We start from the raw sequence: 42411 nt of genomic DNA on the forward strand, positions 1-42411 counted from the left end.
GACGTGCGCCGGTTCGCCTCTTCCGGGCGCTGGGTCCAGGTGTCGACCGACATCGTGGGCAGGTCGAAATAGTCGCGGGTCGTGGCATAGCCATGACCGCCCATTCGGCCGATGGCGTCGAGCCCGACCGGGTCGACATGGAGCCGTTCGTCGACGATGTCGGCCCGGAAATGGGCGTAGACGACTTCGCCGAGGATGATCTCTCGGGAGTTGCCGATGCCGAGCGTGGTGTGGTGGCGACATTCGAAGGCGGCGGGTGCCTGACCGATCCAGGGGCAGGGCACTTTGACGCCCGGCAGGGCATCGAGCCCCGCTTCGCGCAATTCGTCGATGCCCGGCGCAAAAGGCACCGCGCAGACATTCATGCCGGCAATGAGCGCGTCAGAGACGATGTTCACGGTGAAGGCGAGGGTATCGCGGACATTGCGACCGGTATCCTTCTGGCCCCCTGTCGGGCGATACTCGACGCCAAGGGCCAGGATCGCGGGATCGGCCGAAAGGCAGTTGAAGAAGCTGAACGGCGCGGCGTTGACGACGCCCTGCGCATCGACCGTCGTCACCAGCGCGATCGGGCGTGGCACGACCGCGCCGATCAGGAGCTTGTAGCGCTCGCGTGGCGTGAGCGACGCGAAATCGAAGGTGACGATCGAGGGCTGGGTGTCGGACTTGGGCTGGACGCGCGGCTGAGCGGTCATGGGGGAGTCAGTCCTTCGCTCAATGCGTAGGGGGCGAGCAGGTCGCGGATGTCGCGCTCCGCCCGGGGAGTGAGCAGGGCGCGCGTGACCACGGCCTGCAGATGATGATCCATCAGCTCGGCGGCCTGCTTCGCATCGCCGCGCTTCAGCGCCTCGATCAGCTGCCTGTGCTCCGAGACGGCGCATTCCGACGAATGCGGACGGCCGTAGATCGCCAGAACCAGCGAGCAGCGCGAGCTCAGCTCCTGGATATAGCGCAGCAGCAGGACGTTCCCGGTCATCTCGGCGAGCCGGATGTGGAAATCGCCAGAGAGCCGGATTGATTCCGGCCCGTCCTGTCCATGTGCGGCTTCCTCCTGCCGGACATGGTGCTCAAGTTCGGTGATCTGCGCCGGAGTGAGCCGGCCGGCAAGGGTCTCGGCGACCAACCGTTCAAGGCTGCGGCGGACGTCGAAGACGTCGCGGGCTTCTTCCAGGGTGGGATAGGCGACCGAGGCGCCGCGATTGGGCTTGAGCTCGACCAGGCCCTCGACGGCGAGCCGCCCGAAGGCCTCGCGCACCAGCGTACGGCTGACACCGAGCTGTTCGCCGATCGAGTCTTCGGGAAGCTTCATGCCAGGCCGCAACGCCTGCTCGATGATCGCGCGTCGCAGCGCCTTGTACACGGATTGCGCACGCAATCCATGAGGGCGGGGTTCCGTCGGCATGGTGCGTCTCCGCTCTGGCTCGGCCGTCTCAGCCTCACTCCATGTCACGGGATCCCGCTCCACTCCAGTTTCCCCTTGTCTGCGATAATCGTATACAATACGATATCTCTATCGTATGCAATATTGATTGTTGATTGCGCACGAGATGCTGCACAAAGTGCCAGGGTGGCGCGGGATTGGGCATTCACGAGGGGCACCGAGCCTGACCGAGCGCCAAAGATGCGCCGCAGGTTCATCGAGAGGAGAGATCGATGAAGAAGCACTGGTTGTTGGCGGCTGTCGCGGCTCTGGCGCTGAACGGCGCGGCTGAGGCGAAGACCCTGAAATGGGGCGCGTCGCGCGAGATCGCCTCGCTCGACCCCTATTCCTACGGCGAGACGTTCACGCTCTCCGTGCTCAATCATGTCTATGAGGGGCTGGTGCGCTACACCGGCGATCTCAAGATCGAGCCGGCCCTGGCGGAATCATGGGAGACGGTCTCCCCCACGGTCTGGCGCTTCAAGCTGCGTCAGGGTGTGAAGTTCCACAATGGCAACCCCTTCACCGCTGACGACGTGATCGCCTCGCTCGACCGCGTCACGCATGACACCTCGCCGCTCAAGGGTAATCTGCCGGCCTACAAGAGCGCCAAGAAGATCGACGACTATACCGTCGAGATCGAGGTCAACGGCCCGTATCCGCTGCTGCTGAACGACCTCACCAACATCTTCATCTTCGACAAGGAGTGGATGGAGGCGAACAACACCTCGCTCCCGACCGATTCCGGCAAGGGTATCAAGGGCTACGCAACCGACAACACCAACGGCACCGGCCCGTTCAAGGTCGAAAGCCGCCGCGCCGACGCCAAGACGATCTTCATCAAGAACCCGACCTGGTGGGACAAGCCGCAGCACAATATCGACGTCATCGAGTTCACGCCGATCACCTCGGCCTCGACCCGTGTCGCCGCGTTGCTCTCCGGCGAGATCGACTTCACCAATGTCGCGCCCTTGCAGGATCTGCCGCGGCTCGCGGCTTCGCCCGACGTCAAGGTCCTGCAGACCAACGAGCTGCGCTCGGTCTTCTTCGCCCTCAATCTGAAGGATGCGCTGTTCGAGAGCGATGTGAAGGACAAGAACCCCTTCAAGGATATCCGGGTCCGTGAGGCGCTCTATCGCGCGATCGACATCGATGCCGTCCAGAAGCGGGCCATGCGCGGCCTCTCGCGCAATACCGGCGCGCTGGTCGCTCCGGCGATCCCAGGCTACGAGCCGTCCCAGGATGTGCGCCTGCCCTTCGATCTCGAGGGGGCCAAGAAGCTGCTGGCGGCCGCCGGTTATCCCAACGGCTTCTCCTTCCAGTTCAATTGTCAGGCCGACAGCCTGGTCAACGAGGAGGAGTTCTGCCAGGCGGTCGCTTCGATGTGGTCGCGCGCCGGCCTGAAGCCCAATCTCAGCCTCGCCCCGCGCAGCCAGCAGACACCGAAACGCGTCAAGGGCGATTTCGACGTGATCTCCTTTGGCTGGGCCAATGAGCCTATGATCGACGCCTACTCGCTGCTGGTGCAGGTGCTGCGCTCGAAGAGCGGCACGGGCGGCGTGTTCAACTGGGGCAACTGGGGCGATCCGCGCATCGATGCGCTGATCGACAAGGCCGGCGTCGAACTCGACAACAGCAAGCGCATCCCGATGATGATGGAGGCGCTCAAGATCGCCAAGGCAGAGCATCTCTTCATTCCGCTGCATCAGCAGCCGATGGCGTGGGCGATGCGCAACACGGTGACCTCGACCGTGCAGGCCTCCGACAACAAGCCGCGCCTGTGGCTGACGATGCTGAAGTAAGCTGAACCGCATCGACCGACCGGGAGCGTTTAGGCGCTCCCGGCCCATTGTGACCGGAGGGGACGATGCCGGCTTTCCTGCTGAAACGACTGCTGAACGCGGCTGGCGTGATGCTCGCCGTCGCCTTCCTCGCCTTCCTGATCTTTCGCTTCGTCGGCGACCCCGTCGAGCTGATGCTGAACGAGCAGGCGAGCCAGGCGCAGCGCGACGAGTTGCGCGTGCGGCTCGGTCTCGACCGGGGCTTCGTCCTGCAATTTGCGACCTTTGTCGGCAACGCGGCGCGCGGCGATTTCGGCATCTCCTATCGCAATCAGCAGGATGTTTTCACGCTGATCACGGAGCGCTTCCCGGCCACTTTCGAACTGGTGCTGGTGGCGACCTTCCTGTCGCTCGCAGTCGGGATTCCGCTCGGCGTCTACACGGCGATCAGACGTGACAGCCTGCTCGCCAAGTCGCTGCAATTCGTCTCTGTGCTCGGCGTCTCCCTGCCAAGCTTTGCGCTCGGCATCCTGTTCATCCTGCTCTTCTCGGTGACGCTGCAATGGCTGCCGGCCTTCGGCCGCGGCGAGGTGGTGCAGATCGGCTGGTGGAGCACAGGTTTCCTGACGCCGTCCGGCCGGCGGGCGCTGATCCTGCCGGGCATCACGCTCTCGCTCTTCCAGATCACGCTGGTGATGCGGCTGGTGCGGGCCGAGATGCTGGAGACGATGCGCACCGATTTCATCCGCTTCGCCCGGGCGCGGGGCCTGCCGGCTCGCGCGGTGAATTTCCGCCATGCGCTGCGCAACTGCCTGATGCCGGTGATCACGGTGACCGGTCTGCAGATCGGCAACCTGATCGCCTTCGCGCTGGTGACCGAAACCGTCTTCCAATGGCCGGGCATGGGCATGCTCTTCGTCCAGGCCGTGACCTTCGTCGATATCCCGGTGATGGCGGCCTATCTGATCGTCGTCTCCTTCATCTTCGTGTCACTGAACGCGCTGGTCGACCTGCTCTACGCCTATGTCGATCCGAGGCTGCGCGAAGATGCGATTTCGGGAGCCGCCAATGCCCGTTGATGCCACTGCCAAGCCCGGCCGCCTGCGCCGCTTCCTCGACAGCGATATCGGCTGGAGCTTCTGCCGCACTCCCGCGGCCTGGCTTTCGACGCTGGTGCTGGTGCTGCTGATCGCGACCGCGTTTCTCGCGCCCCTGATCGCGCCGCAGAACCCGCATGATCTCGCTCAGGTCTTCATCGACAAGGCCGAGATCCCGCCGATCTGGCAGGCCGGCGGGGAGTGGCCGTTTCTGCTTGGCACGGACCCGCAGGGACGCGATGTGTTGTCGGCCATTCTGTACGGCACGCGCGTCTCGCTGCTGATCGGCATCGCGGCGGTGATCGTCTCGATGGGGCTCGGCGTTACGGTCGGGCTGGTCTCGGGCTTCTATGGCGGCCGCATCGACAACCTCCTGATGCGCCTCGGCGACACCGTTCTCTCGATCCCGACCCTGCTGATGGCGATCCTGGTCAGCGCTATCTTCCGCGAGTTGCTGCCACCCGGCCTGCGTGAGCCTTTCGCTGCGGTGGTGCTGGTGGTCTCGATCTCGCTGACCAACTGGGTGCAGTATGCGCGCACCGTGCGCGCCTCCACCATGGTCGAACGGCGCAAGGAATACGTGCTCGCTGCGCGCATCATCAAGGTCGCGCCGGCGCGAATCATGCGCCGCCACATCCTGCCAAACACCCTGACGCCGGTGATGGTCGCCGCGACGCTCAATCTCGGTCTGGCAATCCTGTCGGAAGCGACCCTGTCCTTCCTGGGCGTCGGGATGCCGATCACCCAGCCTTCGCTCGGCACGCTGATCCGCATCGGCAACCAGTACCTGTTCTCCGGCTCCTGGTGGCTGGTCGTCTTCCCGTCACTGCAGCTCGGGCTGATCGTGCTCTCGGTCAACCTGCTCGGCGACTGGCTACGCGATGCGCTGAATCCGAAACTCCGCTGACAAGAAACTGACGAGGAAACGATGGCTACCGATCTTCTGCTGCGCAATATTCGCCCGCTTGGCGGCGAGGCGACCGATATCCTGATCGAGAAGGGGCGGATTGCCCGCCTCGGGACCGGGCTTGCCGCGCCGGCCGGTGTCGTGGTCGAGGATGGCCGCAACGAGATCCTGCTGCCCGGCCTGGTCGAGGCTCACACCCATCTCGACAAGAGCCTCTGGGGCCTGCCCTGGTACAAGAACGAAGTTGGCCCGAGACTTCTCGACAAGATCGACAATGAGCGCCTGAACAAGCGTCGGCTCGGCATCGATCCCTATCAGCAATCGGCCCGCCAGAGCATCCAGTCCTCGCTGATGGGCTCGACCCATATCCGCAGCCATATCGACATCGATACCGACCACGGCATGTGGGGCGTCGAGGGCGTGATGAAGATGCGCGACGATTATCGCGACATCATCGACGTCGAGATCGTCGCCTTCCCGCAGTCCGGCATGCTGCGCCGGCCCGGCACGCTGGAGCTGATGGACGAGGCCATGAAGCTCGGCGCGGAAGTGGTCGGCGGCCTCGATCCCTGCACGATCGACCGTGATCCCAAGGGCCATCTCGACGCCGTGTTTGCGCTCTGCCAGCGCTACGGCAAGCCGCTCGACATCCACCTGCATGAGCCGGGTGAGGTCGGCGCCTTCTCGATGGACATGATCATCGAGCGTACACGGGCACTCGGCATGAAGGGCAAGGTCACGATCAGCCATGCCTTCTGCCTCGGCACGCCGGACCCGGCGCTCATCGATCCGCTGATCGCCCAGCTCGCCGAGCTCGACATTGCCATCATGACGACGGCGCCGGCGAGCAGGCCGGCCCCGCYGGTGAAGCGGCTGATCGAGGCCGGCATCCGGGTCTGCTCCGGCTCAGACGGCATCCGCGACACCTGGGGGCCGTATGGCAATGCCGACATGCTGGAGCGCGCCATGTTCGTCGGCCTGCGCAACAACTTCCGGCGCGACGATGAACTCCGGATCGCGCTCGATGTCTGCACCATCGAGGGTGCCAAGGTGATGGAACTCGACGGCTACGGGCTGAGCCAGGGCTGTCGGGCCGATCTCGTGCTCGTGCCCGGCGAGACGCTGGCCGAGGCGATCGTGACCCGCTCGCCGAAGCGTCGCGTCGTCAAGGGCGGCAAGATCGTCGCGCGCGACGGCGTCTCGATCAAGAGCGCACCCTGATGCTGCAGGCCGCGCCGCACCCCAAGGGCAGGGTCCTGCTGACCGCGCGCTGGCTCGTGGGCCACCGCGACGGCCGGCATCGGCTCATCGAGAATGGCGAGATCGTCTTCGAGAATGGCGAAGTGGTCTTCATCGGCCATCGCTTCCCCGGCGAGGTCATGCGCCGGATCGATTACGGCAACGCGCTGATCGGACCCGGCTTCGTCGATCTCGACGCGCTTTCCGATCTCGACACCACCATCCTCGCCTATGACAACCAACCGGCCTGGAAGAAGGGGCGTGTCTGGCCGCGGTCCTATATCGAGGCCGGCCCGGTCGAGATGTATTCGCGGGAGGAGCTTGCCTTCCAGAAGCATCATGCCTTCGCGACGCTGATCCGCAATGGCATCACCACGGCGCTGCCGATCGCCTCGCTGTTCTACCGGCAATGGGGCGAGACGCCGGAAGAGTTCTCCGATGCGGCAGAAGCCGCGGCGAAACTCGGCCTGCGCGCCTATCTCGGCCCGGCCTACCGCACCGGGAACCAGGTGGTCGAGGCCGATGGCAGGATCACGACGGCTTATGACGAGCCTCGCGGCCTTGCCGAGCTCGCAGAGGCGATCGCCTTCTGTGAGCGCTTTGAGGGCGCCGCCAGCGGACTCGTCCGCACCATGCTCGCGCCGGACCGGATCGAGACCTCGACTGCCGAACTGCTTCGGCGCACGGCGGAGGCCGGCCGGACCCTTGGCGTGCCAGTGCGGCTGCACTGCTGCCAGTCGAAGATCGAGTACGATCTCGTGCTGGCGCAGCACGGCATGAGCCCGCCGGAATGGCTGGAGAAGCTCGGCTTTCTGACCGAGCGGACGCTCCTGCCTCACGGAACCTATGTCTCCGGCAGCAGGCACATTTCCCGGCCTGGCCACGATCTCGAGATCATCCGCGATGCCGGTTCGACCATTGTGCATTGCCCGCTGGTCTCCGGACGCCACGGCAATGCCATCGATCATTTCGGGCGCTATCGCGAGATGGGCCTGAATCTCGGCCTCGGCACCGATACCAGCCCGCCGGACATGATCATGAACATGCAGGTCGGCATGATCCTCGCCCGCACCATGGCGGGCAGCTCGGCCGGCGTGCGCAGCGAGGACTATTACGACGCGGCGACCATTGGCGGTGCCGATGCGCTTGGCCGCCCGGATCTCGGCAGGCTCCAGCCCGGCGCGCGGGCCGATATCACGGTCTTCGATCTCGACCGGCCACATCTCGGCCAGGTCATCGATCCGATCCAGACCATGCTGCTCGCCGGACACGGCCGCGACTTCGCGACGGTGATCATCGACGGCCGCTTCGTCATGGAGGACCGCGAGATCCCGGGCGTCGACGAAGCTGCGGACAAGCGGCGCGCGCAGAAACAGTTCGAAGGCGTGATGGCGCAGTACCCGCGCCGGACACATGGCCACCCGCCGGCTTCCGAGATCTTCTCGTCAAGCTATCCGGTCGAACGTGGGGAGGAGAGAACATGACCGCCATGGCCGTGCCCCAGTCGCTGCTCTCGGTGCGGGACCTCAAGGTCGTCTTCGACGGCCGCCATGGCCCGCTGACGGCGCTCGACGGCGTTTCGCTCGAGATCGCGCCAGGCGAGATCCTTGGCGTTGTCGGCGAGTCGGGGGCGGGCAAATCCCTGACCGGTACGGCGGTGATCGGCCTGCTCGATCCGCCCGGCCGGGTTGCAGGCGGCAGCATCCATCTCAACGGCCGGCGCATCGACAATCTCCCAGCCGAGGCGATGCGCCTGGTGCGGGGCAAGGAGATCGGCGCGATCTTCCAGGATCCGCTGACCTCGCTCCATCCACTGCTCCGGGTTGGGGATCAGATCGTCGAGACGATCCTGGCGCATCTGCCGGTCAGCCGTGGCGAGGCGCGGGCACGGGCGCTCCACCTTCTCAAGGAAGTCGGCATTCCCGCCGCCGAAACGCGGATCGACCATTATCCGCATCAGTTCTCGGGCGGCATGCGCCAGCGTGTGGTGATCGCGCTGGCTCTCTGCGCCGAACCCAAGCTGATCATCGCGGACGAGCCGACGACGGCGCTCGACGTTTCGATCCAGGCGCAGATCATGAGCCTGCTCAAGCGGCTCTGCCGCGAGCATGGCACAGCGATCATGCTGGTGACACATGACATGGGCGTGATCGCCGAGACGGCAGACAGGGTCGCGGTGATGTATGCCGGACGGGTCGTCGAGGTCGGCCCTGTGAAGGATGTGACGCGCCACCCCAGCCATCCCYATACGGCCGGGCTGATGGCTTCGATCCCGAGCGTGCATGAGCGCCATCGCCATCTCAACCAGATCGACGGCGCCATGCCGCGACTGAACGCCATACCGAAGGGCTGCGCCTTCAATCCGCGGTGCGGTTCTTGCCGCGACCGCTGCCGCGACGAGCGGCCTTCGCTGGGCGCGGGGCTCCATATCGCCGCCTGCCATTTCCCCTTGCGCGAGCTGGTTCATGGCTGAAACTGAAACCATTCTCGAGGTGAAGGCGGCGTCGTGCCGCTTCGACGTCTCGGCGCCCTGGCTGTCCCGTCTGGCTTCGCATGAGCCGCGCCGTGTGTTGAGGGCGGTCGAGGATATCTCCTTCACGGTCCAGCGTGGCACCACTTTCAGCATCGTCGGCGAGTCCGGCTGCGGGAAGTCGACGCTGGCACGGATGATCGTCGGGCTGCAGCGCCCGACCGAGGGCAGCTTGCGCTTCGCCGATATCCGCCGCCTCGATGGCAGCTTCGGTCCGCCACGCGTTCAGATGATCTTCCAGGATCCCTACGCCAGCCTGAATCCGCGCTGGCGGGTCGGCGACATCATCGCCGAGCCGATCCGCGAGCTGAAGCTGCGCCGCGATGACGCCGAGGCGACGGAACGCGTCGGCGATCTGCTCGAGATCGTCGGTCTGTCCCGCGCCGACGCCCGGCGCTTCCCGCATGAATTCTCTGGCGGGCAGCGGCAGCGCATCTCGATCGCCCGTGCACTGGCGACCGAGGCCGATTTCCTGGTCTGCGACGAGCCGACCTCGGCACTCGACGTCTCCGTGCAGGCACAGATCCTCAATCTCATGGTGAGGCTGCAGGCCGAGTTCGGCCTGACCTATCTCTTCATCAGCCATAATCTCTCGGTGGTTCGGCACATGTCCGACCATCTGGCGATCATGTATCTCGGCCGCTTCGTCGAGGCCGGCCCCGCCGATGAGGTCTTCAACCTGCCGCGCCATCCCTATACGCGGCTGCTGCTCGACACGATTCCCGATGTCGAGAGACCGAACCGGGAGCGCAAGCCGATGTCGGGCGAGGTGCCGAGCCCGATTGCGCCGCCGAGCGGCTGCGCGTTTCACCCGCGCTGTGCGAGTGCCGTCGAGCGCTGTTCGCAGCAACGCCCCCCGCTGCGCGATTTCGGCGATGTCCGCCTCGCCTGCGACAGAGCGTGATCGGTACGCGGAGGGATGGTTAACGGCCGAACTGGCCGTTAACGCGCGATTTACCGTGTTTTGCCTAGGGTAAGCGAGGCTTCCTCTGGTCGCGGATACATCTCGCCATGCAAGCACAGGCTCTCAAGCTGCCGGAGACGGCCAATGAGGATGTGCTCAATGGGACTGCGGCCGCCCGCGCCATTGGCGAGATCGCGGAGCGCTTCGGCAAGCTCGGGGTCGAGATCACGGATATTTCCGGCCGCATCGGCGATGTCACACGACAGCTCGAAGGCCAGGCCGAAGGGCTGCACCGCGTCGTTGCGTCCGTCGAGCAGGTTTCGCGCTCCAATCGCTCGATCCAGAGTTCGGCGGAAGACGCTCAGAAGGCGGCGTCTGTCGTCAAGAGTGGCCTGGAACGGGTCACGGGAGCGGTTCGGCAGGGGCTGAATGCTGCCCAGAGCGATATCGAGACGCTGAGCCAGGGGGCCGAATCGATTTCGGCTGCGCTTGCCGAGGCCGTCACCAATGCCCACAAGGTTCGCGAGGCGAGCGACGCCATCCAGACGATCACGCGCGAGATCCAACTGCTCTCGATCAATGCCGGTGTCGAGGCGGCGCGGAGTGGTTCGGCGGGGCGCGGGTTTGCGGTCATCGCTGCGGCCGTGAAGCAACTCTCCGAGCAGACGCGTGAGGCGACCGCACTCAGCACCCGACAGCTCGACGCGCTTGTGGAAACGGTCGATCAGCTTGCCCGCCGCAGTTTCGAGAATGCAGCGGTCGCCCGCCGCGCGAGCGAGGAGAGCAGGGGAATATCCCGGCAGGTCGGCGAACTCGACATTTTCGGTCGCTCGGTCGTCGGGCTGATCGGCGATATCGATGCGATCTCGAATCCGACGCGGGAGAATGCCATCGCCTTCGCCAAGGTCGGCGAGGATCTCAAGGCGCTGGTCGCCGGCGTCGACCAGTCGAGCGGCAATCTCGATCTCGCGTCGGGCCGGGCGGCTTCGCTCGTCTCGATCAGCGAGGCGATCCTCGGTTCGATTGCGGCTTCCGGCGTGCGCACCGCGCAATCGGAACTGATCGCCACCGCCATGGAGACGGCGCAAGCCATTTCCGGCCTCTTCGAGGACGCCGTGGCACAAGGCGAAATCGCGATGGCCGATCTCTTCGATGAGACCTATCGTCCGATCGGCGGCTCGGACCCCCTGCAGCATATGACGCGTTTCGTCGCGTTGACCGATCGTCTGCTGCCGCCGCTCCAGGAAAGGCTGCTGGCCGCAAACAAGCGCGTCGTTTTCTGCGCGGCCGTCGATCGCAACGGCTTTCTGCCGACCCATAACCGCAAGTACTCGCAGGCGCAGGGACGGGATCCGATCTGGAACAACGCGAATTGCCGGAACCGCCGCGTCTTCGCGGATCGCACCGGGTTGGCGGCTGCCCGCAACCAGAAACCCTTCCTGCTGCAGACCTATCGGCGCGACATGGGCGGCGGCCAGTTTCTCGTCATGGAGGACCTCTCCGCGCCGATCTGGGTCAAGGGGCGCCATTGGGGCGGAATTCGCTTCGGTCTCAGCGTTTGAGGCGACCGCATTAACGGCCTGTGAGCGTTCCTGCAGGCAAGACTACGCGTAGCGCCAGGATGGCGCGTCGGGTTGAGTGAGTGTCCGGTCCAGCGTCATGCATATCGCGCCGTCTTTTCCCAATCTCTCGGTCCTGCTGATCGATAGCAGCGCGCATTACCGGCGCATCGTCCGGACCATGCTCTACCAGGCGTCGCTCCACCGCATCTTCGAGGCCCCGGATTTGTCCTCGGCCGCAACGATGTTCATCCAGAAGCAGCCGAACATCGTGGTCCTGGACTGGGACCTGCCCGATTCCGGCAGTGTCAAATGCCTGGCATCGATCCGTTCGTTCAAGACTTCGCCCTTCGCCAAGGCTCCGGTTCTGGTGATGATGGAACGCCCCGACCGCCGTTCGGTCGTGCAGGCGGCCAAGCTCGGGGCGCACGAGATCATCACCAAGCCGATCTCGCCCAACGCGCTCTGGCTGCACCTGTCCGGGATCATCAACATCCCGCGCAAGTACAAGGAGCAGAACGGCAGCATCTCGCTCGTTCCGCGTGCCATCAGCAATGCCATGTTCTGACCACATCTGCCTCGGAAACGCCCAAAGCGTTGATGCCGGGGTGCCGCCGATTAGCGAAATTTTTACCAATCTGGCGTGATCTTCCATCCGCCAATCATGGGTCCCGCCGCCGTGGTCATCACCGTCTCGCTTCCAGCCTTTCTCGGTCGTTCCGAGGCGGCAGCCTTCCGCAATCAGCTGCTTGTCGCGCTGGAGCAGAAGGAGAGCATCGYCGTCGAATGCGCTGAAGCTGGCCCCCTGCCCAGCCTCTGGATTCAGTTGCTCCATGCCGCCGCGACCAGTGCGCAGGCAAAGGGGCTCAGCGTCACTCTCAAGGCGGCCTCGGAAGAGTGCCGCAAGTCCCTGCAGGCGATCGGCTTCGATCCTGCCCAAAGCGCTCTCGTCCTGGAGTGATATCGATGAGAATCCTGGCCATCGACGATACGAAGACCCTGCTCAGTCTGCTCAGCCTGACGCTTCGCAATGCCGGACATGAGGTGGCGGAAGCGGAGAACGGCGAGGACGGCCTCGTCAAGTTCGACCAGTTCCAGCCCGATCTGGTGATCACCGACCTCAACATGCCGTTGATGGACGGAATCGAGTTCACGCGCGCCTGCCGTGCCCGACCGGCCGGCCAGAATACGCCGATCATCGTGTTGACGACGGAAAACGGCGCCGAGATCAAGGCGGAGGGCCGGCGCGCCGGTGCCAGCGCCTGGATGGTCAAGCCGTTCGAGCCCAACACCCTGCTCGGCCTCGTTGCTCGCTATCAGAACTAAGGCTGGCCGATGGATCCGTTAGCGGAACTCAAACAAACGTTCTTCCAGGAATGCGAAGAGCTTCTCGGCGCTCTGGAGCAAAAGCTTCAGGCGCTTGATGAGGGCTCACGCGAGCCCGAGGACGTCAACGCCGCATTTCGCGCGATCCATTCGATCAAGGGCGGGGCAGGGGCCTTCGGTTGCACGGAGCTCGTCGCCTTCGCCCATGTCTTCGAGGCTTCGCTCGATCATTTGCGTTCGGGGCGTGTCGCGATCGAGGACGCTCCCTTCGGACTGTTTCTGCGCTGCTCGGATGCCGTTGCCGATCTGGTGTCGGCGGCGCGCAATGACGAACCGGCCCGCCCGCGTCCTGATCTGCTCGAGGCGCTGGAACGTGTCGGGCAGGCCGAACCCGTCGCAGCAGCTCCTGCCGCTGCCGCTTCCGCACCTCCAGTGCCATCGGCCTCCGCGCCTGCGAGCGACGACGCCCCGCCGGGTATCGCAGCGCTCGGCAATCTGCTTGCGATGGTCGAGGCGAAGTCCGCCGCGCCCGTGAAGCCGATCGATGACGGCTGGGACGACGAGCCAGTTGCCGCCGTCGCTCCGGCCGAGCCGGTGAAGGCCGGCAGCGAGATGTGCCTGCGCATCACGCCGGATCGCGACCTCTTCCGCCGTGTGATCGAACCCCGCGTCGTGCTGGCGGCTCTGCCGCCGGAGGATATCGTTTCCGTCTCCTGCGACCTGAGCCACGTGCCGTCGCTGGAGGAACTCGACGTCACCGATTGCTGGATGCGCTTTGCCGTGAACCTGCGCACGCAGTTGTCGGTCGAAGAGCTGCACGGCAAGTTCGATTTCACCCTCGCGACCGAGGAGTTCGAGATCGAGGCGATGCCCGAGCCGGCCAATGACGATGTGGCCTCGTTCGCGCCAGTCGCTGCCGTCGAAGCAGAGGTGCCGCAGTCGGTTGCTGCCGATCTCTCGGCAATCCTGGCGAAGCTCGGGCCTGCTCCGGCCGCTGCGCCGGAACCCGTTCCTGTGCCGGCTCCTGCGCCGGCCCCGGCCCCAGTCGAGGCGACGGCTCCGCCCGTGCCGCGTCCTGCGCTTCGTGCTCCTGCCAATGATGCTCCTGCGGCCCGCCAACGCCAGGCCGTCAGCGTTCGCGTCGACCTCGACCGCATCGACAAGCTGATGAATCTCGTCGGCGAGATCGTCATTACCCAGTCCATGCTGGTCGAATGCGTGCGCTCGCTGCCCTATGACGTCTATGCCAAGACCGCCGAGGGCATCCTGACGCTGTCGCGCCAGACACGCGAGCTGCAGGACCATGTCATGGCCGTGCGCGCGCAGCCGGTGAAGGCCGTGTTCCAGCGCATGCCGCGCCTCGTCCGCGAGCTTGCGCAGACCCTGGGCAAGGAAGTGCGCCTGGTGCTCGAAGGCGAAAATACCGAGGTCGACAAGACGATCATCGAAGAGCTTGCCGATCCGCTGACTCACATGATCCGCAATTCGATGGATCATGGCCTGGAGACGCCGGAGGAACGCCTGGCAGCAGGCAAGGGGCCGGAGGGCACGATCCAGCTCACCGCCGAACATCGGGCCGGGCGCATCGTGATTTCCGTCACCGATGACGGGCGCGGCATCAATCGCGAGAAGCTACTGGGCAAGGCCCGTTCGCGTGGTCTTGTCGGCCCCGATGAAAAGCTTGCACCCGAGGAGATCGACCAGTTGATCTTCGCCGCCGGGCTTTCGACCGCGGAGGCCGTCAGCGACATCTCGGGCCGCGGCGTCGGCATGGATGTGGTGCGGCGCAATGTCGAGTCGCTCGGCGGCCGCATCAGCGTCGATTCCGAGCCCGGCCGCGGTTGCAAGTTCACCCTGGCATTGCCGCTGACGCTCGCCGTGCTCGAGGGCATGGTGATCCGCTGCGGTGACGATCGCTACGTCATCCCGATCGCGAGTGTGATCGAGACCCAGCACCTCGCCAATACGCCGATCKAGCATCTCACCTTCGGCCAGGAAGTCCTGCGCTGGCGCGGTGAGGTCACACCGCTCTACCGGCTCGGCGCCGTGATGGGCTCGTCCGGGCAGCGCGACGAGAACATCATCATCATCGCCGAAACCGAGCGCGGCGGTAATGTCGGAATTGCGGTCGACGAGATCGTCGGCCAGCAGCAGGTCGTCGTGAAGAGCCTCGAGGCGAATTACGGCGCGGTCAACGGCGCATCCGCCGCGACCATCCTCGGCGACGGCCTCGTCGCCCTGATCCTCGATGTCGACTCGATGCTGAGGCTGGCCGCGACCGGCAGCCGGCAACCCGCTCCCGAACTGAAAATGGCTGGATGATCATGACCCTTCAACTCGGCGAAAAGCACTTCTCGTCGGCGCAGCCTGAATCAGCCGTGCGTCGTATCGTTACCTTCCGCGTCGGTGATCGGACTTTCGGCATCGATGTCGGCATGGTTCGTGAAATCAAGGGCTGGCAGGTGACCACGCCCCTGCCGCATGCGGCTCCGCATGTGCGCGGCGTGCTCAATCTGCGCGGCGTCATTCTCGCGGTCTACGACCTGCGCACCTCGATCGGCCTCGGTGTCACCGATGCCACGGCAACCCACGTCATCGTCGTCGTCGATGTCGAGGACAAGACCGCCGGCCTGCTGGTCGACTCGGTCTCCGACATCGTCGATGTTCCGGTCAGCGCGGTTCGCCCGGCGCCGGATCTGGAGCGTGACGAGCATGGCCTGATCGAAGGCCTCGTGTTGCTCGACACCGAGATCGTCGCCTTGCTCGACCTCGCGGCCGTGATCCGCGAAGGCGGGGCGGAAACCCCTCTCGCTCGGACCACCCGGGCGGCTTGATCATCATCTGACGCGGCAACGCRCCAGATGACTGAGCCGGGAAGGCCAACGCGCCAAGAAAGACACGACAAGAACATGGGCAGCTTCGCCGGTTCCCTTTCGAGACTCTCGGTACGGCTGCCGCTGATGTTTCTCGGCGCGGCTTTCGTTTCGGGCGGCGCCATCGGCGCCGCCGCCTATCATGTCGCCTGGGGGCGGCTGAATGACCTCGCGCAGCTCGGGCTGAGCGCCGCCGATATCGACGGTGCCGTGCGATCGGCCATTCCGCAGATGCTGGGGATCAGCGCCGTTTCGCTGGTCGCGATCGCGGCCGTCGGCTGGTTTGCGGCGCGGTCGATCTACCGGCCCATCGTCGAGATGCGCGATGCGGTCGGCCTGTTGGCCCAGGGCGAGAACGCCGCGATCCCGGGCCTCGCCCGCGGCGACGAGATCGGCGACCTTGCCCGCGCCCTGAAGAGCATTCACGAGACAGGGGTCGAAGCTGCGCGTATCCGTGCCGCGCTCGATGACTGCCGCACCAATGTTATGGTCTGCGATCGGCAGAACCGCGTCGTCTACGTCAACAAGTCGCTGCTGAAGTTCTTTGCCGAGGCCCAGGAGGATTTTCGCACGGCCTTCCCGGGCTGCTCGGCCAAGGACATGCTTGGCCGGGTCATGGATGCCGTCTATGGCGACCCCGTGTTCGGGCGGCATGATGTCGGCGGGGCCCGCGCGATCCGCTATGCGCTCGGCCGGCGGACTATTTCGCTGTCTTTGAGCCCTGTCCTGCATGCCAATGGCGAGCGTCTCGGCACCGCCGTCGAATGGCTGGAACTGACCGACGAACTTGCCGCCGCCAACGAGGTTGCAGATGTCGTCTCGGCGGCCGTCGAGGGCGACTTCTCGCGTCGTATTCCGCTTGCGGGCAAGCCGGAGGCGATGGCTCGCATCGCCGAGGGCCTGAATCAGATCAATACGCTGGTCGAAGGCGCGGTCGGCGAATTTTCGAGCGTGCTCGGTGGACTGGCTGAGGGCGACCTGAGCCACCGCATGGAGGGGGACTATCGCGGCCGCCTCGCAGAGCTGAAGCGCAGCCTGAACGGAGCACTCGCCCATCTCGGCCAGACCGTCTCGACCATCCAACTGACGGCAGGCAATGTTTCGCGAGCCGCGAGCGAGATCAATTCCGGCGCAGGCGACCTTGCCAGGCGGACTGAAGCGACAGCCGGCAATCTGGAGGAAACTGCCGCGACGACCGAGGAGCTGGCAGCCTCCGTCAAGCAGAGCGCGGCCCGCTCCCGCGAGGCGACCCAGCTGGCCGGAGAGGCCATGAATGTGGCCAATGACGGCAGGGTTGTCGTGTCCCAGGCGGTTGGCGCGATCGAACGGATCGAGACGTCCTCCGTCCGCATCTCGGAGATCGTCTCCGTGATCGACGGTATTGCCTTCCAGACCAATCTGCTGGCGCTCAATGCGGCGGTCGAGGCTGCGCGGGCCGGTGATGCGGGCAAGGGGTTTGCCGTTGTGGCCTCCGAAGTGCGCGCCCTGGCACAGCGTTCCGCTCAGGCTGCGCGGGATATCAAGGGTCTCATCGCGACCTCCAACGAGCAGGTCGGCGAGGGCGTGCGCTTCGTACGCAGCACCGGTGAAGCTCTGGAGCGGATCGTGGCCGCTGCGAGCAAGGTCTCTGCGACCGTCGCGGAGATCTCTTCCGCGACCGCCGAGCAGGCCCATGGCATCGAGGAGATGAGCCAGACCGTCGCCCATATGGACGAGATGACCCAGCAGAACTCGGCTTTGGCGGAGCAGAGTGCGTCATCGGCACATGAACTGATGGCGGAAATCGACAGGCTGAAACAGCTTGTTGCCGTCTTCCGCATCGAGGAAGGGTTCGCTGCGCCGTCGGTTCATGCTGCGCAGACCGAGCCCGCCCGGTTGCAGCGACTTGCGGCTGCAGCGCTCGTCGAGCAGGCGCGTGTCGCGCCGGCGGTCCGCCGCCCGGAGTCGCGTCGGCCGGAACTGACGAAAGCCCCGGCGGTCCGTCCAGCGCCGCGCCGCATCGCCAATGGGCGTGTCGATGATTGGGCCGAGTTCTAGTTCGATGTTGTCAGGTTCACAGTGATGCTCGCGCCTCAAGGTCTTCCCGAAGCCACGCTGACGCGTGAGGACATGGGCTTCATATCGAAGCTCGTCTACGAGCATGCCGGCATCGTCATCCGCGAACACAAGGAAGCGATGACGCGCGGTCGCCTTTCCCGACGCGTCAAGGCGCTGGGAATGGGCTCGGTCGCGGAGTACTGCGCCTTCCTGAAGACGCCGGGCGCGCAGGACGAGATCCCCGAGCTGATCAACGCGGTCACCACCAACCACACCGCCTTCTTCCGCGAGCGGCATCACTTCGACCATTTGCGCCGCGATGTGCTGCCGAGGCTGGTTCAGGAACGCGGCGGCCGGCGCGGGCGTATCCGGATCTGGTCCTCTGCCTGCTCCTCCGGCGAGGAGCCCTACAGCATTGCGGCTGTCTCGCGCGACGTCATCGGCTCACGCAGCGATCTCGATTTCCGCATTCTGGCGACTGATATCGACACGGACATCCTCAACCGGGCGGAAGCGGGCATCTATCCGGCGGAGCTGTTCGAGCGTCTGCCCGCCGATGTCAGGCCGCTGCTGCGCCTGGACGGGCAGGTCGGGCGTGGAGAGGCGCGGATCAGCGATGATCTGCGCCGGCTGATCGCCTTCAAGCGGCTCAATCTCATCGAAAACTGGCCGATGCGTGGCCCATTCGATGCCATTTTCTGCCGAAACGTCTTCATCTATTTCGATACCCGGACCAAGGCCACGATCCTCGACCGCTTCGTCGATCTGCTTGCGCCGGGAGGTTTCCTCTATCTCGGTCATTCCGAGTCGCTCCCGCAACCTCACCCGCAGCTCAGGCTGATCGGCCGCACGATCTACGAGAGAACCCCATGAGTATCACGCGGTCCTCTCGGCGCTATTTCGACCCCCGTTTCGAGGCGACGATCATCACGGTCGCGCCAGGTGAGCACGAGATCACCTCGGCGAAGGACGAGATCGTCGCGACTGTGCTGGGCTCGTGCATCTCGGTCTGCATGCGCGATCCGCAGGCAGGGGTCGGTGGGCTGAACCATTTCCTGCTGCCGAAGAACAACAGTGGCAACGATGCCAGCGCCGGCGAGCGTTATGGCGACACCGCGATGGAAGTTCTCATCAACGGCCTGCTCAAGCGCGGCGGCAAACGAAATCATCTCGAAGCCAAGGTCTTCGGCGGGGCACGGGTCCTGTCGGGGGCGACCATGCTCGCCATAGGCGACGGCAACATTGCCTTCGTGCTCGACTTCCTCAACCGGGAAGGCATTCCCATCGTCTCCAAGGATGTCGGCGGCACACGCTCACGGCGAATCCACTACCAGCCTTCCACGGGACGGGCCTGGGTGYAGCATGTGCAGCCGAGCGTCCGCAGCAGCGAGCATGAGCAGGAAGTGGCCTATCTCAACCGACTTAAGACCCAGCCTGTCGCAGGTGATGTCGAGATCTTCACATGACCCTGAACCAAGCACCATCGGCCAAACCCGTCACTGTCCTTGTCGTCGACGATTCCGTCCTGATGCAGAAGCTCATGACGCAGATCATCGACTCCGCCCCCGGCTTCAAGGTGATCGGCGTCGCCGGCAGCGCGGAGGAGGGTTGGGACGCGATCCAGGAGCTGCGGCCAGACCTGCTGACKCTCGATCTCGAACTGCCGGGACGGCACGGCCTCAAATTGCTGGCGCGCGTGCTGAAGCAGGATCCGTTGCCGGTGCTGATCGTCTCAGCCTTCGGCGGCCCAGGCGCCGACAACACCATCCAGGCGCTAGAACTGGGGGCGATCGACTTCATCGAGAAGCCGGACGGCACGACGCATACGCTCGAAGGCTTCATGAAGCATCTGGTGGCTGCGCTTCACCGCGCCTCGGCCAGTCGAAAGATGCTTGCAGCCGCGCGCGCTCTGGCGCGCGAAGCCGCGCCGGCAAGGCCAGCTCCCGTTCGTGAACCTGGGCGCGCTTCCGCCTCGCCCGGTGGGCGTACGTCGTTGATCRCCATCGGCGCCTCGACTGGCGGCGTACCGGCCGTGCAGGTGGTGATGCGGGACCTCGCCAATCTGCGCATCCCGATGGTCGTGGTTCAGCACATGCCCGCCGGCTACACGGCAAAATTCGCGGCACGCCTGGCGGCGGCCACCGGGCTTGACGTCCGCGAGGCGGCTGACGGGGACAAGCTGAAGCCTGGCATGGCGGTCGTCGCGCCAGGTGGCCTGCGCCATCTCGAGATCGAGGAGCGCCGTGGGGAACTGGTCTGTGTCCTGAAGGAAGGGCCGCTGGTCAGCGGTCATTCGCCATCGGTCGATGTCATGTTCCACTCGGTGGCGCGCAGCCTGGGTGCCCATTCGGTAGGCGTGCTGCTGACCGGGATGGGCCGGGACGGGGCAGACGGTTTGTTAGCCATGCGCAAAGCCGGCGCCGAGACGTTAATTCAAAGTGGCGAAACCTGTGTGGTAAACGGGATGCCGAAAGCAGCATTCGAGATCGGGGCCGCTGATCGCGTTGTGGCACTCGACCAGATTGGCGCCGCTATCGGCCACCTGATCGCAGAACGTCCGCATCAGCGCACCGCGTGAGGAGAGCGTGATGAAAGCCAGAAGTGACTACCGGATCCTCGTGGTCGACGACCAGAAGAGCATGCGCGGTCTTGCCACCTATTTCCTGAAGCAGATCGAGTTCCAGGACATCGATGAGGCGGAGAATGCGCGCGAAGCGCTGATGAAGATGCAGACCAAGCGCTATGATCTGCTTTTGCTCGACTGGAACATGGACGGAATGAGCGGCATCGATCTGCTGCGGGCGATCCGTTCCGTGCCGGAGCTCAACCAGATCAAGATCATCATGGCGACCTCCGAGCGCTCGGTGGACAAGATGGACGAGGCGACCAGCAACGGCGCCGACCACTATGTCGTGAAACCCTATGAGCTCCGCGATCTCGAGGTGCGGGTGAAGAAGGTTCTCGCCTGCTGAGCGCAGGCGGCTCGAGGCTAAAGCATCGGCCCGAAAAGTGGATTGCGGTTTTCGGGAAAGCCGGTGCAAAGATAAAGGGATAGATCATCGGACCGGATACGATTTCCTGTCCGATGATCTAATCTCACCATTGTGATCCAGCGCCTCGGGCCATCATGGCTGCGGGGCGCTCTCATTTGCGCCAGTATCTGCGCCGGATTATGAGGTTTGGCGGGAGGGCAGGCCATGCCGCTGCTTCGTCGTGACGTGTTGAGCCTGATCGGCGGGCTCGCTGCGAGCCCATCATTTGCCATATCGCCGGATATGCAGAGCGCACCCGACGCCTACCAGTTTGCGTTCGCCCGGCTCGAGGGCGGCCATATTCCGCTGGCGGCCTATCGCGGCAAGCCGATCCTGATCGTCAACACGGCTACCAATTGCGGCTACGCAGGGCAGTTCGCAACACTTGAGCAGCTGTGGCAACGCTATTCCGGCCGTGGCCTGATGTTGCTGGCGGTGCCGTGCAACGACTTCGGCGGGCAGGAGCCGCTGGAAGGCGTGGCTATCGCGGAAGCAGCGCGCCAGACCTATGGCGCGACTTACCCGTTCGCCGCGAAATCGAGCGTGCGCGGCCCGGACGCCCATCCATTCTATCGCTGGGCGGCGACACGGCGGCCGGCCGAAGTCCCGACCTGGAACTTCCATAAGTATCTGGTCGGGCGCGATGGCAGCCTCGTAGGCGGCTTTCCCGCGAGCTCGGACCCGGTCGGCTCACAGCTGATCCGGGCTATCGGTCAGGAGCTGCACGCCGCCTGAGCCCGCCTTCAGCTACGCGCGTAGATGTCTTCGATGCGGATGATGTCGTCCTCGCCGGTATAGGAGCCGACCTGTACCTCGATCAGTTCGAGGTCGATCCTGCCGGGATTGCGCAAGCGGTGGACGCAGCCGATCGGCAAGTACACCGATTCATTCTCATGCACGTGCGTGACCTTGGCATCGACCGTAACTTCGGCTGTTCCCGAAACCACGACCCAATGCTCGGCGCGATGAAAGTGCTTCTGCAGGCTGAGCAGCCCGCCCGGCTTGACGTTGATGCGCTTAACCTGGAAGCGCTGGCCGATATCGATGCGCTGATACCAGCCCCAGGGCCGGTAGACCCTCAAGTGCTCGCTCGCCTGCGGCCGGCCATCGGTCTTCATCAACTCGACGAGGTTCTTGACCTTGCCGGCGGCGGCCATTGACGAGACGAGCACGGCATCGCGCGTCGCAACCACGACGACATCGTCGAGGCCGAGAACCGTCGTCAACACGTCATCGCTGCGGACATAGATGCCGTGGCTATCGAGCGCGACCACCTCGCCTTCGAGGACGTTGCGATCGGCGTCCTTCTGTTTGATCTCGTGGATCGAGTCCCAGGCGCCGATATCGGACCAGTCGAAGCTTGCCTGCACGACACCGGCCGCCCGCGTCCGCTCCATCACGGCGTAGTCGATTGAAATCTTGGTGGCCTGGGCAAAGGCCTCCGGATCGAGGCGCAGGAAGTCGAGGTCGCGGGTCGCCTTGGCAATCGCTTCACGCGCGGCATTCAGCACGTCCGGAACGTGGCGTTCCATCTCGTCGCACATCGTCGCCGCGGCAAAGACGAAATTGCCGCTGTTCCAGAGATATCCCTCCTCGAGATAGCGCGTGGCGCGTTCCAGGTCGGGCTTCTCGACAAAACGCTGCAGACGTTTCGCGCGCTCGCCGGGCAGCGGCTCGCCGGGTGCGAGATAGCCATAGGCCGTCGAGGGATGCGTCGGGGGAATGCCGAGCGTCATGATCAGGCCGGACGCAGCGAGCTCGGCTGCGATCGCGCAATCGTCGCGGAATGCCGCAGTCGCCTGAATGACGTGATCGGCTGCAAAGGCCGCACAGATTGCGCCGGCCCTGCGCTGTTCTGCCAATAGCGAGCCGACTGCGACCGCTGCGGCGGAATCGCGTCGCTCCGGCTCCAGGACGATCTCGCCCTTGATGCCGATCGCGAGCATCTGTTCGGCAACGATAAAGCGAAAGTCATTGTTGGTGATGACGATCGGCGCATCGAAGCGCGGGTCATGCAGCCGCTGCAGGGTCGCCTGGAAGGTCGAGATCCCGTCTCCGAGCAGCGGAATGAACTGCTTGGGCAACGTATCGCGCGACAGCGGCCAAAGCCGGGTGCCGGCTCCGCCGGCCATGACGAGCGGAACGATTTTCGGGACTGACATCAAGCGCGCTCTTCTCAGGCAGGTCGTGACCCTGCTGCCTTACAGCAACGTCACTACCATTGGTTAAATGCAGGGTCGTGGAAAAATTCAGGCCTTGGCCTTCTGGCCCGGACGAAAGGCGACGATGACGGTCGGGTCGGTGTCCAGGTAGGGGCCCTCGATCAGGTCAATGCAGTAGGGTATGGCGGGCATCACGGCGTCGAGGCATTCGGCGATCGCGCGGGGCCGTCCCGGCAGGTTGACGATGAGCGAGCGACCACGGATGCCGGCGGTCTGGCGCGAGAGTATCGCGGTCGGCACCTTGGTGAGGCTGACCTGGCGCATCAGTTCGCCGAAGCCGGGCATCGGTTTCTCGACAACGTCGTCCGTGGCCTCGGGCGTGACGTCGCGGGGAGCGGGACCGGTGCCTCCCGTCGTGACGATGAGACAGCAGCCCTCGCGGTCGGCAAGTTCAATCAGGGTGTCGGCAATCGCCTTGCGGTCGTCCGGGATGACCCGCGCAACGGCCGTCCAGGGCGAAGTGAGCGCATTCTTCAGGTAGTCGCGAATGGCGGGGCCGCCCTCGTCGGCATAGATGCCGGCTGAGGCCCGGTCGGATACCGTGACGATTCCGATCTTGATATCGCTGGTCATGCCGTCGCACCGTTGCAGGATGATCCTGGCCGGTATCGGGCAGGTGGCGAGCCTGGTCAATCTCGTCATGAGCCGCCGCCTTCCGAGCCCGACGTCGGCTCGACAGGGCGGCGTCGCCGGAGTTGCTCTCAGTTGATGCGTGCGAGGTCGCCAGGCGAGCCGCGTGATCTCTATCGATGCTTTGCCGATTGATGACGATTCCGCAGGCGCCGCAGCCACGTGCGGGCCAGGGCGGCGACCTGTGCCGGCCCCGGTATCGCGCTGCCGATCGCGATGATCGCATTCGCCATGGTCCTGCGCTCGCCCCAGACATAGGTTCCGGGATCGACGCCGTCGCCTGCGCCGCTGTCGAAGAAGACCGGCGGCGTCTCCGTGAAATCGGCTTGGAGCATCGCAATGGTCAGCGCTCGCCCTGGCGAATGGCGCGCCTGGGTCTCGTCATAGGCGATCTTCAGGAACTGGCGGGTATTTCCGCTTTCGACGAGCAGGCCCATCGCCATGGGCTTGCCATCGAGCAGCAGCGTGTCGAGCTGGAGCGCGTCCTGTTCGACGAAGAGCTCGACCAGCCGGTGGAAATAGGCCGCGTCATTAGGCAGGCAGGCGATTGCGGTCGCGGCTTCCCCCTTCCAGCCTGCCGCTTCGAGCGCGAGGAAGGTCTCGAACGCCTCGCCTGCGGCTTGGCGACGCTTGCGCTGGAAGGAGACCACGCCGTTCCGTGCGATCGCCCGGAACTGCTGCATGCGCTTCTTGTAGCTTGAGCCAAGGGCGCGACGGAGATAGCGCTCGGCATCGTCGCCGGGCTGAGCGATCATCACGGGACGCTGCCAGGTTTCGAATGTCGTCAGCCCGCTGCCGGTGACCCGGCAAGCCTCCTGGAGCGCACGAAAACCTGGCCCCTGCACGGGCAGGAGCGGCAGAGCCAGGGTTTTCGGCAGGTCGCGCGATGCGGCGAGGTGGCGCAGCAGAGCGAGCGCGATATCCTCGGCATTGTCGCGGTCCAGCACGGGGGCCGATGAAACCTCGTAGAGCGGCACGAGCGGAGCGGCGAGGATGGGGGTAAGGCCGCTGCGCCAGTCGCGCTGCCGACGCAACACCCAGATTCCGACGAGGCTCTCGGAACCGAGCGCTTCACTGCGCCAGGCCGTCAGGATGACGATGCGGTCATCTGGAACCAGGACCCGCGCAGCCGCGACAGTGGCTGGCGACATGGCGGGATTGGGCTCGACCGCTCGTTCCGCGAGTTCGGCGAAGGCTGCACCATAGCCGACATAATCGCCAAGCCGCGTGCGCCTGATGACGATCTCGGCGCTCATCCGACCCTCGTGCGGAGGCGGCAAGCAGGCTCTGGGCAGAACTGGATCAAGACTGGCCGCCGCCCTGCCTACCGAGGCGCATCTCGCCCCGTAACGATAGCACAAAGGCGATGACCTGCGCCGCAGCCCGGTAGAGTTCCTCGGGGATCTGATCGTCCAGCTCGACCGTGGAGAGAGCCTGCGCGAGCACAGCGTTCCGCTCGATGTCGACATCATGTTCGCGGGCGGTCTCGATGATGCGTTGAGCAAGCTCTCCGCGGCCCTTTGCTGTGACGCGCGGGGCGCCATGGCCGTCATACTCGAGCGCGACCGCGAGCGGATCGGGAGAGGGAGGGCTCATGACAGACGGTCCAGGAACTGGCCGGCGGTCGCTCGCCTGGCTTGCGGCTGGCCGGTATGAATGTCGACGGTTCCGTCTTCAAATTTTGCATTGGCCAGCGCTGCCTGGAGATCAGGCGCAGCGCCGCGCAGGAACTGGCTCGTTCCTTCGCGTTCGGCCCAAAGCGAGACGCTCACCGCGCGTCCCTTGAGCGTTACGACACCTTGCAGCGGACCCATCGGCTCGGCGTCGAGGGCAAAGCGCACGCGCCAGAGGGGCCCTTCGACACCAGAGGGGCTGCGTCGCGGCGGGTCCTTCTCGATATGCAGCGGCAGGATCGCGGTGCCCGCTTGGAAAGCGAGAGGGATCTCCGTCACCCAGCGTTGGCCTTGTGCGGCCTCGGGACGGTTGGGTTCTGGCGGCAGAGATGCGAACTGCGCGAGCTTGACGCGGTCGAGCGCGGCTTCGGTCTGGTCGAGCAGCGTGCGTGCGATGACGAGCGGCTTCTCTCCGGCCGACAGGGTGGGTTCGGCAATCGATTGAGGGGCGAGCGCGCCGTCGCGCCGTGGCGGGGACGGGCGGATATGCGCTTCCGCATCGCTCGTTGCCTGCTCTGCCGTCCTTGGTTCTGTTCCCGACGGTTTGAGCCCTGGAGCGGCGGCGTCCGGGGCGACAAGCGGCCGCAGCATGTCGCTGAGCGCGCGTAACCCCGCCTTCAGATCGCCGTGAGGAGAGGGGCGTGGTGCGGCTGCCTCCGGGCGGTCGCTTGCTCGCGAAGGCAGTCTTGCCTCCTGCGCATCCAGGAAAAGTCCGGAGCGTGCGACGGCCTGCTTCAAGCCCTGGCCGGTTACGGGTCTACGCTCGGCCGGCATGGCCTGAGCCAGGATCTGGTCGATCAGGCCCATCAGGGGCTTGGGCAGGATGAGGGAGATCGTACCGTTGGCAAGCACCTGCAGATTGGCGAAGAGCGGCGCGAGACTGTCCTGGCGAGCGAGAGCCTCGCCCATCAGCGGGCCGGCAAGTGCGCGCGGCGAGGGCGTCGCCTCGGACTGCAGCCGTTGGGTCGGCGCAGGGGCCACCGCGACGGTAGCGGGGATTGGCAAAGGTGCTGAAGAGCTCGCGCCGGCAAGACGCGACGAAGCCGGCAGGCCGGGGGTGGCGGCCTCCGGAGCCGACGGCTTGGCGCTGCGGCCCGTCTCCAGCGCAAGCGGTGCGAGCGCCGGCTCGCGCCGCGGACCGTCGATGGGCACCAACTGAGCCGGAGGAGTGAGAGCTTCGCCAGGGGGGCGAGCCGCAAGCAGCGTCGCCCGCACCCCCGTTCCACCGTCTTCCGGAGCCTCGATTTTGAGTGTGAGCGTTGTGCCGGGCTGCAGCGCAGCCTGTCGGACTTCCGGGCCGGCGAGAACGAGATCGATCTTCACGCCATCGACCAAAGCGGTCACGGTACCGTCCTTGCCCAGGGAGAGCAAGCGCGCTTCGACCGTCTTGCCGGGCTCGAGCCCGGCTCCGGGAGCCAAGGCGGCAAGCAAGGTGGCGAGGGTCTGGCTCTGGACGAGAGCGGCGAGATTCATGCGGGAGCGACCATTGACTGACTGTCGCAGCTTCCCATGAAATCTTAAGGAATCTCTTGCCCTTKCAAGGCATCTCTGCGTGCCTCGCTCTGGTGCGGGCGCAGGTGATGAGGCAGGTTTGCGCGCCAATGCATCAGGGACAACGCAGATGAACTATCGTCGGCTCGGCCGTTCCGGCCTGAAGGTTTCGCCGCTATGCCTGGGGACGATGATGTTCGGAGGTGCGACTGAGGAAGGCGATGCACGAGCCATCGTCGATCACGCGCGCGCGGCCGGGATCAATTTCATCGACACGGCCGACGTCTATAACGAGGGCCGCTCCGAAGAGGTGACCGGGCGGGCGATTGCCGCGAACCGGCATGACTGGGTTCTGGCCACCAAGGTCGCGAGCGTTATGGGGCCGGGGCCCTATCAGAGTGGCCTCTCCCGGAAATGGGTGATGCAGGCCTGCGAGGACAGCCTTCGGCGGCTCGGGACGGATTTCATCGATATCTACTATCTCCACAAGGAAGACCACACCGTGCCGCTTGGCGAGACGGTGCATGCGCTCGCCGATCTCGTGCGTGAGGGCAAGATCCGGCATTTCGGCGTTTCGAACTACCGCTCCTGGCGCGTCGCGGAAATCTGCCGGCTCTGCGATGAACTCGGCATCGACCGGCCCGTGGTCAGCCAGCCCTATTACAACGCGATGAACCGCATGCCCGAGGTCGAGCATTTGCCCGCCTGCGATTTCTACGGCCTGGGTGTCGCGTCCTATTCGCCTCTCGCCCGCGGCATTCTGACYGCGAAATACGAACCGGGTCAGGCACCGCCGGAGGGCACGCGGGCCGGCCGCGCGGACAAGCGGATCATGCAGACCGAATGGCGCGAGGAATCGCTGATCATCGCCCGCACGATCCGCGACCATGCGGCCGCGAAGGGGCTGACCCCGATCCAGTTCGCGGTGCAGTGGGTGCTGAACAATGCGCTGGTGACGGCGGCGATCGCCGGTCCGCGCACCCTCGAACAATGGCAGGCCTATCTCGCGGCGCTCGATGCCCGCTTCGACGCCGAGGATGAGGCCCTGGTCGATCGGCTCGTGCCTGCCGGCCATCCCTCGACGCCGGGTTACAGCGATCCAGCCTACCCGCTGGAGGGCCGGATCACGCGCAAGGCCTGAGGCCGGCCTCGCCGGCGTGGAGCTTGCTCTTTCCGGATGGGCTGCGCCAATAGGCGCTTGCGAGTGCCGCAGCCGGGCCGATGCCTGGCAGGAGCAGGAGGGCGCATGGCGGTCGAAGGCCTTACCGGTGATCTCGTCAAGGTCGTGGCGCTCCTGGGCGCGGGCGTCGTCGCGGTGCCGATCTTTCGTCGTCTCGGCCTTGGTTCCGTGCTCGGTTACTTCACCGCCGGTGTCGCCATCGGGCCATCGGGGCTCGGTCTCTTCGCCAACCCGGAGGCCGTGCTCCACGTCGCCGAGTTCGGCGTCGTCATGTTCCTGTTCATCATCGGCCTGGAGATGCAGCCCTCCCGGCTCTGGAAGCTGAAGGGTGAGATCTTCGGGCTGGGTGTCGCGCAGGTCTGCTTGTGCGGTGCGCTGCTGACCGGTGTCGGCCTGCTCGCGGGCCTGAGCCTTCCGGCTGCCTTCGTGGCCGGAATGGGCTTCGTCCTGTCCTCGACCGCCGTCGTCATGCAGATGCTGAACGAGCGTGGCGAGACCTCGACACTGCATGGGCAGCAGGCGGTGTCGATCCTCTTGCTCGAAGACCTTGCGATCGTGCCGCTGCTGGCGATCGTTGCTCTCCTTGCGCCGGCGAAGCCGGGGGATACCGGCGACTGGCTCCCGCTTCTGATCGCCGCCGGCTCCGTTATTGGTCTCGTGGTGGCGGGGCGCTGGTTGCTCAACCCGATGTTCCGGCTGCTTGCGGCTGCGCAAGCCCGCGAAGTCATGACCGCGGCTGCCTTGCTGGTCGTGCTCGGAGCAGCGCTCGCCATGCAGTTGAGTGGGCTCTCCATGGCGATGGGGGCCTTTCTCGCCGGCGTGTTGTTGTCGGAGTCGAGTTTTCGGCACCAGCTCGAAGCCGATATCGAGCCGTTCCGCGGGATCCTGCTCGGCCTGTTCTTCCTTGCCGTCGGCATGTCGCTCGAACTCGACCTGATCGCCCGTGAATGGCGTCTGGTCGCGTTGGCCGTGGTGGCGTTCATGGCGGTGAAGGCCAGTGGTATCTTCATCGTCGCCAAGCTGTTCGGCTCCAGGACCCGCGACGCCATCACGCGGGTGGCACTGTTCTCACAGGGCGGTGAATTCGCCTTCGTGCTCTATGCTGCTGCGGCAGCGGCGGGCATCTTCGGCGCTGAGGTCAACGCAGTGGCCAGCGCCACGGTCATCCTGTCGATGGCGCTTACCCCCTTGCTCGTATTGGCTCTCGATCGCTTCCTGCCACCGGAGCAGACCTCGCTGGACGGCGTCGAGATTGCCTCCGGCCTGCATGGCAGCGCGTTGATGATCGGCTTTGGGCGTTTCGGACAGGTTGCCAGCCAGACATTGCTGGCGCGGGGCTGCAGCGTCTCGATCATCGAAGTCGATGTCGAACTGATCCGTGCCGCGTCGAATTTCGGCTTCAAAGTCTATTACGGTGACGGCACGCGGCGCGAGATCCTGCATGCTGCCGGCGCCGAGCGGGCGCAGGTGATCCTGGTCTGTGTCGATAATCGCGTGACTGCCGACAGGATCGTCGCCATGGCGCAGGCCGAATTCCCGCACGCGAAGCTGTTCGTGCGAGCCTATGATCGCGGCCACGCGATGGACCTGATCCGCAGCAATGTCGAATACCAGATTCGTGAGACCTTCGAATCCGCCATGCTTTTCGGCGCAGCCGCACTGCGCAGCATGGGACTGTCGGAGGAGGAGGTCGCTGAGATTGCCGAGGATGTGCGTCGTCGCGACGATGAACGGCTGGATCTCCAGGTCGCGAGCGATATTCATGCGGGCAACGATCTCCTCCACGGCAATACACCGATACCGACCCCGCTGACCGCACCTAAGGCGCCCGGCAAGATTCTGGGCTCCGCCCCGGATGATTATGGCGATGTCGGCGGCCCCTAGACTAGCCGGCCGTCAACTGTTCCCAGCCCGCCATCGCGCCGCGGACAACCGCGTCCAGTTGCTGGCGGGAAGCACCGTCGCGCGCCTGGATCGACATACCCTGCTGAACGGTGACGTAATAGCTCGCGAGGGCTTCGGCATCGATACCAGGCGGGATCTCGCCGGCGTCGATCGCAGCGCGCAACCGCCGGGCGATGGTCGCGACGCTTCCGGCGCGCATATCACGCAGTTTGGTCGCGGTCTCGTCGCTGACGCCAACGGCATTCACCGCCGAGAGCACGATCATGCAGCCGGGCGGGCGCCCCGGCCGCGTGAATACGGCGGCGCTTGCAGCCAGGAACGCCGAGACCGCCTCTCGGGCGGTTGGCGCTGCTGTCAACGGGCCGGCGATCTCATCGCTTTCACTCGCTTCGAAGAAGTCGATGGCTTCGCAATAGAGTTCCTCCTTGCTGCCGAAGGCGGCATAGAGGCTCGGCGAGCCAATGCCCATCGCTCCCGTCAGATCGCTGAGGGAGGTGGCCTGATAGCCCTTTGCCCAGAAAATCAGCATCGCCTTCTTCAGGGCGTCGGATCGATCGAAGGCGCGGGGGCGGCCGCGTTCCGTCATTGCCATTCCTTTTCTGTATCGATCGGTAGATAATTATCTTGACGGTGGGAGGCAAGCGCTCCATCTGTTTCTGCATCAATCATCACAGAAATGGAACTGCCTGATGTCACGCTTCACTGGAAAGAAGGCCCTGGTCACGGGCGGCAGCCGCGGCATCGGTGCCGCGATCGCCCTGCGATTGGCTCGCGAGGGCGCCGATGTGGCGATCACCTTTGAGCACTCCGCCGACAAGGCAGGCGAGGTGGTCCGCGCCATCGAGGCCCTTGGCCGCAAGGGATTCGCACTTGCTGCCGACAGCGCGGATCCGGTGGCGGTCAAGGGGGCGGTCGACAAGGCCGCGGCCTCGCTGGGCGGGCTCGACATTCTGGTCAACAACGCCGGCATCTGGCGTGGAGGAGCGGTTGCCGAGTGGAGTCTCGCCGATATCGACGCGACACTTGCCGTCAACGTTCGCGCTGTCGTGCTCGCCTCACAGGCGGCCGCGGCGCATCTCGGCGTCGGCGGACGCATCATCTCGACCGGGTCCTGCCTCGCAGATCGCGTGGTCGAAGAGGGTGCGACGCTCTACGCGATGAGCAAGGCGGCGCTGATCGGCTTCACCAAGGGGCTCGCCCGCGACCTCGGCCCGCGCGGCATTACGGTCAATATCGTGCATCCCGGCTCAACCGACACAGACATGAATCCGGCGATCGGCCCGCAGGCCGATGAGCAGCGCGCCCGCATGGCGATCCCGCGCTACGGCAAGCCAGAGGATATCGCGGGGCTGGTGGCCTATCTGGCGAGCGAAGAAGCGCGTTTCGTCACCGGGGCGGGCTTTGCAATCGATGGGGGCGCCAACACCTGAAGATTGGCCTGGCGGCGGCTCAGTTCAGCATGCAGAAGCCGCCGACCACCACTTCGCTGCGGCACCAGATCCTTGGTTCCTCGGCGGTGCTGAGCCGCAGCATCGCTGGGGCCGCCGCGCTGGCCGTCGGGAAGGGAGGGCGCGACGGGGCGTCGCCCTTGGCCGCTTCCTGCTGTGAGGATCGGCCGACCCGCGGCGCGACCCCGACGGAGGTCCCGCTTCCTCCGCTGGAACTGGTCTGGGAGCTTCCATGCGACGAACGGCTTCCGCCGCGGAATTTCGCGGCTTCGGCACCCGCCGGCAGCAACAGGGCGGCAATGACGGCAGTCGTGAGAACCCGGATCATGCTGCACTCCCATGAGACGGGAACAGATTGCCGCTGCGGAACGGGAGGGCAAGAAAAGCCTCTCGCCAGGCTGAGCGAGGGGTTAATGCGCGCCTGAAAACCGGAGAGGCCGGTCAGTTTCCGGGCAGGACGATGATCGTCGGCTTGGGCGGCAGCATAGCCTTGCTGATCGTGATTTCGGCCTCGGCCCGGCGTTCGACGGGCCAGAGATCCTGGGAGCGCGCGAGGAAACGACTGAGGCTCGAGCCGCCGAAGAAATGCATCGGGATCATCACCTTGGCCTGCACCGATTTCAGCACCTCGATCATGCCTTCCTGATCGAGCGTATAGCTGCCATCGACCGGGAAGAGCACGACGTCGACGCGGCCGAGCGCGCGCAGATGGCCGGGTTCGAGCGGGTGGTGCAGATGCCCGAGATGGGCGATGCAGAGATCGCCGATCTCGAAGACGAACATCGAGTTGCCGTCGAAATCGGTCGATCCGGAATAGGAGCGGATATTGGTCGGCACATTGCGTACGCGCATGTCGCCGAGCGTGACGTCGTGCTTCGCGGCGCCCTTGCCGGCAGGGTCCCAGCCGGGCAGGACCTGCTTGATGGCGGGATCGGGATTGCGCGAATTGTGGGTCGAATGCGCCTTGTTCATCGTCGCGATATCCGGCGTTTCGCGCGGCCGGATGTAGTCGTTGTAGTCGGTGGCGGCCTTCACGCCGCCGGGCGTCTCGATCAGGAAGGTGGCGTGGCCGACGAAGGTCAGCCGGACCTCGTCCTTGGCGAGCGCCGCGCGCTGGATCGGCGGGCGGAGGCTTGCCATCTCCGGGCGGCAGCCGGGCTCGTCGGATTGGGCTTGCGCCGGCGCCAGGCACGCCAGCGTCGCGAGCAATCCGAAGACGGCTCGGCCTAGCGTCGTCGACAGTCTCATGAACTTCGCTCCCGCTGCGTTCCCGCAGCCAAGGTTTAGGCAAAATTCCGGGCTGCGAAAGCCAGGCTGTCAGTTTCGTGACTATCGTCCGATTGGGATGACCGGTTGCATATCAGGATCGGTTATGGCAAGAATCCGATATCGTTTTGCAACTGGTTTGGAATGATCGCCATGACGAGGCTGGTGGTTCGCGGGTTTTCGCTGTCGCTGGACGGTTACGGTGCCGGACCCAGCCAGGATGTCGACAATCCGCTCGGCGTGAACGGTGCGAAGCTGCATCGCTGGGCGTTCGGCACGCGCACTTTCCGAGAGATGTTCGGGCAAGAGGGCGGCGAAACCGGCGTCGATGACGATTTTGCCGCGCGCGGCTTTGCCAATATCGGCTCCTGGATCATGGGCCGGAACATGTTCGGGCCGATCCGGGGAGAATGGCCGGACGAGGCCTGGAAAGGCTGGTGGGGGGACAATCCGCCCTATCATGTTCCGGTCTTCGTACTGACCCATCATGCGCGCCCCCCGCTGGAGATGACGGGCGGCACGACATTTCACTTCGTCACCGATGGGCCGGAGGCGGCACTCCAACGCGCCAGTGAAGCCGCAGGTGGCAAGGACATCAGGCTCGGCGGTGGCGTTGCGACGATCCGGGACTATCTGCGCGCGGGGGCAGTCGACGAGATGCACCTCGCCGTCTCGCCGATCCTGCTCGGCACCGGCGAGAACCTCTTCATTGATCTCGACCTGCCCGCATTGGGCTATACCAGCACGCAGCACAGTGCGACGCCCGCCGCCACACATATTGTCGTGACCAGGCGAGCCTGATCAATCGCGGCGCGGAGCCTGCACCTCATAGCGGCGGCAGGCGCCGCTTCACCGGCTGGCTCTTCACGATGGCCGAACTGGTCTCCGCCTTGTCCGCGATCCGGTCGAGGATCTGGTCGAGCTGTTCGATGGAGCGCAGATGCAGCCGGCCGATGAAGCAGTCATCGCCGGTGACCTTGTCGCATTCCGAGAATTCCGGGATCTCCTCGATCAACTGCTGGACCGCGTGTAGTTTGCCGGGGAGGGGGCGGATCCGGACGATCGCCTGCAATTGGTAGCCGATCGCATGGGGATCGATGTCGACGGTGAAGGCGCGGATTACGCCGCGCTCTTCCAGCCGTCGAAGCCGCTCGGAGACGCTGGGCGAAGACAGATTCACCCGCTGAGCCAGCTCCTTCAGGGAGATGCGGGCATCCCCGGCTAGAATGTCGATGATGTTCCGGTCCAGCTCGTCGATCATATGGTTATCAGGTCTCCTGAGGTTTGACCCTTACAATATGAGGCATTCTCTCTGATTTGTCTCATGTAATCCATAGAACGCGGGATTCCGTCATCCTATCATCCGGCTTCATTTCTGGGTGGAGGTGGTGATGACGGACCATAGGCGCGGCGTGGCCGAGATGACGGCCGCCATGATGATCTCAGGCACGATCGGCTGGTTCGTGGTTCGCTCCGGCCAGCCGGTGATGGATGTGGTGTTCTGGCGCTGCGCTTTCGGTGCCGCGACCCTGTTGATCGTCTGCGGAGCCCTGGGGCTGCTTCGGCGCGGCGCGATGACCGGTCGCCAGCTCGCGCTCGCCGCGATAGGCGGCGTTGCCGTCGTCCTGAACTGGCTGCTGCTGTTCTCGGCCTATTCGCGCGCTTCGATCTCGGTTGCGACGGTGGTCTACAACACCCAGCCCTTCATGCTCGTCGGGCTCGGCGCGCTGCTGTTTGCCGAACGACTGACCGTCACGAAGCTGTTCTGGCTCGCGATCTCCTTTACCGGCATGGTGCTGATCATGCAGGCGAAGCCGGGCGCGGGGGCGGTWGGGACCGATTATCTCACGGGCATCGCCATGGCACTCGGCGCGGCCTTCTTCTACGCGCTGGCCGCTATCGTGGCGAAGGCGCTGAAGGGCGTTGCGCCCTATCTGATCGTGCTGGTCCAGGTCCTGGTCGGGATCGCGATGCTCACTCCCTTCGCCAGCCTGGCGCAGTTGCCCGCCGGCGCGGAGACCTGGGCGCTGCTTGGCACGCTCGGCGTCGTCCATACCGGGCTGATGTTCGTGCTGCTCTATATGGCGATCCAGCGGTTGCCGACGACGCTGACCGGCGCGCTGTCCTTCATCTATCCGATCGTCGCGATCATCGTCGATCTGACGGCCTTCGGCCACCAGCCGCAGCTTCTCCAGATCATCGGAGCCGCTGCGATCCTGATTGCCGCGGCGGGCATGACGCTCGGCTGGGTGCCGTGGCGGCGGCCTGATGCGACCTCGATCGTACGGCTTCCGGCCGAATAGACGCAGCAATCGCATCTGCGCGGCGCGAGCATGGCTGCCGCATGGAGCGTCTGTCCGGCGGCCAAAACGGGGGGCGAGGAAAGCTACACATCGCCTTGCCGTTCCCGATCTGGCCGGTACATGGCCAGCAGCTGCGGCAGCATGTCGTCGATGGCGACCGCCACTGCTGCGGGACCGCCGAGTTTCCCGTCCAGGGCGAGATGGGCGAAGCCGTGCACGAGCGACCAGGCTCCCATGGCCGCAAGCGCTACGTGCGGCGAGGAGACATCACGGCCGAGGCAGGCGGCCATGRCTCGCTCCAGCTCATGGCGTGCCGTCTCACCGACCAGCAACAGGCGCTCATTGCCGTCATCGAGACGGTCCTTGCGGAACATCAGGGCGAACCGGCCCGGGAATGCGACGGCGAACCGGACATAGCCGGTTCCTTGCCCGTGCAACCGCGCGAGCGGATCAGTGCCTCCTTCCGCCTCGCCTGCTCTCAGGAAGGCGACCAGCTCCTCGAAACCGCGAATGGCGACTTCCGTCAGGAGGCCGGAGACGCTGCCGAAATGATGCGCGGGCGCGCCTGCCGAAACGCCTGCGCGCCGTGCCGCCTCGCGCAGGCTGAACCCGTCAAGGCCGCGCTCGATCAGGATTCGGTCGGTGGCTGACACAAGCGCATCGCGCAGGTCGCCATGATGGTAGCCGCTCTTCGATGCCGGATTCATATCGCCTCTATCTTGACGGTGTTCAAATTATTGTCTACGCATCTGATCGCTGTTCAGATTAGCGAAATGCAAGAGGTTAGGCCATGGAAACCAGACACATCACGCGTCGGCTTGCAATCGCCGGCTCCGGATTGGGAATGGCCGTCGGTGCGGCGGCCGGCCTGGCCGGCGGCGCAATGCTCGGGGCCGCTGCGGCGGCACCGGCACCGGTCGTGCTGGATGGGCGCCGCCGCTTTGAAAACAAGGTCGTGCTCGTCACGGGAGGGACCTCCGGCATTGGCCGCGCGGCTGTGGAGGCCTTCGCTGCCGAAGGCGGAAAGGTCGCCTTCTGCGGTCGGCGCGAGGCGCTTGGCCAAGAGGTCGAGCGCAGCATCAAGGCAGCCGGCGGAGAGGCGCTCTATATCCGGGCCGACATCCGCAGGGAGGACGATGTCCGACGGTTCGTCGAGAGCTCCGTTACCCGATACGGYGGTTTGCACGTTGCCTTCAACAATGCCGGGATCACGCTTCAGAAGCCCCTGCATAGCTACGAGGCGGCGGAGTTCGACGACATTTTGAGCACCAACCTGCGCGGTGTGTTCCTGGCGATGAAGTACCAGATCCCGCACATGATGTCGGCGGGCGGCCAGATCGTCGTGACCTCGTCGACAGTGGCCACGACATGCCGGGAGAGCCAGTCGGCCTATGTCGCCAGCAAGGCGGCGTTGACGGGGCTCGTGCGCGCCGCGGCGCTCGACTATGTCAAACACGGCATCAGGGTGAACGCCCTTCTGCCGGGTACGACCGATACCGAACTGGTCCGCGGCGTTGCGGGCATGATGGCTGCGCCCGACGCCGTCTGGCAGATTGGCGGAGCGCAATGGGCCAAGGACAATATCCCGACCATGGGCCGCATGGCGACGGCGCGGGAAATGGCCGCTGTCGCGCTCGACCTGGCGGCCGCGACCCACCCTTATCTGACGGGGGCTTCGATCGTCGTCGACGGCGCGATGACGCTGCGGGCCTGAGGGAGTTGACGACGGGCGGTTGCAGCAAGCGGCCAGCCTCGCTACATACGCGGCACTCTTCCCGAAAGCCCCGGCGCGATCAGTCCGAAGCGGAGCCGCACATCCATGTCCCGTCAGTTCATCTACCATATGCGCGGCCTGTCGAAGACCTATCCGGGCGGCAAGCAGGTGCTGAAGGACATCCATCTGTCGTTCTACCCGGACGCCAAGATCGGTGTGCTCGGCGTCAACGGCGCCGGCAAGTCGACCCTGCTCAAGATCATGGCAGGCTATGACAAGGAATGGACCGGCGAGGCCTGGGTGGCCGAGGGCGCCCGGGTCGGCTACCTGCCGCAGGAGCCCAAGCTCGATGAGAGCCTGAATGTGCGCGACAACGTGATGCTCGGCGTCGCGCCGCAGAAGGCGATCCTCGACCGCTACAACGAGCTCGCGATGAACTATTCGGACGAGACCGCGGACGAGATGACCAAGCTCCAGGACGAGATCGAGGCCAAGGGCCTGTGGGATCTCGATTCCAAGGTCGACCAGGCGATGGACGCGTTGCGCTGCCCGCCCGACGACTGGCAGGTCTCGAAGCTCTCGGGCGGCGAACGCCGCCGTGTCGCGCTCTGCAAGCTGCTGCTCGAGCAGCCGGAACTGCTGCTGCTCGACGAACCGACCAACCATCTCGACGCCGAAACCACCGCCTGGCTCGAAGGCCATTTGCGGACCTATCCGGGCGCGATCCTGATCGTCACCCACGATCGCTACTTCCTCGACAATGTCACCAGCTGGATTCTCGAGCTCGATCGCGGCCAGGGCATTCCCTACGAGGGGAACTACTCCGCCTGGTCGGTGCAGAAGCAGAAGCGCCTCGCCCAGGAGGGCCGGGAGGACGTCTCGCGTCAGAAGACGCTGGAACGCGAGCAGGAATGGATTTCGGCTTCGCCTAAGGCGCGCCAGGCCAAGAGCAAGGCCCGCATCCAGCGCTATGACGAACTGGTGCAGAAGGCCTCGAACAAGGGGCCGGATACCGCGCAGATCGTCATCCCGATCGCCGAGCGCCTCGGCAACAATGTCGTCGATTTCGACAATCTGTCGAAGGGCTTCCAGGACAAGCTGCTGATCGACGGGTTGTCCTTCAAGCTGCCGCCGGGCGGCATCGTCGGCATCATCGGACCGAACGGCGCCGGCAAGACCACGCTGTTCCGGATGATCACCGGGCAGGAGAAGCCGGATTCCGGTTCGATCACCATCGGCGAGAGCGTCAAGCTCGGCTATGTCGACCAGAGCCGCGACTCGCTCGACGACAAGAAGAACGTCTGGGAGGAAATCTCAGGCGGCAACGACATCCTCTATCTCGGCAAGCGTGAGGTGAATTCGCGCGCCTATTGCTCGACTTTCAACTTCAAGGGCGGCGACCAGCAGAAGAAGGTCGGATCGCTCTCGGGCGGTGAGCGCAACCGCGTCCATCTTGCCAAGATGCTGAAATCGGGCGCGAACGTCCTGCTGCTCGACGAGCCGACCAACGATCTCGACGTCGACACGCTGCGCGCGCTCGAAGAGGCGCTGGAGGATTACGCCGGCTGCGCCGTGATCATCAGCCACGATCGCTGGTTCCTCGACCGTATCGCGACCCATATCCTCGCCTTCGAGGGCGACAGCCATGTCGAGTGGTTCGAGGGCAACTTTGCCGATTACGAGGAAGACAAGAAGCGCCGGCTGGGGATCGATTCCACGATCCCGAAGCGGATTCAGTACAAGAAGTTCTCGCGCTGATCTTCTGCACCTCGAAGACAAAAGGCCCGCGCTCCTAAAAGGGGGCGCGGGCCTTTCCATTGGGGCTGCCGATCTGGACGAGGCTCAGGCCTTGCCTTTCACCAGGATGTTCCCGTCGACCTGCTGGATGTCGCGCAGGCCGCAGAGCGCCATGGTGACGTCGAGCTCCTTGCGGATGATGTCGAGGCAGCGGGTCACGCCTTCCTCGCCCATGGCACCGAGGCCGTAAAGGAAGGCGCGGCCGATCATCACGCCGCGGGCGCCGAGCGCCACCGCCTTGATCACATCCTGTCCGGAGCGGATGCCGCCATCCATCAGGACTTCCATGCGGCCGCCGACCTGCTCGACGATGCCCGGTAGCGCCGCGATCGAAGAGACGGCGCCGTCGAGCTGGCGGCCGCCATGGTTCGAGACGATCAAAGCGTCGGCACCGCTTCTGGCAGCGAGCTCGGCATCCTCTGGATCGAGAATACCCTTCAGGATCAGTTTGCCGCCCCAGCGATCCTTGATCCACTTCACATCGTCCCAGCTTAGCGCCGGATCGAACTGTTCGGCCGTCCAGGAGGAGAGCGATGAGAGATCGCCGACGCCCTTGGCGTGGCCGACGATGTTTCCAAAGCTGCGGCGCTTGGTGCCGAGCATGCCAAGGCACCAGCGCGGCTTGGTCGCGAGGTTGATCAGATTGGCGATCGTCGGCTTCGGCGGGGCGGAGAGCCCGTTGCGGATATCCTTGTGGCGCTGGCCGAGGATCTGGAGGTCGAGCGTCAGGACCAGGGCCGAGCACTGCGCCGCCTTGGCACGATCGATCAGGCGAATGATGAAGTCGCGGTCCTTCATCACGTAGAGCTGGAACCAGAACGGTGCGTCGGTGTTCTCGGCGACATCCTCGATCGAGCAGATGCTCATGGTCGAGAGCGTGAAGGGGACGCCGGCCTTGGCTGCAGCGCGGGCGGCGAGGATTTCGCCGTCGGCGTGCTGCATTCCGGTGAGGCCGGTCGGGGCGAGTGCAACCGGCATCGTGGCGGCCTGGCCGGCCAGCGTGGTCGCCAGCGTGCGGTTGGTCATGTTGACGGCGACGCGCTGGCGCAGCTTGATGGCGGCGAAGTCGGCCTCGTTGGCGCGATAGGTGCCCTCGGTCCAGGCGCCGGAATCGGCGTAGTCGTAGAACATGCGCGGCACCCGGCGCTGGGCCAGGATGCGCAGGTCTTCGATGGTCAAGGGCTGGGACATGTCGGCTGGCTCCGCATTTTCGCTCCTGACCGCTCGGTCGCATGGAACCCTGCCGCAGGCAACCGCCCGCTACGTGACCCCGCTATACCGGCCGGGCTTATGATTGACTGCCAGGATCAGGTTGAGCACGGCAGCTCCCAGCAGCGAAATCAGCACTTTCTCCAGCGGCAGCATGAAGAGTGCACAGATGAGGATCAGCGCATCGATGCCAAGCTGAAACCAGCCGGCGCGGATATCGTGCTTCTCCTGCAGGTAGAGTGCGAGAATGTTGACGCCACCCAGCCCGGTGCGATGGCGAAACAGCGCAAGGACACCAAGACCGATCAGGCTGCCGCCGGCGACCGCGGCATAAACCGGGTCCACGGTTGCGATCGCCATCCAGCCGGGCGTGAACCAGGTGAAGAGCGAGACGAGCCCGACCGCGATGAAGGTCCGTAACGCGAAGCGCCAGCCCATGCGACGGACCGCGAGCCAATAGAATGGGAGGTTGATGGCGAAGAAGAGCAGGCCGAAATTGATCCCGGTGGCAAGCTGGAACAGCAATGCCAGCCCTGCCGCCCCGCTCGTGAGCAGGGTCGCCTTGCTGTAGAGGCTGATGCCGATGCTGACGAGCAATGTGCCGAGCAGCATGGCGAAGACGTCTTCGTAGAAACGATGGCGCTCGGTCGGTGGGGCTGAGGTCGCCGCGTCGCTCATGATGGATATCCGGCTGGGGTGAAGGGGCTTTGGTCGTCGGGCGCGACGATGCAACGGTTGAGCCACGCCGGTTGATCCTGTAGGGCCGGATCATCCCTACCGCCACCCTGCGAGATTTCCTCATGATTCTGCGGCTCGCCGCTGCGCTCTGCCTGACGCTCCTTGCCCATGCCGCGCCGGCACAGGACACCGTTGCCTGGAAAACCGGGCGCGAGGCGAAGCTCATCGAGACGCGCATCGAGGCGTTGCTCAAGACGATGACGCTCGACGAGAAGGTCGGTCAGCTGCATCTCTCGGGTCGTGGCGAGGGGTTCAACGCCGCACGCATCCGCGAAGGCCGGATGGGCGGGGTGATGAACTTCGTCGTGCCGCAGGAGGTTGCGGATGTCCAGAAAGCAGCGCGCGAGTCCCGGCTGAAGATCCCGCTGATCATCGGTCTCGATGCCGTCCACGGCTTCTCGACCTATTTTCCGCTTCCGCTTGGTCAGGCTTCGACCTGGAACCCGGAGCTGATCGAGGAGGCGGCCTATTGGACGGGGCGTGAAGCGCGCGCCGCCGGCATCCAATGGACCTTCGCGCCGATGGTCGACATCTCGCGTGATCCGCGTTGGGGCCGCGTCCTCGAGGGGGCGGGGGAAGACGCCTATTTCGGCTCCATTGTCGCTGCAGCGCGCACGCATGGCTATCAGCGCGGCGGCGTGGCGACGACCGTCAAGCATTTCGTCGGTTACGGTGCGGGCGAAGCCGGGCGTGACTACAACTCGACCTGGATCCCGACCAGCCAGCTCTTTGATCTCTACCTGCCGCCATTCAAGGCCTCGTTCGAGGCTGGTTCGATGACCGCTATGGCGGCGTTCAATGCGCTGAACGGCGTCCCGACCACCGCGCATGGCGGGCTGCTGACCGGGCTGCTGCGCCAGAACTGGGGATTCAAGGGTTTCGTTGTCTCGGATTTCGGCTCGATCACCGAACTCAGACTGCATGGCATTGCCAAGGACGATGCCGAGGCTGCGCGCAAGGCGCTGCTGGCCGGCATCGACATGGACATGATGGGTGACGTCTATGACAAGCACCTGGCGGCCGAGGTGAAGGCTGGTCGGGTCTCGGTGAAGATGCTCGACGAGGCGGTGCGCCGCGTGTTGCGCGTCAAATTCCACCTGGGCCTGTTCGAGCGGCCCGATGTCGACCCGGCCGCTGCCCCGGCTCTGATGCAGACGCAGGAGGCGCGCGAGGTCGCACTGCGCGCCGCGCGCGAAGGCATCATCCTACTCAAGAACGCCAACGAAACCCTGCCTGTTGCGTCTTCCGTCAAGCGGCTCGCGGTGATCGGCGCCATGGCCGTGCCGGAGGCCGAGCGGGTCTGGACCGATCCGGCCGGACTCGGACGGCGCGCCATCCAGTCCTTGCCCGACGCGTTGAAGGAGCGCGTCCAGGCCGGGGTCGAGGTCGTCTACGAGCCGGCTTTCACAAAGAACTGCGGCACGGAATTCGCGGACAAGGAGGCAGCGCTCCGCGCGGCTGCGGCGAGCGATCTCGTCATCGCCATGCTCGGCGAGGATTGCGAGTTCATCGGGGAGGGCGCCTCGCGCGCGAATCTCGGCCTGCCCGGTGTGCAGCAGGAGCTGCTCGAGGCACTCGTCGCGACGGGCAAGCCCGTCGTGCTGGTGCTGGCCACTGGCCGCCCGCTGGTCCTCACCTGGGCCGACGCCCATGTCGCCGCGATCATGCAGACCTTCCACGGCGGCACCGAGGGGCGCACGGCGATCGCCGAGGTCCTGACTGGAGCGGCGAATCCGGCGGGCCGCACGCCGATGAGCTATCCGCGCTCGGTCGGGCAGATCCCGATCTACTACAACCATCTCCCGACGGGGCGGCCGCAGAAGATCCGGCAGCGCTACGAGTCGATCTATATGGATGAGAAGAACGAGCCGCTTTATCCCTTCGGCTTCGGTCTTTCCTACTCTCGCTTCACCTATGCCAATCCGCGTGTCGACCGCTCGCGCATCGCGATCAATGGCATCGCAGAAATCTCGGTCGATGTGACCAATTCCGGCTCGCGCGACGGCCAGGAAGTGACGCAGCTTTATATCCGCCAGCCGGTCGCGACCCGGTCCCGACCGGTCCGCGAACTCAAGGGCTTCAACAAGCTCGCTATCAAGGCGGGCGAGACCAGGACCGTCAGTTTCAAGC

Annotated in this window: 41 protein-coding genes; 27 read left to right on the forward strand and 14 right to left on the reverse strand. The window is 65.0% G+C overall.

Going from position 1 to position 42411, the window contains the following annotated elements:
• Together AC1DRP_RS09785 and AC1DRP_RS09790 are read right to left on the reverse strand one after the other, a co-directional pair.
• Positions 1-695: flavin reductase family protein (locus tag AC1DRP_RS09785; RefSeq protein WP_476768400.1), on the reverse strand; the 695-nt coding region annotated here is incomplete at its 3' end.
• Positions 692-1402, reverse strand: a complete 711-nt coding sequence (locus tag AC1DRP_RS09790) for a GntR family transcriptional regulator (RefSeq protein ID WP_052513480.1) — start codon at positions 1400-1402, stop codon at positions 692-694. The genes AC1DRP_RS09790 and AC1DRP_RS09785, both read right to left, overlap by 4 nt.
• Before the next feature lie 251 nt (positions 1403-1653).
• Here AC1DRP_RS09790 and AC1DRP_RS09795 point away from each other — a divergent pair, with 251 nt between their 5' ends.
• The 19 genes from AC1DRP_RS09795 to AC1DRP_RS09885 all read left to right on the forward strand — a co-directional run bounded on the left by AC1DRP_RS09795 (position 1654) and on the right by AC1DRP_RS09885 (position 21440).
• Positions 1654-3222: an ABC transporter substrate-binding protein gene (locus AC1DRP_RS09795; RefSeq protein WP_441505298.1), complete on the forward strand. Its 1569-nt coding sequence runs from the start codon at positions 1654-1656 to the stop codon at positions 3220-3222.
• Between the two features lie 65 nt (positions 3223-3287).
• Positions 3288-4280 carry an ABC transporter permease gene (locus AC1DRP_RS09800; RefSeq protein ID WP_069879765.1) on the forward strand — a complete coding sequence of 331 codons (993 nt, stop codon included), beginning with the start codon at positions 3288-3290 and terminating at the stop codon, positions 4278-4280.
• The gene (locus tag AC1DRP_RS09805) at positions 4270-5205 is read left to right on the forward strand and encodes an ABC transporter permease (protein WP_441489365.1); all 936 of its coding nucleotides are present in this window, start codon (positions 4270-4272) and stop codon (positions 5203-5205) included. Before AC1DRP_RS09800 ends, AC1DRP_RS09805 begins: the two co-directional genes overlap by 11 nt.
• A gap of 21 nt (positions 5206-5226) precedes the next feature.
• Positions 5227-6426, forward strand: a complete 1200-nt coding sequence (locus AC1DRP_RS09810) for an amidohydrolase family protein (protein WP_476768401.1) — start codon at positions 5227-5229, stop codon at positions 6424-6426.
• Complete coding sequence (locus AC1DRP_RS09815; protein WP_476768402.1) at positions 6426-7928, forward strand: amidohydrolase family protein; 1503 nt, start codon at positions 6426-6428, stop codon at positions 7926-7928. Before AC1DRP_RS09810 ends, AC1DRP_RS09815 begins: the two co-directional genes overlap by 1 nt.
• A gap of 11 nt (positions 7929-7939) precedes the next feature.
• The gene (locus AC1DRP_RS09820; RefSeq protein WP_476768418.1) at positions 7940-8917 is read left to right on the forward strand and encodes an ABC transporter ATP-binding protein; all 978 of its coding nucleotides are present in this window, start codon (positions 7940-7942) and stop codon (positions 8915-8917) included.
• Positions 8910-9878 (forward strand): ABC transporter ATP-binding protein, encoded by a 969-nt coding sequence (locus AC1DRP_RS09825; RefSeq protein WP_476768403.1) that lies wholly within the window; start codon positions 8910-8912, stop codon positions 9876-9878. The genes AC1DRP_RS09820 and AC1DRP_RS09825 overlap by 8 nt, the downstream gene beginning before the upstream one ends.
• 107 nt (positions 9879-9985) lie before the next feature.
• A complete protein-coding gene (locus tag AC1DRP_RS09830) occupies positions 9986-11440 on the forward strand; it encodes a methyl-accepting chemotaxis protein (RefSeq protein WP_476768404.1) in 1455 nt (484 codons plus the stop codon).
• A 76-nt stretch (positions 11441-11516) separates the two neighbouring features.
• The gene (locus AC1DRP_RS09835) at positions 11517-12005 is read left to right on the forward strand and encodes a response regulator (RefSeq protein WP_162768079.1); all 489 of its coding nucleotides are present in this window, start codon (positions 11517-11519) and stop codon (positions 12003-12005) included.
• Between the two features lie 96 nt (positions 12006-12101).
• Positions 12102-12398 carry an STAS domain-containing protein gene (locus AC1DRP_RS09840; RefSeq protein WP_476768405.1) on the forward strand — a complete coding sequence of 99 codons (297 nt, stop codon included), beginning with the start codon at positions 12102-12104 and terminating at the stop codon, positions 12396-12398.
• A 5-nt stretch (positions 12399-12403) separates the two neighbouring features.
• Positions 12404-12763, forward strand: coding sequence for a response regulator (locus tag AC1DRP_RS09845; RefSeq protein WP_441476827.1), 360 nt, complete (start codon positions 12404-12406; stop codon positions 12761-12763).
• A 9-nt stretch (positions 12764-12772) separates the two neighbouring features.
• Entirely contained in the window at positions 12773-15085 is a 2313-nt protein-coding gene (locus AC1DRP_RS09850; RefSeq protein WP_476768406.1) for a chemotaxis protein CheA, read from the forward strand.
• Between the two features lie 2 nt (positions 15086-15087).
• Positions 15088-15597 (forward strand): chemotaxis protein CheW, encoded by a 510-nt coding sequence (locus tag AC1DRP_RS09855; protein ID WP_069882586.1) that lies wholly within the window; start codon positions 15088-15090, stop codon positions 15595-15597.
• Between the two features lie 75 nt (positions 15598-15672).
• Positions 15673-17673: a methyl-accepting chemotaxis protein gene (locus tag AC1DRP_RS09860; protein ID WP_476768407.1), complete on the forward strand. Its 2001-nt coding sequence runs from the start codon at positions 15673-15675 to the stop codon at positions 17671-17673.
• Positions 17674-17697: 24 nt separating this feature from the next.
• Entirely contained in the window at positions 17698-18546 is an 849-nt protein-coding gene (locus AC1DRP_RS09865) for a CheR family methyltransferase (protein WP_441505304.1), read from the forward strand.
• Positions 18543-19139 carry a chemoreceptor glutamine deamidase CheD gene (locus AC1DRP_RS09870; protein ID WP_476768408.1) on the forward strand — a complete coding sequence of 199 codons (597 nt, stop codon included), beginning with the start codon at positions 18543-18545 and terminating at the stop codon, positions 19137-19139. Before AC1DRP_RS09865 ends, AC1DRP_RS09870 begins: the two co-directional genes overlap by 4 nt.
• Positions 19136-20251, forward strand: coding sequence for a chemotaxis-specific protein-glutamate methyltransferase CheB (gene cheB / locus AC1DRP_RS09875; protein WP_476768409.1), 1116 nt, complete (start codon positions 19136-19138; stop codon positions 20249-20251). Before AC1DRP_RS09870 ends, cheB begins: the two co-directional genes overlap by 4 nt.
• A gap of 10 nt (positions 20252-20261) precedes the next feature.
• Positions 20262-20645 carry a response regulator gene (locus AC1DRP_RS09880; protein ID WP_043233413.1) on the forward strand — a complete coding sequence of 128 codons (384 nt, stop codon included), beginning with the start codon at positions 20262-20264 and terminating at the stop codon, positions 20643-20645.
• A 225-nt stretch (positions 20646-20870) separates the two neighbouring features.
• On the forward strand, positions 20871-21440 hold the full coding sequence (locus AC1DRP_RS09885; protein WP_441505305.1) for a glutathione peroxidase: 570 nt from the start codon (positions 20871-20873) through the stop codon (positions 21438-21440).
• 8 nt (positions 21441-21448) lie between these two features.
• Here AC1DRP_RS09885 and AC1DRP_RS09890 read toward each other — a convergent pair whose 3' ends face one another.
• The 5 genes from AC1DRP_RS09890 to fliK all read right to left on the reverse strand — a co-directional run bounded on the left by AC1DRP_RS09890 (position 21449) and on the right by fliK (position 26703).
• Positions 21449-22867 (reverse strand): mannose-1-phosphate guanylyltransferase/mannose-6-phosphate isomerase, encoded by a 1419-nt coding sequence (locus AC1DRP_RS09890; protein ID WP_441505306.1) that lies wholly within the window; start codon positions 22865-22867, stop codon positions 21449-21451.
• 87 nt (positions 22868-22954) lie between these two features.
• Positions 22955-23500: a molybdopterin adenylyltransferase gene (gene mog / locus AC1DRP_RS09895; protein WP_441505369.1), complete on the reverse strand. Its 546-nt coding sequence runs from the start codon at positions 23498-23500 to the stop codon at positions 22955-22957.
• A 170-nt stretch (positions 23501-23670) separates the two neighbouring features.
• The gene (locus AC1DRP_RS09900; protein WP_476768410.1) at positions 23671-24813 is read right to left on the reverse strand and encodes a GNAT family N-acetyltransferase; all 1143 of its coding nucleotides are present in this window, start codon (positions 24811-24813) and stop codon (positions 23671-23673) included.
• A gap of 46 nt (positions 24814-24859) precedes the next feature.
• On the reverse strand, positions 24860-25153 hold the full coding sequence (locus tag AC1DRP_RS09905) for an EscU/YscU/HrcU family type III secretion system export apparatus switch protein (protein WP_476768411.1): 294 nt from the start codon (positions 25151-25153) through the stop codon (positions 24860-24862).
• Positions 25150-26703 (reverse strand): flagellar hook-length control protein FliK, encoded by a 1554-nt coding sequence (gene fliK / locus AC1DRP_RS09910; protein WP_476768412.1) that lies wholly within the window; start codon positions 26701-26703, stop codon positions 25150-25152. The genes AC1DRP_RS09905 and fliK overlap by 4 nt, the downstream gene beginning before the upstream one ends.
• Positions 26704-26851: 148 nt before the next feature.
• On the opposite strand from fliK, the gene AC1DRP_RS09915 reads away from it, so the two are divergent.
• Together AC1DRP_RS09915 and AC1DRP_RS09920 are read left to right on the forward strand one after the other, a co-directional pair.
• Entirely contained in the window at positions 26852-27862 is a 1011-nt protein-coding gene (locus AC1DRP_RS09915; protein WP_441505310.1) for an aldo/keto reductase, read from the forward strand.
• 105 nt (positions 27863-27967) lie between these two features.
• Positions 27968-29785 (forward strand): monovalent cation:proton antiporter-2 (CPA2) family protein, encoded by a 1818-nt coding sequence (locus tag AC1DRP_RS09920; RefSeq protein WP_476768413.1) that lies wholly within the window; start codon positions 27968-27970, stop codon positions 29783-29785.
• Between the two features lies 1 nt (position 29786).
• Here the strand turns inward: AC1DRP_RS09920 and AC1DRP_RS09925 are convergent, their stop codons facing one another.
• Positions 29787-30392, reverse strand: coding sequence for a TetR/AcrR family transcriptional regulator (locus AC1DRP_RS09925; RefSeq protein ID WP_441489347.1), 606 nt, complete (start codon positions 30390-30392; stop codon positions 29787-29789).
• A 103-nt stretch (positions 30393-30495) separates the two neighbouring features.
• Between AC1DRP_RS09925 and AC1DRP_RS09930 the strand changes: the two genes are divergently transcribed.
• The gene (locus tag AC1DRP_RS09930) at positions 30496-31236 is read left to right on the forward strand and encodes a 3-oxoacyl-ACP reductase family protein (RefSeq protein WP_441489346.1); all 741 of its coding nucleotides are present in this window, start codon (positions 30496-30498) and stop codon (positions 31234-31236) included.
• Between the two features lie 19 nt (positions 31237-31255).
• Here the strand turns inward: AC1DRP_RS09930 and AC1DRP_RS09935 are convergent, their stop codons facing one another.
• Together AC1DRP_RS09935 and AC1DRP_RS09940 are read right to left on the reverse strand one after the other, a co-directional pair.
• The gene (locus AC1DRP_RS09935; RefSeq protein ID WP_441489345.1) at positions 31256-31582 is read right to left on the reverse strand and encodes a hypothetical protein; all 327 of its coding nucleotides are present in this window, start codon (positions 31580-31582) and stop codon (positions 31256-31258) included.
• 113 nt (positions 31583-31695) lie between these two features.
• Positions 31696-32502 carry an MBL fold metallo-hydrolase gene (locus tag AC1DRP_RS09940; protein WP_441489344.1) on the reverse strand — a complete coding sequence of 269 codons (807 nt, stop codon included), beginning with the start codon at positions 32500-32502 and terminating at the stop codon, positions 31696-31698.
• Between the two features lie 171 nt (positions 32503-32673).
• On the opposite strand from AC1DRP_RS09940, the gene AC1DRP_RS09945 reads away from it, so the two are divergent.
• Entirely contained in the window at positions 32674-33321 is a 648-nt protein-coding gene (locus tag AC1DRP_RS09945; RefSeq protein ID WP_441505311.1) for a dihydrofolate reductase family protein, read from the forward strand.
• A 25-nt stretch (positions 33322-33346) separates the two neighbouring features.
• On the opposite strand, the gene AC1DRP_RS09950 is transcribed toward AC1DRP_RS09945, so the two are convergent.
• The gene (locus AC1DRP_RS09950; protein ID WP_043233394.1) at positions 33347-33781 is read right to left on the reverse strand and encodes an Lrp/AsnC family transcriptional regulator; all 435 of its coding nucleotides are present in this window, start codon (positions 33779-33781) and stop codon (positions 33347-33349) included.
• A gap of 130 nt (positions 33782-33911) precedes the next feature.
• Here AC1DRP_RS09950 and AC1DRP_RS09955 point away from each other — a divergent pair, with 130 nt between their 5' ends.
• Complete coding sequence (locus tag AC1DRP_RS09955) at positions 33912-34823, forward strand: DMT family transporter (protein ID WP_476768414.1); 912 nt, start codon at positions 33912-33914, stop codon at positions 34821-34823.
• Positions 34824-34906: 83 nt separating this feature from the next.
• On the opposite strand, the gene AC1DRP_RS09960 is transcribed toward AC1DRP_RS09955, so the two are convergent.
• The gene (locus tag AC1DRP_RS09960) at positions 34907-35530 is read right to left on the reverse strand and encodes a TetR/AcrR family transcriptional regulator (RefSeq protein WP_476768415.1); all 624 of its coding nucleotides are present in this window, start codon (positions 35528-35530) and stop codon (positions 34907-34909) included.
• Between the two features lie 83 nt (positions 35531-35613).
• On the opposite strand from AC1DRP_RS09960, the gene AC1DRP_RS09965 reads away from it, so the two are divergent.
• Positions 35614-36537, forward strand: a complete 924-nt coding sequence (locus AC1DRP_RS09965; protein ID WP_441505314.1) for an SDR family NAD(P)-dependent oxidoreductase — start codon at positions 35614-35616, stop codon at positions 36535-36537.
• 105 nt (positions 36538-36642) lie between these two features.
• Positions 36643-38295 carry an energy-dependent translational throttle protein EttA gene (ettA, locus tag AC1DRP_RS09970; protein ID WP_441505315.1) on the forward strand — a complete coding sequence of 551 codons (1653 nt, stop codon included), beginning with the start codon at positions 36643-36645 and terminating at the stop codon, positions 38293-38295.
• An 84-nt stretch (positions 38296-38379) separates the two neighbouring features.
• Here the strand turns inward: ettA and AC1DRP_RS09975 are convergent, their stop codons facing one another.
• Both AC1DRP_RS09975 and AC1DRP_RS09980 read right to left on the reverse strand, forming a co-directional pair.
• Complete coding sequence (locus AC1DRP_RS09975) at positions 38380-39525, reverse strand: alpha-hydroxy acid oxidase (protein WP_441489339.1); 1146 nt, start codon at positions 39523-39525, stop codon at positions 38380-38382.
• Positions 39526-39594: 69 nt separating this feature from the next.
• Positions 39595-40221: a YitT family protein gene (locus AC1DRP_RS09980; RefSeq protein ID WP_476768416.1), complete on the reverse strand. Its 627-nt coding sequence runs from the start codon at positions 40219-40221 to the stop codon at positions 39595-39597.
• 122 nt (positions 40222-40343) lie between these two features.
• Between AC1DRP_RS09980 and AC1DRP_RS09985 the strand changes: the two genes are divergently transcribed.
• Positions 40344-42411, forward strand: a 2068-nt coding sequence (locus AC1DRP_RS09985) for a glycoside hydrolase family 3 N-terminal domain-containing protein (RefSeq protein ID WP_476768417.1), incomplete at its 3' end; no start/stop codon positions are given.

The organism is Allobosea sp. 01N443, assembly GCF_056399325.1.

Excerpts from the sequence above, each read along its gene's own strand:
- AC1DRP_RS09790 (WP_052513480.1), bottom strand. The coding sequence starts at position 1,402 with ATGCCGACGGAACCCCGCCCTCATGGATTGCGTGCGCAATCCGTGTAC.
- AC1DRP_RS09795 (WP_441505298.1), top strand. The coding sequence starts at position 1,654 with ATGAAGAAGCACTGGTTGTTGGCGGCTGTCGCGGCTCTGGCGCTGAAC.
- AC1DRP_RS09800 (WP_069879765.1), top strand. The coding sequence starts at position 3,288 with ATGCCGGCTTTCCTGCTGAAACGACTGCTGAACGCGGCTGGCGTGATG.
- AC1DRP_RS09805 (WP_441489365.1), top strand. The coding sequence starts at position 4,270 with ATGCCCGTTGATGCCACTGCCAAGCCCGGCCGCCTGCGCCGCTTCCTC.
- AC1DRP_RS09815 (WP_476768402.1), top strand. The coding sequence starts at position 6,426 with ATGCTGCAGGCCGCGCCGCACCCCAAGGGCAGGGTCCTGCTGACCGCG.
- AC1DRP_RS09825 (WP_476768403.1), top strand. The coding sequence starts at position 8,910 with ATGGCTGAAACTGAAACCATTCTCGAGGTGAAGGCGGCGTCGTGCCGC.
- AC1DRP_RS09830 (WP_476768404.1), top strand. The coding sequence starts at position 9,986 with ATGCAAGCACAGGCTCTCAAGCTGCCGGAGACGGCCAATGAGGATGTG.
- AC1DRP_RS09845 (WP_441476827.1), top strand. The coding sequence starts at position 12,404 with ATGAGAATCCTGGCCATCGACGATACGAAGACCCTGCTCAGTCTGCTC.
- AC1DRP_RS09855 (WP_069882586.1), top strand. The coding sequence starts at position 15,088 with ATGACCCTTCAACTCGGCGAAAAGCACTTCTCGTCGGCGCAGCCTGAA.
- AC1DRP_RS09860 (WP_476768407.1), top strand. The coding sequence starts at position 15,673 with ATGGGCAGCTTCGCCGGTTCCCTTTCGAGACTCTCGGTACGGCTGCCG.
- AC1DRP_RS09865 (WP_441505304.1), top strand. The coding sequence starts at position 17,698 with ATGCTCGCGCCTCAAGGTCTTCCCGAAGCCACGCTGACGCGTGAGGAC.
- AC1DRP_RS09880 (WP_043233413.1), top strand. The coding sequence starts at position 20,262 with ATGAAAGCCAGAAGTGACTACCGGATCCTCGTGGTCGACGACCAGAAG.
- AC1DRP_RS09885 (WP_441505305.1), top strand. The coding sequence starts at position 20,871 with ATGCCGCTGCTTCGTCGTGACGTGTTGAGCCTGATCGGCGGGCTCGCT.
- AC1DRP_RS09890 (WP_441505306.1), bottom strand. The coding sequence starts at position 22,867 with ATGTCAGTCCCGAAAATCGTTCCGCTCGTCATGGCCGGCGGAGCCGGC.
- mog (WP_441505369.1), bottom strand. The coding sequence starts at position 23,500 with ATGACCAGCGATATCAAGATCGGAATCGTCACGGTATCCGACCGGGCC.
- AC1DRP_RS09900 (WP_476768410.1), bottom strand. The coding sequence starts at position 24,813 with ATGAGCGCCGAGATCGTCATCAGGCGCACGCGGCTTGGCGATTATGTC.
- AC1DRP_RS09905 (WP_476768411.1), bottom strand. The coding sequence starts at position 25,153 with ATGAGCCCTCCCTCTCCCGATCCGCTCGCGGTCGCGCTCGAGTATGAC.
- fliK (WP_476768412.1), bottom strand. The coding sequence starts at position 26,703 with ATGAATCTCGCCGCTCTCGTCCAGAGCCAGACCCTCGCCACCTTGCTT.
- AC1DRP_RS09920 (WP_476768413.1), top strand. The coding sequence starts at position 27,968 with ATGGCGGTCGAAGGCCTTACCGGTGATCTCGTCAAGGTCGTGGCGCTC.
- AC1DRP_RS09925 (WP_441489347.1), bottom strand. The coding sequence starts at position 30,392 with ATGACGGAACGCGGCCGCCCCCGCGCCTTCGATCGATCCGACGCCCTG.
- AC1DRP_RS09930 (WP_441489346.1), top strand. The coding sequence starts at position 30,496 with ATGTCACGCTTCACTGGAAAGAAGGCCCTGGTCACGGGCGGCAGCCGC.
- AC1DRP_RS09935 (WP_441489345.1), bottom strand. The coding sequence starts at position 31,582 with ATGATCCGGGTTCTCACGACTGCCGTCATTGCCGCCCTGTTGCTGCCG.
- AC1DRP_RS09940 (WP_441489344.1), bottom strand. The coding sequence starts at position 32,502 with ATGAGACTGTCGACGACGCTAGGCCGAGCCGTCTTCGGATTGCTCGCG.
- AC1DRP_RS09945 (WP_441505311.1), top strand. The coding sequence starts at position 32,674 with ATGACGAGGCTGGTGGTTCGCGGGTTTTCGCTGTCGCTGGACGGTTAC.
- AC1DRP_RS09950 (WP_043233394.1), bottom strand. The coding sequence starts at position 33,781 with ATGATCGACGAGCTGGACCGGAACATCATCGACATTCTAGCCGGGGAT.
- ettA (WP_441505315.1), top strand. The coding sequence starts at position 36,643 with ATGTCCCGTCAGTTCATCTACCATATGCGCGGCCTGTCGAAGACCTAT.
- AC1DRP_RS09975 (WP_441489339.1), bottom strand. The coding sequence starts at position 39,525 with ATGTCCCAGCCCTTGACCATCGAAGACCTGCGCATCCTGGCCCAGCGC.
- AC1DRP_RS09980 (WP_476768416.1), bottom strand. The coding sequence starts at position 40,221 with ATGAGCGACGCGGCGACCTCAGCCCCACCGACCGAGCGCCATCGTTTC.